The organism is Kitasatospora sp. NPDC008115, from assembly GCF_042957205.1.
GTDB lineage: Bacteria > Actinomycetota > Actinomycetes > Streptomycetales > Streptomycetaceae > Kitasatospora.
Genome location: NZ_JBIBHU010000016.1, coordinates 1 through 56434 on the forward strand (window position 1 = coordinate 1; position 56434 = coordinate 56434).

Below are 56434 nucleotides of genomic sequence, written 5' to 3' on the forward strand. Positions count from 1 at the left end.
CGCCAATGCTCCGCAGTGGCTCCCTCCTCCGCCTTGCGATGCACGCACCCCAACGCCGCGGCCTGATCCGACAAGATCCACAAGACGCGCCCTAGAAGACCGGCCGGCCCTCCCGGACCAGGCGCCAGGACTCGGTGAAGAAGTCCGCCGGGTCGATGACGCCCTTCTCCTTCACCCAGGTGATCATCGCGTTGCGGATCTCGTCCGAGTTGGCCCACACCAGCTGGGCCGCCGCGACGTGCGGGAAGTTGCCGCCGCCGTTGGCGCGGTAGTTGTTGACCGCGAGGACGAACCGGGCGTTGGGGTCGATCGGCCGGCCCTCGAAGGACAGGCCGACGATCCGCGAGCCGACCGGCTGGGCGATGTCGATGTCGTACGAGACGCCGTACACCGCGTCGTAGTTGTAGTCCGGGGTGTTCTGCGCGTTGGTCAGCGTGGCCCGGTCGACCGGCGCGCCCGGGGCGAGCTGCGCGTAGTACTTCGCCGAGAACTCCAGGTAGTCCTTGATCTGGGCACCCGTCAGGATGCGGGCCTCCAGGGTGTTCTCGTAGATGTACAGGCCGGCCGCGTCGCGCAGCTTGACCTGGCCGGCCGGGATCCGCGCGGTGCGGTTGAACGGCGCGGCCTGGGCGAGCACCGGCAGCCCGGCGTACTGGCCGCCGGCCAGCGCGGCGCGCACCACGTCGGCCTGGACCCGGCCGATGAGGTCGATGATCGGGGTGTCCCGGAACGGCGCCTCGGCGATGGACAGCTCGGTCCTGGCGGTGCCGATGACCTGGTTGACGTAGGCGACGACCTTCTTGTGCTGGTCGCTCATCAGGCCGACGATCTCCGGGTCCTCGGGGACGGTGTTGGAGTTCAGCACCCGGGAGGAGAGCGAGACGACCTTCCACGCGCCCCTGTCGAACTCGACCTCGAAGTCGAAGCAGGTCAGGCGCTGGCCCCAGCACAGCGGCTCGGAGAGCACGACCGTCTTCCCGGTCTCCTTGTTGACGACCAGGCGCTGGGCGATCTCCTTGTGCGCGTGGCCCACCAGGACGGCGTCGATGCCCGGCACCTGCTCGGCCAGCGCCACCGAGGCGTTCTCCGGCCAGGGCAGCTGGTCGCCGTAGGAGGTGGCCTCGTCCGTGCCGGAGTGGCAGGCGACCACGACGACGTCCGCGCCGGCCGCCCTGACCTTCGGCACCCAGGTCCGCGCGGTCTCGACGATGCCGGGGAAGGTCATCTTCCCGGCGACGTTGGCCTTGTCCCAGATCGCGATGCCCGGGTTGGTCAGGCCGACGATGCCGACCTTGAGGGCCGGGCCGTTGCCCAGCTTCAGCTTGCGGATCACGTACGGCGGGAAGGCCGGCCGGTCGTTGCGGGCGTGCAGCGCGTTGGCGCCCAGCAGCGGGAAGTCCAGCTGCTCCTCGTAGGCGCGCAGGGTGTCGATGCCGTAGTTGAACTCGTGGTTGCCGAGCGCGGCGGCGGTGTACTCCATGGTGTTCATGGCGAGCGCCATCGGGTGCTCGGGCGCGGTGTCGGCCTCGGTGGCGATCGGCTCGACGCGGGCGTAGTAGTACGTCAGCTGGGTGCCCTGGATGGTGTCACCGGCGTCGATGAGCAGGCAGCGGTCCCAGCCCCTCTCCTCGCGGACCTGCTTGGCGAGCGTGGAGATCTTGGCGAGGCCGACCTCGTTGTGCGCCTTGTCGGCGTAGACCGTGTCGGTGAAGTAGTCCCAGTTGAGCACCCGGCCGTGCAGGTCGGTGGTGCCCATCACGGTGAAGGCCTGACGCTTGGTCCGGCCCTTGGCGCGGGCCTCGTCCGGCCCGGCCGCCGCGGCGGGGGAGGCGGCGGCGAGGGAGGCCCCGCTCACGAGGGCGGCGCCGGCGGCGGTGGCGGCGGACCGGGTGACGAAGTCACGGCGGTTCAGGGACATGGGGCGACTCTCCCGTTGGGACTGCGGAACGGACCTCGGTGACGCGCGTAGAAGTACGCGCGTAGAAGTGTGCCCGCGCGGTCACCCCGATGGGTAGCCCCCAGACCTTTCCGGCAGATGAGATCTTGGCGACTCGTTCATGACGCGAGCGGGCAGGCGCGGTACTCCGCACCTGCCCGCTCGGGTGGCGGGATCTAGATGTACCCCTCACGAACCGCGTGGGCGACCGCGTGCGCCCGGTTGCGCAGCTGGAGACGGGTCGTCAGGCCGTGCAGCACGTTCTTGACGGTCCGCTCCGAGTAGGACAGCCGGGCCGCGATCTCCCCGGTGTCCCACCCCTCCGCGACCAGCCGCAGCACGTCCGACTCCCGCTCCGACAGGCCCGCCGGAGCCTGCCCCGGCATGCCCTGCACGGACCGCTGGAGGCGGCCCACCTGGGCGATCAGCCGCCCCTGCAGATCCGCCGGCAGGTCGCCCTCGCCCCGGGCCGCGGCCAGCACCGCGCGCCCCAGCCGCTCCGGCGTCGCCTCCCGGCGCCACAGGATCGCCGCGACGCCGCACTCGACGGCCTCCATCAGCTCGCTCTCGCGCAGCCGCTCGACCACCAGCACCACCCGCTGGCCGCCGCCGCGCACCAGCCGGCGCAGCGCCGCCGTCGCGGCCGCGTCGGCGGACTCGGCGACCAGCACCGTGACCGTGCCCGGCGTGGCCGCCCCCGCGGGGTCCACGACGGCGATCCCCGGGAAGCGGCGCAGCTGCGCCTCCGCACCCGCCCGGGAGAGCGGGTCGGCGGCCTGGACGGCGACCGGCACCGTCGAGGTGCGGGCCGCCGCGGCGGCGACCGGCCGCCCGGCCCCCGCCGTGGTGCGCGCCGCCACGGCGGCGGACACCGGCGGATGAGTGGCCGCCACCGCGGCCGTGCCCGACACGTGCCCGGTCCCGGCGACCGCACGGGACGCCACCGGACGCTGCGGCGGGACCGTGCGCGCGGCGGGCGCCGAAGCCCGGACCGCCGTACCACGGCGGTCGTACTCGGTGTGCAGAACAGTCAAATCTGGCCCCCTCCTGGGAGAAGCCGGCCCGGCCACCCGGCGGACCCCGAACCTCAGGGCTGTGCGCCCCACCCGGGACGGCCGGCCGTTTCGACGGCGATCCGGGAGCGCTGCCCGTGCCCCGGAAACTGCCACCATGCTTCCCGCCCGGGCAGGTCCCCGGCCATCGTGGTCCACCACGAGATCGGGCCCGCCGGGCAGTCCCCGCCGATCGACGGGGGCAACGCCCGGGCCGCCCCCTGGGGTCCTACGGGTGATGGACCTGCCCTCGCGGCAACCGGAATCGGCCCGTCCGGGCCGAACCGCGGGAACCCACGGGTCCACCGGGGTCCATCGCGTCACGGCGAGAACCGGACTCACCGGTAACGCGTGGTTGGCACGTCAAGCCGTTTACCCGGTACAACGGCGGATACTGCCCGATCGGACACCGGCAGGCGGCCGGGAAGGGCAGAAGGGGAGAGAGGGGAAACCGGGGATGAGCACCACCACGTCCACCCACCTCGTGGAACGCGAACCGGAGCTCCGGCAGATCGCCGACCGGGCCGACGCCGCCCGCCACGGGACCGGCCACGTCCTGCTGATCACCGGCGCCACCGGCACCGGCCGCACCGCGCTGCTCGCCGAAGCCGCCCGCCGCGCCGCCGCCGACGGCACCACCGTGCTGCGCGCCCGCTGCTCCGCCGAGGAGACCGCCACCCCCTACGCGGCCGCCCGCCAGCTCTTCGACACCGGCCCCACCCCCGCCGGCCCCTACGGCCGCACCCCCGCCGGCCCCGCCCCCGCCGCCCACCCCGCCGGCGCCACCGACCCCGACACCGCCGAGGCCACCCTCTGGTCCCTGCTGCGCCTGCACGGCACCCACCACCCGCTGCTGCTCGCCCTCGACGACATCCACCTCGCCGACGAGCCCTCCCGCCGCTGGCTGCGCCAGGTCGCCCGCCGCATCGACCGGCTGCCCGCCCTGCTGATCGCCACCGAACACCGCCAGGCCACCCTCGACACCCCGCCCGGCCGCTTCACCCGCGACCTCACCCCCGACCTCGCCACCACCCTGCGCCTCGCCCCGCTCGGCACCCCCGCCGCCGTCCGGATCGCCCGCCGCCACCTCGGATCCGACGCGCCCCCCGGCCTCGCCGCCGACTGCGCCCGCGCCAGCGGCGGCAACCCGCTGCTGCTCACCGCCCTGCTCGCCGACCTCACGGCGGCCGGGACCGACGCCATCTCCGCCGCCATCCCCACGGCCGCCCCGGCCCAGGTGCAGCCCCCGGCCCACTCGACGGTCCACCCGACGATCCACCCCACCGAACTGCCCGCCGCCCTGCCCGAGCGCTGCGGCGCCCTGCCCGGCGGCGCCTTCGCCGAAGCCGTCGACGCCTGGCTGCACGGCGCCGGCCACCGCGCCGTCACCGCCGCCCGCGTCCTCGCCCGGATGCGCGAACACCCCGCCGCCGACACCGCCCCCGCCCCCGGAACCCCGACCCTCGACCCCGTCCCGCTGCTCGCCGAACTCACCGCCGCCGACCCAGGCCGGCTCGCCGGCTGGCTCGCCCACCTCACCCTCCACCGCCTGCTCGACGCCCCCGGCCCCGGCCACTGGCCCCGCTTCGCCCACCCCCTGCTCGCCGACGCCGTCCTCACCGGCCACGCCCCCGGCCACCGGGCCGAAGTCCACCTCGCCGCCGCCGAACACCTCCACCGCACCGGCGCCCCCGACGAAACCGTCGCCGGCCACCTCCTGCTCACCCCCGCCCCCACCCCCCGCTGGGCCGCCGACACCCTGCGCCGCGCCGCCCGCCGGGCCGCCGAGGACGACCACCCCGCCGACGCCGCCGCCCTGCTGCGCCGCGTCCTCGCCGAACCCCTCACCGACCGCCAGCGCGGCCTGCTGCTCACCGAACTCGGCAGCCTCGAAGTCACCCTCGGCCCCGCCGAACGCACCGTCGGCCTGCGCCACCTCGCCGAAGCCGTCCACCTCCAGCAGACCGACGAAGGCGTCTTCCGCGCCGCCAACACCCTCGGCGCCGTCCTCGCCACCCGCGGCGACACCGCCGCCGCCCTCGAACTCATGGACGAGCTCGCCCACCGCTTCGCCGATCAGGAGGACGTCCTCCACGCCGTCCAGGCCGCCACCGCCCAGATCGCCGCCCACGACGGCCGCAGCTGGCTCCAGGTCGTCGAAGGCGTCCAACGCCTCGCCACCCGCACCCCCCACCGCCTCGCCCCGCCCGCCTTCTCCCTGCTCACCGAATTCGACGCCACCAGCGGACTGCTCTCCGCCGCCGAGGTCGCCGAACGCGTCCGCGAACTCCACGACGCCCCCGTCGACCCGCTCTGCCGCTCCTACCTCCTGGTCTCCCTCGCCACCCTCTCCCAATGGGCCGACCTCCTCGACCAGGCCGACGAGATCGTCGCCCGCGGCTTCGCCGACTACCGCGGCGGCCCCCTCGACCCCGGCTACCAGTGCCTGCTCAGCGTCCGCGCCGAAACCAGGATCATGCGCGGCGAGTACCAGGCCCTGCTCGACGACTACGCCCTCACCGCCCCCGCGGCGCCCACCACCAAACCCCCCGTCCCCGCCCTCCAACCCACCCCCTGGGGATCGCCCCAACTGCCCCGCACCCGCACCTGGGGCGCCCCCGGCCGCCCCAACACCGCCACCGGCCCGTCCTGGTGGACCGCCGCCACCCCCGCCGACGACACCGCCCCCGGCCGCTACGCCGAACTCCTCGGCCAGCAGAACGCCCACCTCGTCGCCCAGAGCGTCATCGCCCTCGTCGAGACCGGCCGGCTCTGGCAGGCCCACGGCCTCGCCCGCGCCGTCGCCGCCGACCGCGCCCAGGACTCCTGGGAATGGAACGAGTACCTCTACGCCCGCGGCCTGCTCCGACTCGCCTCCGGCGAACCCGCCGAAGCCCTCACCGACCTCCTCGAATGCGGCCGCCGCCAGAGCGAACGCCAGGTCCGCAGCCCCATCGTCACCCCCTGGCGCTCCATCGCCGCCGAATGCCACCTCCAACTCGGCGAACCCGGCCCCGCCGTCACCCTCGCCGAGGAGGAACTGCGGCTCGCCCGCGTCTGGGGCACCCCCCGCACCGTCGGCCGCGCCCTGCGCGCCCTCGCCGCCGCCACCGGCGGCCGCCACGGCCTCGACCTCGCCGCCGAGGCCGTCGACCTGCTGCGCACCGCCGAGATCGACACCGAACTCATCCCCGCCCTCATCACCTTCGGCCGCCTGCTCGGCGACGGCGGCCGGCGCGGCGCCGCCCGCCGCGCCCTGCGCGAGGCCGCCGGCCGCGCCGAACGCCTAGGCGCAGTTCGCCACCGGGCCGCCGCCATGGAGTCGCTGCGCGCCTCCGGCGCCCGCAACGCCCGCGCCGACCACGCCGGCGCCGAGGCGCTCACCGACAGCGAACTGCGCATCTGCCGCCTCGCCGCCGCCGGGCACTCCAACGCCGAGATCGCCGCCATGCTCCACCTCGCGGTCCGCACGGTGGAGACCCACCTCACCAACAGCTTCCGCAAACTGGGCGTGCGCCGCCGGGTCGAACTGCCCGGTGCCCTGGAGGCATGACGAAGCCGGCCCCGGTCGGAGGGACCGGGGCCGGCCGGGTGCTCCGGTGCGGGCCGTCAGGACGCCGGGACCAGGGCCGCCATCTCGTCCACCGCCCGGGCCAGTTCGGCCGCCGGATCGGCGCCGTCCGGCACCCACGGCTGCCAGGTCAGCGCCCGCAGGTAGCCGTCCACCGCCAGCGGCAGCCGCCGCTGCACGATCGGCTCGGTGGTCGGCCCCGGACCGGCCGTGCGCAGCCGCACCAGCAGCCCCGGCACGTTCGCCGACGCCGGCAGCGGCGCCGAACCGACGAACGACGCCAGCTCCTCCAGCTGCGGCCACAGCCGCGGGGGGAGGACGGGCGGGACCTCCTCGCCCCCGAGCCGCCCGACCGGCTCGACCGGGTTGGCCGGGTTGACCGGCTCGACCGGGCCGTCCGGCGGCGGCTTCCGCCACAGGGTCACCGTCGCGACGTACGACCCCGCCGCGATCAGCAGCCACATCGCCGGCGGCGCCTGGAGGACGTAGGCCGTCGCCCCCGTGGCCACACCCGCTCCTCCGGCGACGGAGAAGCGGGTGGAGGTCAGGTAGGCCCAGAACCGGTTGCCGGACCCGCCGCCACCATTACTGGTAGCCACGGATCTCCTCGAACGCCCCGTCCAGCGAGCCCGTCCCGTCGAACAGCTTGCCGCCGGTCAGGTCCGCGATCCCCTGCAACTGCCCCTTCGCCGCGTCACCGAACAGGATCGGGAACACCGGCACCGACTTCCGCTCCGCCGGCAGCCCGTCGTAGAAGGCCCGGAAGTCCTTGTCCGACGCCCCCTCGTTGCTCTCCCCGTCCGTCATCAGCACGATCGAGGTGAAACGGTCGTCCTTCGCCGCCGACTGCTGGCGCTCGATCACCCGGTACGCCTCCTGCAACGAGGAGTACACCGCCGTCCCGCCGTCCGCCGCCAGCGACTGCACGTCGCCGTCGATCGCCTTCAACTCCTGCTGCGCGCCCGCACCGGACGGCACCGAGTGGGTCTTGGTCGACTTCACCTTCGACGCGAACGAGATCAGCGTGACCTCCTCGCGGTCCCGGAACCGCCGCACCCCCCGGGTGTCGTCCGTGCCCGTCAGCCGCCCCATCGCCGTCTTCAACGACGACAGCCGCGACCCGGCCATCGAGCCCGAGGTGTCCAGCACGTACACCGTCCGCGAAGGCCGGCGCAGCTCGTTCTGGTACGTGGACAGCAGGCCGTCCGCCACCGTCCTGGTGCCCGGGAACGGCAGCTCGCGCAGCCGGTCCTTCGGCAGCCCCGCCGCCGGCACCGACCCGGGCGTGACCGGCCGGCGCAGCGTCAGGTCCGAGATCCGCTTCTGCACGTCCTCCTTCAACAGGTAGGCGGTCAGCCGCTGGAACGACTCGCGCTCCCGCTGCTGCGACGAACTCAGCAGGGTCAGCGGGTAGTTCGCCGAGATCACGCCGTCGGTCGGACGGACCACGGTGAGCTGCTGCTCGGGCGTCAGCGTCTTGTTCAACGACAGCAGCACCGACTCGTAGTTCACCAGCGCCCCGACCGAACCCTGCTCGGCCCTGGTGTACGCCTGGGCCAGCCAGCCCGACGAGCCCGAGGTCAGCTTCTGCCCGGCGAAGAACTGCTTCAGCTGCGGCGTCGCCTTCTGCACGTCCGCCTCGGTCAGCGCCGAGGTCGCCCCCGAGAACGCCGAGGCCACCGCCACCAGCGCGGAGAAGCCCGAGTTCGACCGCGACGGGTCCGCCATCCCGTACGCCAGCTTCCCGGACGTCGCGGCCTCCGCCAGATTGCCCCAGGTCACCTTCGAACCGTCGCCCCACGCGAGGTCGTTGAGCACCGAGGAGCGGATGCCGAAGGCGACCGGGGAGGCCATCACCGGCGTCTCGGACAGCAGCTTCGACTTGCTCCCCTCGTCCAGGTGCAGATACTGGTTCGACGGGAACCAGATCGCGTCGTACTTCCCGTCCGCCTTGCCCGAGGACACCGCGTCCGCCCCGTCCAGCGACCCCGTCCAGGCGAACTGCACGGTCACCCCGGTGGCCTTCTGGGCCTCCTCCAGCACCGGCGCCATGTCCTGGAGTTCACTGCCGGCCAGCACCCGCAGCACCCCCGCCTGCGCGCTCGGCGCCGGCGGGTCGCTCGGCTTCGGCGGGGCCGGCGCGGGCGAGGACGTGCACGCCGTCACCGTCGCCACCAGCAGGGCCAACCCGAGGGCCAGGCCCCGAACACCGTTCTTGCGCATCCTGCTCGCTCCCGTCCCCATGTCCCCCGTCACTGCTTCTTCGCCGCCTGGACCAGGCTCTTCATGATCTCGGCGGTCGGTACCGTGGCCTTGTTGACGTTCGCCGCCTGCAGATCGGTGGCGAACGCGAACTTCGGGTTGCTCTGTGCGGCGTTGACGCTCTGCACCTGCTTCGTGAACGCCTCCGCGCCGGCCACGCCGCCCAGCGGCCGGAAGCCGTACTTGACCTCCAGCTCCCGCAGCTTCGCGTCGTCGGCCAGCGCCTCCCCGAGCTTGCGCCCGTTGTCGGTGAAGCCGACGAGCGTGTGGTCGGAGGTGATGGTGGTGTCCGGGTAGAGCACCACCATGTCGTCCGGGGCCGTCTTCTTCATGACCAGGTCGAGCGCCTGCGACTCGTAGGCGAGGACCAGCGGGCGGCCGTTTCCGGAGACGAAGTCCAGGAAGGGCTCCTCGGTGGAGCTCTTCATGATCCCCTGCTTGGTGACCGCGGCCTTCAGCGCCGGACCGATGGAGCCCACGGTCGCCTGGTCCGTCACCACCTGGTGGTTGTTCAGCAGGTAGGCGAGCATCGCGACGTAGAGCGTCCCGGACGAGGACGTGTCGGGATTGGTGGTGGTCAGGAAGATGTCCCCGGCGAGAGCGTTGGGCCGGTTCTCCGCGGTGAGCTGCTCCCAGGTCCGGTTGGCGGAGACCGCCTTGAGGAACTCGTCCATCGCGAACGTCCAGACGCCGTTCTCGGCCTTCTTCGCCAGGTTGTTGCCCTTGAGGACGGCGGCGACGTCCGAGTGGGTGACGATCACCAGCGGCGAGTAGAACGGCCGGGGCGGCGTCCCGGTCAGCTGGTTCTGCCGGGCGATCTCGTCGGCCGGCAGCTGGCTCGCCGGGAAGACGAAGTCCGCCGAGCCCTTCCCGACGTCGTTCATCTGCCAGGAGCCGGCGCTCTGCACGCTGACCTCAAGCCCCCTCTTGGCCAGCGCGGCCTTGACCTCGGGATCCGCGAAGAACGGGCCCTTCTCCGATCCGATGACGCCGGTGATCTTGACCACGGACTGCTCCGGGTCCTTCTTGAACAGGTTCACGGCCGTGAACACCAGGCCGGCGGCCACCAGTAGTGCCACCACGACCCCGAACGCACCACGCTTCATGCCGGACGTTTCCCCCTCGTCGGAACCACTTCCGGGCCCCGGCATCGCACCGGGATGACGAGCGTCCCGCCGCGCCGCGAGCGGCGGCGGAAGTGACGGTGAACCAGGGGTGAACACACCTTCACGGAATCGCATCAGGGAACGGGCGCCGACGACTCCGGGGAACCTCTCGCACACCGGTCCGACGTTGTGTCAGATTGTTCAACTCTCCTTACGGCAACGGCCATCCTCTTGTCCGGACCCGCATCGTCGTTACGCGCCGGTAATGCCTACTCTCAGCAGTATGCGCCGAGCAAAAATCGTCTGTACCCTCGGGCCCGCCACCGACACCTACGACCAGATCAAGTCCCTGGTCGACGCCGGGATGGACATCGCCCGACTCAATCTGAGCCACGGCTCCCACATCGAGCACGAGGAGCGCTACCGCCGGGTCCGCAAGGCCTCGGACGAGACCGGCCGCAGCGTCGGCGTTCTCGTCGACCTTCAAGGCCCGAAGATCCGCCTCGGCACCTTCGCCGAGGGTCCCGTACTTCTCGAACGCGGCGACGAGTTCACCATCTCCACCGACAATGGCGTCGAGGGAGACCAGAACGGCTGCGGCACCACCTACCCCGGGCTCGCCGGGGACGTCACCGCCGGCGAGCGGATCCTCGTCGACGACGGGCGGGTCACCCTGGAGGTCGTCGGGGTGGACGGGCCGCGGGTCCGCTGCGTCGTCGTCGAGGGCGGCCTGGTCTCCGACCACAAGGGCCTCAACCTCCCCGGCGTCGCCGTCTCGGTGCCCGCGCTCAGCGAGAAGGACATCGCCGACCTGCGCTGGGCCCTGCGGGCCGGGGCGGACCTGGTCGCGCTCTCCTTCGTCCGCAGCGGGCGGGACGTCGAGGACGTCCACCGGGTGATGGACGAGGAGGGGCGCCGGGTCCCGGTCATCGCCAAGGTCGAGAAGCCGCAGGCGGTGCAGAACCTCGACTCCATCGTGGACCGCTTCGACGGGGTCATGGTGGCCCGCGGCGACCTCGGGGTGGAGATGCCGCTGGAGCAGGTGCCGATGGTCCAGAAGCGGGCCGTCAAGCTCGCCCGGCGGAACGCCAAGCCGGTCATCGTGGCGACCCAGATGCTCGACTCGATGATCAACTCCTCCCGGCCCACCCGCGCCGAGGCCTCCGACGTCGCCAACGCCGTCCTCGACGGCACCGACGCGGTGATGCTCTCCGGCGAGACCTCGGTCGGGAAGTACCCGTCCGAGACGGTCCGCACGATGGGCCGGATCATCGAGGCCGCCGAGCAGGACATCCTCTCCGCCGGCCTGCCCACGCTCATCCCGGGCACCAAGCCCCGCACCCAGGGCGGCGCCGTCGCCCGCGCGGCCGCGGAGATCGGCGACTTCCTGCACGCCAAGTACCTGGTCGCCTTCACCCAGTCCGGCGACACCGCCCGCCGGCTGACCCGCTACCGCTCGCCGATCCCCGTCCTCGCCTTCACCTACGAACCGGCCGTCCGCAGCCAACTCGCCCTCACCTGGGGCGTGGAGACCTTCCTCGGCCCGTTCGCGCCCACCACTGACGAGATGGTCGAGCAGGTCGACGCCGCCCTGCTCTCCCTCGGCCGCTGCCAGAAGGGCGACATCGTCGTCATCACCGCCGGCTCCCCACCCGGCCTCACCGGCTCCACCAACCTCGTCCGCGTCCACCACGTCGGCACCCTGGACAACTGACCTCGTACCAGCGGCGCGGCGCCTCCTCGGGGCCGCGCCGCTGTCAGTGCTTGGGCCCGATGTGGGCGTCCATGAGGGATACGGACTCCTTGCGGGCGACGGAGATGTTGACCTGGCCGGTCGGCCGGGGGATCGAGGCCTTCCACTGCACGCCGACGGCGTCGAGCGTGTCGGTGAAGAGGCGGATGATGTCGGTCGAGGTGTTGGTGAAGAAGTAGCGCGGGTACTCGTAGCGCTTCTGGGCGCCGCCGACCGTGCGGGTGGTCCAGTTGGTGATGCGGCAGCCGTCGGAGTGGATCAGGCCGCGGAGGAACTCCCAGGGGTGGGCGTCGACGATCTCCTGCTGCCATGGCTCCAGGGCTATGGTGCGCTCGTGCTTCTTGCCGGGGCCGTGCTGGGGGAAGTAGCAGTACAGGTGCTGTGAGTAGAGCTTGACCACGTAGCAGCCGGGCCGCCGGACTCGGCAGGGCCGGTTGCGCGGCATCACCTGGCGCATGGCCCGGTCGACGGCGTCGATGACGCCGGGCCACTTGGCGTCGCAGCTGATGAAGAGGCTGGCGGTGCGGTGTTGTTCCGGCCAGGTGATGTGGCCGTCACCGAGGTAGAGGCCGAGGAGGTAGGCGTAGGCGGGAGGGTCGAGTGTGTCGCCGAAGCAGTGGACGCAGGTGGAGCGTTTCCGGCCGGGGAGCTCGCTGTGCTTGGCGCGGTCCTGGTGCTTCCACCAGGAGACGGTGCCGGGCGGAACGCCGAACCGGCGGGCCACCTCGGTGTTGCGCATGCCTCCGCGAAGGAGGTGGACGGCTTGTTCGCGCACGGAATTCGTGGTCATGCGCGCCAGCCTCTGCGGGAGGCGCGGACCGTCGCAGGGCCTTTGCTGAAGGCCACTCGATGTGATGAACTTCCCACTGCCTGGGAATATGAGGAAATTCTTGTGCCGAGTGTGGGATTCGAACCCACACGCCCTTTCAGGCAATCGCTTTTGAGGCGATCGTGTCTGCCCTTCCACCAACCCGGCTAGTCGCGCCCGTGAAGGATACCCTGCGCGCATCGTTCGGCGCAGCTAGGTACCCTCGTGCATGCAGTACCCCGCCGGAACGAGGAGCCCCGTGAGCACCGCCGACGAGCAGGCAGAGCCGCTTGAGACCGATTCGCCCCAGATCACCCGGATTGTGATCGCCGAGGACGAGGCGCTGATCCGTCTCGATCTGAAGGAGATGCTGGAGGAGGAGGGGTACACCGTCGTCGGGGAGGCCGGGGACGGCGCTACGGCGGTCCGGCTGGTGCAGGAGCTGAAGCCGGATCTGGCGATCCTGGACGTGAAGATGCCGGTGCTGGACGGGCTGTCGGCGGCCGAGCAGATCCATGAGCAGCACCTGGCGCCGGTCCTGATGCTGACCGCGTTCTCGCAGCGGGAGCTGGTGGACCGGGCGCGGGACGCGGGGGCGATGGCGTACATCGTCAAGCCGTTCTCCAAGAGCGACCTGGTGCCCGCGATCGAGATGGCGGTGTCCCGGTACACGGAGATGCGGACGCTGGAGGAGGAGATCGCGGATCTCACCCAGCGGCTGGAGACCCGGAAGCTGGTGGACCGGGCGAAGAGCGTGCTGCAGACCAAGTTCGGGCTGAACGAGCCGGCCGCGTTCCGGTGGATCCAGAAGACGTCGATGGACCGCCGGATGACGATGGCGGCGGTGGCCGAGGCGGTCATCGAGGAGGGCGCCGCGCAGGACCGCAAGAAGGCCGAGGAGGCCGAGGGTCCCGCGGAGTAGCGGACGAGGAAGGGCCCGGCGGTGCGCCGGGCCCTTCCTCGTGGAGCGGGGCGGGTCAGTCCTCGCCGAGGTAGGCCTTGCGGACGGACTCGTCGTGCAGGAGGTCGGCGCCGGTGCCCTGGAGGACGATGGAGCCGGTCTCCATGACGTAGCCGCGGTCGGAGAGGGAGAGCGCGGCCTGGGCGTTCTGCTCGACCAGCAGGATGGTGGTGCCGTCGGCCTTGAGCTCGACGATGGTCGCCATGATCTTCTGCATCATCAGCGGCGAGAGGCCCATCGAGGGCTCGTCGAGCATCAGCAGCTTGGGGCGGGACATCAGGGCCCGGCCCATGGCGAGCATCTGCTGTTCGCCGCCGGAGAGCGTGCCGGCGGCCTGCTTGCGGCGTTCGCCGAGGATGGGGAAGAGGCCGTAGGCCCGTTCGACGTCCTTGGCGATGCCGTCGGTGTCGCTGCGCAGGAAGGCGCCGAGGAGGAGGTTCTCCTCGATGGTCATGCGCGGGAAGATGTGCCGGCCCTCGGGGGAGTGGGCGAGGCCGAGGGCGACGATCCGGTGGGCGGGGACGGTGTTGATCGGCTGCCCGTCGAAGGTGACGGTTCCGGCGGTGGGCTTGAGCAGGCCGGAGAGGGTGCGCAGGGTGGTGGTCTTGCCGGCGCCGTTGGTGCCGATCAGGGTGGTGACCTCGCCCTGGTTGACGGTGAAGCTGATGCCCTTGACGGCCTCGATCTTGCCGTAGGCGACGCGGAGGTCCTGGACCTCGAGGAGTACGGTCACTGGTCGGTCTCCGTAACGGGGGCGGTGCCTTCGAGCGCGGTGCCTTCGAGCGGGGCGCCGAGGTAGGCGGTGATGACGCGTTCGTCGTTCTGGACGGTCTCGCGGTCGCCCTCGACGATCTTCTGGCCCTGGACGAGCACGGCGGTGCGGTCGCAGAGGTTGAAGATGAACCGCATGTCGTGCTCGATGACGAGGACGGAGACGCCCCGGTCGCGGATGGCGAAGACGAGTTCCTCGGCGGCCCGGGTCTCCTGCGGGTTCATGCCGGCGGTGGGCTCGTCGAGGAGCAGCAGGCCGGGGTCGGAGGCGAGGGCACGGGCGATCTCCAGCTTGCGCTGCTCGCCGTAGGGCAGGTTGCGGGCGAGGTGGTCGGCCTTGCCGGCGAGGCCGGTGAACTCCAGGAGTTCCATGGCCTTCTCGCGGCTCTCGGCCTCGGAGCGGCGGTAGCCGGGGCTGCGCAGGACGGCGGAGAGCAGGCCCTGGCGCATCCGGCTGTGCCGGCCGACCTGGACGTTCTCGAGGACGGTCATGTTGGCGAAGAGCCGGATGTTCTGGAAGGTGCGGGCGATGCCGGCCTGGGTGACCAGGTGGGGCTTGGGGGGCAGGACGGTGCCCCGGTAGGTGACGGTGCCCTCGGTGGGGACGTAGAGGCCGGTGAGGCAGTTGAAGAAGGTGGTCTTGCCGGCGCCGTTGGGGCCGATGAGGCCGATGATCTCGCCGTGGCCGACGGTGAGCGAGACGTTGTTGACGGCGGTGAGGCCGCCGAAGCGCATGGTGACGCCGGAGACGTCGAGCAGGGGTGCGGCGGGGCCGGGGGCGGCGTCGGCGGGTGCGGGGGCGTTGGCGGTGGTCATCTGGGGGTCACGCCCCTGCCTTGGTGAGGGCGACGCCGTCGCCGGTGGGCTGTGCGGGGATGGCGGCCTCGTGGAACTCCAGCTGCCGGCGCCGGTTGGGGATGAGGCCCTCGGGGCGCACGCGCATGAGGACGATGAGGGCGATGCCGAAGGCGAGCAGTTGGTAGTCGGCGAGGAATTCCAGCTTCTTCGGGATGAGGAAGAGGAGGGTGGCGCCGGCCAGCGGGCCGCTGATGGTGCCCATGCCGCCGAGGATGACGGCGGCGAGCAGGAAGGCGGAGTTGGGCGGGAGGGCCTCGGCGAAGGTGTACTGGTCGGGGGTGACGGTGTAGCTGACGTGGGCCTGGACGGTGCCGGCGAGGCCGGCGAGGCAGGCGCCGAGGGCGAAGGCGAGGAGCTTGAGGCGGAAGCCGTTGATGCCCATGGCCTCGGCGGCGGTCTCGTCCTCGCGGATGGCGACCCAGGCGCGGCCGATGCGGGAGTTGCCGACGCGGGCGAAGACCAGCACGACCAGGGCGGTGACGAGGAGCATCAGCAGGTAGTAGTTGGAGAACCGGCCGAGTTCGACGCCGAAGACGGTGGTGGGCTTGCCGAGGTCCCAGCCGAGGATGGTGAGGTCGGGGATGCGGGGGATGCCGTTGGAGCCGTTGGTGACCTTGGGGCCGGTGGTGCCGTTGAGGTTGAGCATGGTGATGCGGAAGATCTCGCCGAAGCCGAGGGTGACGATGGCGAGGTAGTCGCCGCGCAGTCGCAGGGTGGGGGCGCCGATGACGACGCCGAAGACCATGGAGACGACGGCGCCGGTGAGCACGGCGGCCCAGAACGGGAACTGGACGTGGATCGGCGAGGCGGGGGAGCCGGAGACCAGGGCGGCGCTGTAGGCGCCGACGCCGAGGAAGGCGACGTAGCCGAGGTCGAGCAGGCCGGCGAGGCCCACGACGATGTTGAGGCCGAGGGCGACGGTGGCGAAGATCAGGATGTTGGTGGCGACCGAGGTGTACTGGTCGCTGGTCTGGGTGAAGGGGAAGCTGGCGGCGGCGGCGAAGGCGGCGCCGGTGGTGACGGCCTGGTACTTGACGGTGAGCGCGCGCAGCCGGGCGATCAGGCCGGAGCGGCCGAGTGCGGCGATCACGGCGGCGGCGAGCAGCAGGTAGCCGGTGAAGAGTTCGCCGTACTCGGTGTCGATGCCGAAGGTGATGGCGAACAGGCCGATGGCGAAGGCGACCACGATGAGGCCGACCTCGGCCCAGGACGGCAGCTCGCGCGGGGTGGGCAGCGCGCGTTGGACGTTGCCGAGCCGCAGCCAGGTGTTGGCGAGGTGGCCGAGCTGGACGAGCAGGACGGCGCCGGTCGCGATGGCGAGGCCGCCGGCGAGCGCGGTGAGGACGGGGGCGACCGGCTTGTCCTCGGGGATCGCGTGGGTGGCGAACCAGACGACGGGGGCGACCGGGACGAGCACGAAGAGCCGTCGGTCGAGGATGCGCAGCGGGACGGCGGTGCGCCGGTCGAGCGGCAGGCCGAGGGCGCCGGCGACGGCGAGCAGGGAGCCGGCGGCGAGGCCCCAGCCGCCGGGTTCGAGGTGGGCGAGGCCGCCGAGGTCGGTGGCGATGGAGAGGACGGAGAACCAGCCGACGGCGAGGGCGCCGGTGGCGGCGAACAGGACGGCGTTGTGGCTGTGGCGGGGGGCGGCCCAGCGCAGGCCGGGGACGCCCTGGGTGGCGAGCAGCAGCAGGAGGGTGACGAGTCCCGCGGTGAGGGCGAGCCACTGGAGTCCGGCGGGGGAGCCGTAGTAGGTGAGGTCGCCCGGGAAGTCGGGGGTCCAGGTCCAGGGCATCAGGGCGGAGCCGGCGACGGCGAGGGCGCCGAGGCCGGTGAGGAGGGCGGCGGTGCGGCCGGGGAGGGGGATGACCGGGGTGGTTTCGGTGCTGTTGGTGGTCATGGTGCTCACGCCCTGTCCGCGACGCGCTCGCCGAGCAGGCCCTGGGGCCGGACGAGCAGGACGACGATGAGGAGTACGAAGGCCCAGACGTCCTTCCAGGCGCCGCCTCCGAAGAGGTCCATGCCGGGGAGGTTCTGGATGTAGCCGGTGGCGAGGGCTTCGGCGAGGCCGAGGGTGATGCCGCCGAGCATGGCGCCGTAGATGTTGCCGATGCCGCCGAGGACGGCGGCGGTGAAGGCCTTGAGGCCGAGCAGGAAGCCCATCCGGAAGTCGACCTGGCCGCTGCGCAGGCCGTAGGCGACGGCGGCGACGGCGGCGAAGGCGGCGCCGATGGCGAAGGCCATGACGATGATCCGGTCGGTGTCGATGCCCATGAGCTTGGCGGTGTCGGGGTCCTGGCTGGTGGCCTGCATGGCGCGGCCGGAGCGGGTGCGGGTGACGAACCAGCCGAGGGCGATCATGCAGAGCGGCGCGGCGATGATCAGGAAGAGGTCGCTGCGCTGGATGGCGACGGAGCCGATCTCGAAGGGGTCGCCGGGGATCTTCGGGAAGACCCGGGCCTTCTTGGCGTCCGGGTAGAAGGCGAAGACCAGTTGCTGCAGGGCGATGGACAGGCCGATCGCGGTGATCAGCGGGGCGAGCCGGGGGGCCGTGCGCAGGGGCCGGTAGGCGAAGCGCTCGGCGGCGACGGCGGTGAGGGTGGAGACCAGGATGCCGGCGATCAGCATCAGCGGTAGGGCCAGCCACAGGGTGGTGCCGCCGGGGAGGGCGAGGTAGGCGGTCAGGGCGCCGAAGCCGCCGACCATGACGATCTCGCCGTGGGCGAAGTTGATGAGCTGGACGATGCCGTAGACCATCGTGTAGCCGATCGCGACGAGCCCGTAGAGGGCTCCGAGGATCAGGCCGTTGGCCAGCTGCTGCGGTAGGTCGTGCACCGCTGGGCCTCCGTTGTGCGTGTGGGTGTCCGCGTGGGTGGTGGATGTGGGTGCGCGCGGGGGTGCTCGTGGCTTCCCCCGCGCGCTGACTCCGGTGTGCTGTGGTGCGCCTGACGATGGGTCAGGGGGCGGTTCAGCCGTTGAAGGTGCCGGACTTCTCCACGGCCCACTTGCCGTCCTTGACGGTGTAGACGGTGAGCTGCTTGTTGGTGGTGTCGCCGAACTCGTCGAAGGAGACCTTGCCGGTGACGCCTTCGAAGGTGACCTTCTGGACGGCCTCGACGGTCTTGGCGCGGGCGTCGGCGGGGATCTTCCCGCCGTTGGCGGCGGCGACGGCCTTGACGCCCTGGATGATGGCCCAGGCGCTGTCGTAGGAGTAGCCGCCGTAGGTCTCGTAGGCGTCCTTGAAGCCGGCGGCCTTGTAGTCGGTGATGAACTTGGCCGCGGTGGGCAGCTGCTCGACGGGCAGGCCGACGGCGGTGGCGAGGTCGCCCTGGCCCTTGGGGTTGAGCTTGATGAAGTCGCCGCTCTGGATGCCGTCGCCGCCCATCAGCGGGATGGTGACGCCGGCGTCCTTGAGCTGGAGGGAGAGCGGGCCGGCCGCGGGGTACTCGCCGCCGTAGTAGACGGCGTCGGCGCCGGAGGACTTGACCTTGGTGACGACGGCGGCGAAGTCGCGGTCGTCGGGGTTGACGTGCTCCTCGCCGGCGATCTGGCCGCCGTTCTTGAGGAACTGGCCCTTGAAGGTGGCGGCGAGGCCGGCGCCGTAGGTCTTCTGGTCGTCGATGATGAAGACCTTGGTCTTCTTGGCGTCCTTGACCAGGTAGTCGGCGGCGAAGGGGCCCTGGACGGCGTCGGTGGTGGCGGTGCGGAAGTAGGTCTTGAACGGCCGGGACTTCTCGCCGCTGGCCCACTTCTCGCCCTGGCTGAGGGCGACGCCGGTGTTGGCGGGGGAGATCTGGACGAGCTTGGCGTCGTTGAAGATCTGCTGCATGGACTGGGCGACGCTGGAGTTGAGCGGGCCGACGACGCCGATGACGTCCTTGTCGCCGACCAGCTGGGTGGCGTTCTGCTGGCCCGGTCCGGGCTTGCCGGTGTCGTCGAGGGCCTTGATCTCGAACTTGACGCCGGGGACCTCGTTCTTCTCGTTGGCCTGCTTGACGGCGAGTTCCACGGAGTTGCGGATGCCGAGGCCGAGGGCGGAGAGGTCGCCGGTGAGCGGGGCGTCGACGCCGATGACGACGGTGGTCCCGCCGCCGCTCTTGCCGCTGTCCCCGGACTTCTTGTCGTCGCGGGAACCGCACGCGGTGAGGGTGAGGGCGCCGATCACGGCAATGCTCACGACAACTGCTGAACGATGACGCACGAGGGTCCCCTTCGGTTCAGGAGGGCGCCGCGCCTGAACGGCGGGAGCCTGGATGCGCGGTGGGCCTGGCCCATTCCGGTGGCGCGGTGACTGGCCGTGACTCTAGATGCCGGTCGGCGGCTCGGGCAGTGGTGCGGCGAGGCTGTGATTCTCTTGTTATGAGCACACAGAGAAGTCGTCTCAGCATGTGGTCGTTCCGGTCCGATCGATCCGTTGGTGCCGGGGGTTCCGTTCCCAACTCGCCCTATGTAAGGCGTAGAAGGGCAGGTGACTCCTGGCCTCGCCGATAATCGGACGGCGTCGTCCGGGGTGTTGGCACCGGTCGTGAGCGTCCGAATATCGGACGACGACCGGGCCGACAGGCTGCTTTCGCCTGGTTCGACCCCCCGAGACTGTCTGTTGCTTGGATGTCCTACTTGTTACGCAGTGTTACATCGCCCGAAATGCCCGGACATGCCGCCGCCCCCTTGTCCAGACCAACGACTGCCCAGGGCGGTCGAAGGTCAAACAAGGGGGCGGGCAAGGGATTTGACGATGAATCGGGTCAGAGGTCGCGCAGCATGCAGGTGAGGCGGCAGCTGGTGACCCGCTTGCCGGTGTCGTCGGTGATCGCGATCTCGTAGGTGGCGGCGGTGCGGCCCTTGAAGACCGCGGTCGCCACGCCGGTGACCAGGCCGGAGGTGGCCGAGCGGTGGTGGGTGGCGTTCAGGTCCACGCCCACCGCGTACCGGCCCGGGCCGGCGTGCAGCATCGCGCCGACCGAGCCCAGCGTCTCGGCCAGCGCCGCCGAGGCGCCGCCGTGCAGCAGGCCGTACGGCTGCTGGTTGCCGTCCACCGGCATGGTGCCGACCACCCGGTCGCCGGAGGCCTCGACGATCCGGATGCCCAGCTTCTCGCCGAGCCGCCCGCCGGAGAAGGTGCCCGGGTCCACGCCGAGCCGGGCGAAGTGCTCCAGCATCTCCGGCGAGACGTCGAGGAGGGGGGCCTGGGCGGCGCCGCCCGGGGTCGCGCCGGGGAAGGTGCCGGGGGAGGCGGTGGGGGAGGTGGTGGCTGCGTCGGGGGCCGGATCGGTCATGGGGGAGCTCCTGCCGCTCGGGGGTCACGTCGTCGTGCTGCCTGTGATCGTACGACCGTCCTACTCGGCGGTAGAGGCGGTGACGGGAGGAAGCGGGTGTGGCGCCCGGGGCGTGAGCGCACCGGAGGGGCGCCCGCCCCCGGCGTGCCCCTTTTGTCGGTGCCGGGCCCTAGGATCGGTGGCCGGTAGTGGAATCGGCAGGAACGGACGTTGACGTGGCTACGCAGAGTACGGACAAGGGCGCGCCGGGTGGCGGCGGGACCGGATCGCGGCCCCGCCTGATGCTGCTCGACGGCCACTCCATGGCCTACCGGGCGTTCTACGCGCTGCCCGTGGAGAACTTCAACACCTCCACCGGCCAGCCCACCAACGCGGTGTACGGCTTCGCCTCGATGCTCGCCAACACCGTCCGGGACGAGGCGCCGACCCACCTCGCGGTCGCCTTCGACCTCTCCCGCCAGACCTTCCGCTCGGTCGAGTTCCCGGACTACAAGGCCAACCGCGCCAAGACCCCGGACGAGTTCCGCAGTCAGGTCGGCCTGATCGGCGAACTGCTCGACGCCATGAACGTGCCGCGGCTGACCGCCGAGGGCTTCGAGGCCGACGACATCATCGCCACCCTGGCCACCGCCGCCGAGGCGGCCGGCTACGACGTCGACATCGTCACCGGCGACCGCGACTCGCTCCAGCTGGTCAGCGAGCACATCACCGTGCTCTACCCGACCAAGGGCGTCTCCGAGCTGACCCGCTACACCCCGGAGAAGGTCGCCGAGAAGTACGGCGTCACCCCGCGCCAGTACCCGGACCTCGCCGCGCTGCGCGGCGACCCGTCCGACAACCTGCCCGGCATCCCCGGCGTCGGCGAGAAGACCGCCGCCAAGTGGGTCAACCAGTTCGGCTCCTTCGAGGAGCTGGTCGCCCGCGCCGACGAGGTCAAGGGCAAGATCGGCGAGAAGCTGCGCGAGCACCTCGACTCGGTCAAGCGCAACCGCGTCCTCACCGAGCTGGTCCGCGACGTCGAACTCCCGCTCGGCGTCGGGGACCTGGCCCGCGCGCCGTTCGACCAGCCGGCCGTCGGCGCCCTGATGGAGTCGCTGGAGTTCCGCAATGCCAACTTCCGCGACCGGGTCTTCGGCATCGACCCGGCCGCCGCCGAGCCCGAGGCCGCCGAACTCGCCCCCGGCGTCGACGTCGACGGCGAACTGCTCACCGACCCCGGCACCCTCGCCGCCTGGCTGCGGGAGCACGCGACGGACAAGTCCCCGGTCGCGCTGGCCGCCGTCTACCAGTGGGCGCTCGGCAGCGGCGAGGTCACCGAGGTCGCGCTCGCCGCCGGGGAGGCCGCCGCCTGGTTCGACCCGGCGCTGCTCGCCGAGGAGGACGAGCGCGCCTTCGCCGGCTGGCTGGCCGACCCGGCCGCGCCCAAGGCGCTGCACATCGCCAAGCAGGTCATGCGCGCCTTCGCCGAGCGCGGCTGGACCATCGAGGGCGTCGTCGCCGACACCGCCCTCGCCGCCTACCTGGAGAAGCCCGGCCGGCGCACCTTCACCCTGGAGGTGCTCGCCGAGGAGTACCTGGCCCGCTCGCTCGCCCCGGCCCCCGCCGCCGAGTCCGGCCAGCTCGCCTTCGACGCCCCGGAGGAGGATCCGGCCGCGCACGCCCAGGCCCTGATGCTCCAGGCCCGCGCCGTGCTCGACCTCGCCGCGCTGTTCGACACCCGCCTCGCCGAGGTCGGCGCCACCGAGCTGCTGCGCGACATGGAGCTGCCGATCGCCGCCCTGCTCGCCCGCATGGAGCGCACCGGCATCGCCGCCGACCGGGGCTGGCTCACCGGCCTGGAGTCCCAGTTCGCCGCCGAGATCCAGCGCGTGGTCGAGGAGGCGCACGCCGCGGCCGGCCACGAGTTCAACCTCGGCTCGCCCAAGCAGCTCCAGGAGATCCTCTTCGGCGAACTCGCCCTGCCGAAGACCAAGAAGATCAAGACCGGCTACACGACCGACGCCGACGCGCTCACCTGGCTCGCCACCCAGACCGACAACGAGCTGCCGGTCATCCTGCTGCGCCACCGCGACCAGGCCAAGCTGCGCACCACCGTCGAGGGCCTGCTCAAGACCGTCTCCCCGGCCGGGCGCATCCACACCACCTTCAACCAGATGGTCGCCGCCACCGGCCGGCTCTCCTCGCAGGACCCGAACCTGCAGAACATCCCGGTCCGCACCGAGGAGGGCCGGATGATCCGCCGCGCCTTCGTCGTCGGCGAGGGCTACGAGTCGCTGCTCACCGCCGACTACTCGCAGATCGAGCTGCGGATCATGGCCCACCTCTCCGAGGACGCGGCGCTGATCGAGGCCTTCGCCAGCGGCGAGGACCTCCACACCACCGTCGCCTCCCAGGTGTTCGAGGTGCCGGGCGGCTCCGTGGACGCCGAGATGCGCCGCAAGATCAAGGCGATGTCCTACGGCCTCGCCTACGGCCTCTCCGCGTACGGGCTCTCCCAGCAGCTCGGCATCAAGCCCGCCGAGGCCCAGGGCCTGATGGACACCTACTTCGAGCGCTTCGGCGGCGTGCGGGACTACCTGCACCGGGTCGTCGAGGAGGCCCGCGCCACCGGCTACACCGAGACCCTGCTCGGCCGCCGCCGCTACCTGCCGGACCTCAACAGCGACAACCGCCAGCGCCGCGAGATGGCCGAGCGGATGGCGCTCAACGCCCCGATCCAGGGCTCGGCCGCCGACATCGTCAAGATCGCCATGCTCCGGGTCGACGAGGCGCTGCGCACGGCCGGGCTGACGTCCCGGATGCTGCTCCAGGTGCACGACGAAATCGTGCTGGAGCTGGCGCCGGGCGAGCGCGAGCCGGTCGAGGCGATCGTCCGCGAGCAGATGGCGGGCGCCTACCCGCTGCGCGCCCCGCTGGACGTCTCGGTCGGCGTGGGCGCCGACTGGGAGGCCGCCGCGCACTGACGTACCGTCAACAGGTCCCGGGCGGAGCCTCGTCGAGGCTTCTCCCGGGGCCTTCTCGGGACCAGGGAACGGTCCTACCCTGGCAGGTATGCCTGCCGATGAGCTGATCCGGCGCGGCCGCGACGGCAGCACCGTCGACCTGGTGCTCGAGCCGGGTGGGGGCTCCTGGCCCGCCGCCGTGCTCCTGGTGCTGCGCCAGCTCGCCGTCCTGCTCGCCGTGGGCCTCGCCTTCCTGCCTGCCGGCATGCTGCTGGTGGGGGTCGCGGTGATCGTCGGCGCCACCTTGGTGGCCGCGGTGACCGTCTGCGCGGCGCTGTGGGTGTCCGCCGCGCTGGTCCTGTGGCCGTTCGTCGCGGCCGGGGAGCTGAGGGAGGTCCGCCGGGTGCAGTTCGCCCCGGCCCAGGCCCCGACCGAACTGCGCTTCGTCCGGGGCGCCCGCGCCGACGCCTGGGTCCCGATCTCCGACCTCCGGCGCATCCAGCTGGACGAGACCGTGGAGGAGCCCTACGAGGGTGACCCCGAGCCGGCCGGGCACACCCTCGACCTCACGGTGGTGACCCTGACCGGCGGCGACGGCCGCCCGCACAGGGCGCCGAAGGGCACCGACGCCGACGCGCTCCAGCGCTCCCTGGAGGACCTGCTCGGCCCGGCCGGCGTCCCCGTCCTGCGCCGCACCGAACGGAGCGTCCGCCGCAAGCCCCCGACCCCCTCCGGCGGCTGGGTCTACGGCGGCTCGGGCTCGGCCAACTCCGGCGGGAGTTTCTCCGGCGGCGGGTGAGCCGGGCTTGCGGCGGACGCGCCGTCCGCGCGACCGGGGTTTTGGGGGATCCGCCGAAGTCCTCCGGTCCGCCCTTGTGGCCTGTGGGGGTTGATACCGGGTCAGCAAACCCCTTCACTTGTCATGGCGTCGTCGCTTCTTGATCGCGGCACCGATGCACTGGCGCACCGGCACACGATGCTCCGACGCATCAAGGCTCCGACACATCAACGCTCCGACGCCTCACCCGACGAGTCTGGAGATCCCCTCATGTCCCAGTCCCGCCTGCGATGCGCCGTCGTCGCGCTCACGGCCCTGCCCCTGCTCGCGCTCGGCGCGGGCCAGGCGGTGGCCGCCCCGGCCGCCGCCCCTTCGGCGGCCCCGGCCGCGGCCACCTCCCAGGTGACCGCGATCGAGGACGGCATCGCCCGCACCCTCGCCACCTCCCTCACCGACCCCGCCCTGAGCGAGCGGCTGCGCTCGGCGACCGCCACCGCGCCCGGCGGCGCCGAACTCGCCCCGCTGGCCGCCGGCGCCCCGGGCCTCGCCGCCGCCACCGCCCGGGCGGACCGCGGCATCGCCACCGCCAAGGGCCTCGGCGCCGACCTCGGCCCGCTGCTGCGTGTCCAGCTGGCCGACCCCTCCATGCGCGCCGCCCTCGACGCGGGCGCCGCACCGCTGGTCGCCGTCGCCGCCACCGACGACCACGCCCGCACCGTCCGCGCCTACGACACCGCCGGCCGGTCCCTCGGCCTCGACACCGGCACCCTGCCCACCCGCCCCGTCTACCTGGTCGACATCGACACGGCCAAGGCGATGACCGCCGGAATCGAGCTGCTCCAGCGGGAGTTCGCCGCCCAGGGCCTCGGCTCCGCCGCGCAGGCCGCGTCCGGCTGGTGGGGCACCAAGATCACCTCCATCCAGGTGAGCGACGACGAGGAGCCCTGGTTCAAGGGCGCCGCGGAGATGTTCAGCCTGGTGAGCGGCTTCGGCCAGGACGGCAAGGTCCGGGTCGACTCGGTCGCCATGCCGTACCTCCAGTACGACGGCACGGTGTACTACCCGAACCAGATCCTGGTGAACTGGTCCAACTACAAGTACAACCTGGCCGACGTCGTCCTGATGGAGGACGACGGCGACACCAACTACCTGGCCCTCGCCAAGGCCGTCGCCGCCGTCCTGCTCACCATCACCGACCAGGGCGCCTACATCCCCCTGGTCAACGCCGTCCTGGACGCCCTGCCCGCCTCCTGGTGGGTCGACGACCCGGACTACGTCGACTCCTGGTACACCCTCGCCCGTACCAGCACCGGCCGCCTCAACGGCGCCCGCGCCAACGGCTGGATGACCGTCGAGCCCTACTGGGTCAGCCAGCTCTGACCGCCGCCCCACGGCACCCCCGCCGTCGGCCCCCTCTCGGGCCGGCGGCGGGGGCGATCAGTCTGGTGACACCGGGGGAGCGGGCGCGTAGCGTGGAGAGCGAGGTTGTCGTGCGACAGGCCCGACCGTGACGCGTGCGCGGTCGCGGCCCGGACAGCCGAGGAGGAAATCCATGTCCAGGGAACTGCTCTTCTACCGGGCCGGTGACGGCCACATCGCCGTCGGAAGGTTCGGCACCGACGCCGGCTACACCGAACTCCTCGGCGGGGGTCTCGCCGCCGGGTGGACCCACATCGTCCCGGTGGGCCGGGAGTTGCTCTTCTACCGCGCCGGCGACGGGGTGACGAACGCCGGCCGGATCGAGCAGGACGGCCACTTCACCCAGCTCTCGGCGACCACGCTGGCGGCCGGCTGGACGCATGTCGTCGCGGTGGGCCGAGAGTTACTGTTCTACCGGATCAGCGACGGCCACATCGCCACCGGCCGGCTCGACAACGCCGGCACCTACACGGATCTGCACAGCGGCGGGATCTCCGGAACCTGGAAGCACGTCGTACCGGTGGGCCGGGAGGTGCTGTGCTACCGGGACGTCGACGGTACCTTCGTGACCGGCAACGTCGACGTCAAGGGCAACTTCACCAACCTCGACAGCGGCGGAATCGCCGCCGGGTGGACGCACATCGTGCCGCTCGGCCGCGAGCTGCTGTTCTACCGGGCCGGCGACGGCCGCATCGCCACCGGCCGGCTCGACCTCGACGGCGCCTTCGCCGACTTGGCCTCCGGCGGGTTGGCCGCCACCTGGACCCATATCATCTCCGTGGGGCGGGAGTTGCTGTTCTACCGGGCCGGCGACGGCTCGGCCGCCGCCGGCCGCCTCGACACCGAGGGGATCTACACCGACCTGGCCGACCTCGGCTTCGCACCCGGCTGGTCCACCATCATCGCCACCACCGCCTGACCCGGACCGGGCTGTTGCCGCCCACGCCGTGCGTCGGCACGTCGCGCCGGGCCGGACGGCCGCAGTTGATCAACCCGTGTGACAGGAGTGGTTCCGTACTACCGTGGGCCCGATGACAACGGAATCCACGTCGACCGGACGGCCCGCCTCCCTGGCCGAGGCGCCGACGCTCCAGGCCCGCAACTCCGCCGCCTTCTGGACCGCGACCGGCGTGTCCCGGGGGCACGAGGTGATCCGGCGCCGCGGATTCGTCGCCGTCGACGGCGACCGGCGTGCCGGCCTGCGCATCCTGGTCCAGGAACCCGACCTCGACCCGGGCGAAGTGGCCGAGTTGGGCGAGCTGACCCGCCGGGCCGCAGGACCGGTACTCGTCGAGGACCCGTTCAGCTCGACGGACCTGGGCCACCTGGGCCTGCGCACCTGGCAGATGCCGGTCATGCTGCGCCCGCCCGGCCCCGTCGACGCCCCGGCCCTGGAGGTGACCCGGGCGCGGCGGCCCGAGGACCTCGGGGCGGCCGAGCGGGTCGTGATCGAGGGCTTTGAGCTGAACGCATTCGAGCCCCACCGCCCCGGCGAGCTCTTCCCTGCGGGCCTGATCGAACAGCCGGGCGTGGACGTGTTCGTCGCCTCGGTCGACGGCGCGGTCGCGGGAGCCGGCGTGAGAGTGGTGGCCGACGGCGTCGCCAGCCACTACTGGATCGCCACCTCCTCCGCCTTCCGCTCCCGCGGGGTCGGCCGCGCCGTCATGCTCGGCGCCCTCGCCCACGTCACCGACCTCCCGGCCACCCTCACCGCCTCGAAGCTGGGCCGCCCGCTCTACGAGTCCCTGGGCTACACCGCCGCCGCCCCCGCGACCTGGTGGGCCTCCGCATAGGAAGTCGGCGGAGCCGACTTCCTATGACTCGCGGCGTGTCGCACACATACACTCGACGGGGTGAAATCGCCCACGGCACCGCACAGTTCGAGAAGCGCCGACGATCTCGGCCTCCAAGGTGGCCTGCTAGAGTCCGCCGTGTTCGGATGCCGATTTCCAGGCACGAACAGGTAGGGAGCGCTTCTGTGATCAGCGATGCCGTCGGCCGCCACCCGGAGCGGGCTTTCCGGCTGATCGTGACGGGCGGTGGAACCGGCGGGCACACCTATCCGGCGCTTACCGCGGTCCGTACCGTGCGGGCGAGGCTCGCCGCGGCCGGCCGGGCGCTGGATGTTCTGTGGGTCGGCACGGCGGACAGCCTGGAGTCCCGTGTCGCGGCGGGCGAGGGGATCGAGTTCGCGGCAGTTGCCACGGGGAAGATCCGACGTCACCGGAACCCGATCAAGATGGTCTCCCCGGCGAACGTGCGGGACATGGCGCGTGTGCCGCTCGGCGTCGCCCAGGCCCGCGCAGCGGTCTCCCGGTTCCGCCCCGACGTAGTTCTGGCCACGGGCGGGTACGTCGCGGTGCCGGTGGGCATCGCCGCTTCGCTGTGTCGTCGCCCGCTCGTCGTCCACGAGCAGACGGTGCGCCTGGGCCTGGCCAACCGCACGCTCGCGGGACGGGCGGCTCGCATCGCGGTGTCCTCCGACTCCACGCTGCCGCTGCTGCCGGAGACGGTCCGCTCGATTGCGGTCGTCACCGGCAATCCGGTGAGGCCCGAGGTTCTGACCGGTCACGCGGACAAGGCGATCCAGGCGCTCGGGCTGCACGGATTCCGCCAGGATCTGCCGACCGTGTACGTCACCGGTGGCGCGCAGGGCTCGGAGCAGATCAACAGCCTGGTGGCCGAGGGTCTGCCCTGGCTGCTGGCCGGCGCCAACGTGATCCACCAGTGCGGCCCGGCGAACGTCGAATCCCTGCGGGCCCGCGCGGCGGCTCTTTCCCCGCATCTGGCGTCCAGGTATCTGCTCACCGGGTTCGTCGGTTCCGAGCTGCCCGACGTCCTGGCGCTGGCCGATGTGGTGGTCTCCCGCAGTGGAGCGGGCACGATCGCGGAGCTGACGGCGCTGGGCAAAGCTGCCGTCCTCGTCCCCCTCGCCAGCTCGGCGGGCAATGAGCAGGCCCACAATGCCAGCCACCTGCACGACGCCGGGGCGGCGGTCGCCCTCCTAGGCGATGTGACGGCGGAGCGCCTCCGTGAGGCGGTCGATCCGCTGCTGACCGACGCCCACCGCCGCACGGGCATGGCTGAGCGGGCGCGCTCCCACGGCCGGCCGGATGCCGCCGACCGCCTGGTGGACCTGCTCATCTCGACCGCCGCCCAGCACTGACGAGCAGGCATGGCCGGGAGCCCGGGGCGAAGGTTCGCCCCGGGCTCCCGCCGTGCTCAGGCACCGCGGACACTGGTCCCGTCTGCGGACCCTGCCCGCGTCCAGCCGCTGCGTTCGCCGAGTTCGGCGTTGTCACGGCTGTAGTGGGTGACCGCTGTGGACGCCTCCTGCGGGCGTGGCACGATCCGCTCCAGCCTGGGCAGCGTGTCCGAGATGAGCAGCCGCCCGTGTTCCATGGCCCGCTGCCACACGTCTTTGACCTCGTCCACGTCCGGCCAGATGGAGAAGACCGCTTCGGCCAGGATCGGCCCGGAGTCGATCCCGGAGTCGATGACGTGGATCGTGATGCCGTGCAGGTGCTCGCGGTTGTGCAGTGCCCAGTTGACTGGCCGAACGCCCCGGTAGCCGGGCAGGCGGCCGGGATGGCAGTTGATGATGTGTTCGGTGGCGTCGACCAACTCAGGGCCGATGAGCTTGTCATAGAGAACGCTGAACACCAGGTCGCAGCGGCCCGGCTCCAGGTCCCGCCAGTCTCCTGAGCGCAGGATGCGGGTGGCGGGCCAGCGCTCGGTGACGTAGCCGGACAGCCGCACGTCCCAGTCCGGCTCGACCGCGTTCGGGATCACGGTGTCCAGTACGGTGCCGGTCAGAGCAGCGATGGTCTCGCACGCGTGCGCGGCGAGGGCCCCCTTCCCGAGGACGGCCGCGCGCCTCACCGCCCGCTCCCGGTAACGCACTTGAGGGCGGCGGCGACGTGGTGGACGTCGTCCTCGGTCATCTGCTGGTGGAACGGCAGCGACAGGATCTCCTCCCCGACCTGCTCGGTGATCGGCAGGCTTCGCCGCCACTGGGCGAAGGCGGGCTGGAGGTGGTTGGGCGGGTAGTGGACGCCGACCGCGATTCCTGCGGCAAGCATCCGCCGGAAGACTGCGTCCCGATCGGCGACCCGCACCACGCACAGGTGCGGCACCGTGTGGTCCACGTCCACGTCCACCAGGGTGACGCCCTCCGCGCAGCGCAGGGCCGCTCGGTAGGTTCGCCACAGCTCCTGACGCTTGACCTCGGTGCTCTTGAACCTGGGGAGCTGGGCCAGCCCGATCGCCGCGTTGATCGAGGACAACTGGTAGCGCAGGCCGAAGCCCTCCACACGGTAGGACGTGGCGGTCTGCCGTTCGGCCTGCGAGGCGACGACACCGAGCAGCCGCAGCCTGCGGATCGTGACGGCCTCCTCGGGGGTACGGGGGATGACCATCCCGCCCTGGCCGCACGTCAGGTTCTTGACCGGTCCGAAGGAGAAGCACGTCAGATCGCCGGTGCTGCCGACCCGGGCAGGGCCGCTGTAGGAGCCGAAGGCGTGGGCGGCGTCCTCGATGACGACGATGCCCTGCTGGTCGAGCGTGCTCCGGATTCCGGAGAGGTCAATGGCCCGGCCGCCGAACAGAACGGGCATCACGGCCCGGGTGGCGGGGGTGATCGCCTCCGCCACCGCGTCCGGCTCGATGCACAGGGTGCCGGGGTTGATCTCGATGAAGTGCGGCGCTGCACCGCAGGCCAGAATTGCCTGGATGGTCGCGCAGAACGTCAGTGAGGGGACGACCACCTCGTGCCCGGGGCCGATACCCGCGGCGAGGAGTGCGGTGTGCATCGCGGCGGTGCCGGAAGCGACGGCCACCGCGTCCGGCACGCCGAGGAACGCGGCGACCTTCTGCTCGAACTCCTCGGTGACCTCCGTGTGTCCGTACTGGCCGGCCTCAAGCACGCAGGCCACCGCATTGGCCTCTTGGCCGTAGAGGAAGGGGGTCGCGTTGCGCCGGTACTCGGGGGTGCTGCTGTTCAACGCATTGTCCTTTCCGTTGTCGCGAGCGGGGGGCTCACACGGGGTGGTGGAAGGGCTTGGGGGCCTCAGCGGTGGTGCGCAGGAGCGGCGCCCACCGGTCGGGGTTGTTCCGGTACCAGTCGGCGGTCTCCGTGAGACCGTCCTTGAGGTCCCGATCGGGCCGGTAGCCGAGGGCGGCGGTCTTCGACCAGTCCATGGCGTATCGCAGGTCGTTGGACGCGCGGTCGGGGATGTAGCGCACCCGGTCCCAGCCGGCGTCGAACATCCGCAGCAGGATGCCGGTCAGTTCCTTGCTGGTCAGGTCAGTGCCGCCGCCGATGTTGTAGATCTCGCCGGGAGTGCCGTCGCGGAGCACGAGTTCGATGCCGTGACAGTGGTCTTCGACGTGGAGCCAGTTGCGGATGTGCTGGCCGTGTCCGTGGAGGGTGAGTTCGTGGCCCTTGAGGAGGCGTGTGATGAACAGCGGAACGATCTTCTCGGGTTGCTGGCGCGGCCCGTAGTTGTTGGACGAGCGGGTGACGCACACGGGGAGGTCGAACGTCTGGAAGTAGGACAGGGCCACGAGGTCACTGGCGGCCTTCGAGGCGGCGTACGGAACGCTCGGCCGCAAGGGGTCCGTCTCGGCGGCCTGACCGATCGCCAGTGGCCCGTAGACCTCGTCGGTGGACACGTGGACGAAGCGGTCGATGCGGGATTTCCGGGCGGCCTCCAGCAGCGTGTAGGTGCCCAGGACGTTGGTCGCGAGGAAGTTCCCCGTGTCGTAGAAGGAACGGTCCACGTGTGACTCGGCGGCGAAGTGGACGATCGCGGTGTGTTCCCGGGTTAGCTGTTCGACCAGCGGGGCGTCGAGGATGTTGCCAGGGACGAAGGACAGCCGGGGCGACAGCATCGCCTCGCCCAGGTTCTCCACACTTCCGGCGTAGGTGAGGGCGTCGAGCACGGTCACCTGCGCCACGTCGTCACAGCGGAGCGGCCGCTTCGCGAAGTGCGAGCCGATGAAGCCCGCTCCGCCGGTGATCAGCACCTTTTCCATGGCTGGCCCTTTCGTCTGTGGTGCTCTTGATCGGGTTGGAGCTGATGTCCTTCGGGTGGTTCCGCCCGCGACAGGGGGGTGCCAGTCCTGACGGGCGGCGCCCGTTGCCAGCTCGGCCGCCCGGCGTCGGCAGGACGCCTGGCGGCTGGACGGGGCTTGGCGCATTCAGGCGGTGACGAGGGTGGGAACTGGGGCGAAGGCGGGGGCGACCAAGGCCCAGACGAACTTGCCGACCCCACCCGCGCGGGGACAGCAGCCCCAGCGCTCGGCGAGTTCCTCGACGAGGAAGAGGCCGCGACCGTGCTCGTCGTCGGGGGTGGTGGTGTGGAGGGTGGGGCGGCCGCTGCCGGCGTCGTGGACTTCGAGGCGCAGGCGGGAGTTGATGAGGGCGAAGCGGACCTCGATGAGGCGGTCGGCGGGCGCATCGCAGTGCTGGACGGCGTTGGCGAAGAGTTCGCCGAGGAGGAGTTCGGCGATGTCGGAGTAGCGGTCGCCGGTGGGGAGCGCGGAGAGGTAGGCACGGAGGAGGTGGCGCGCGAGGGGGCTGGAGGCGGTGTGGGAGTCGAGCCGGGCGGCGAACATGCGGGGGCGGCGGGAAGCGGGCATGGCGGAGTACCTCGGTGGGGGTGGAATGGGGAGCGTCAAGGCGTCGCTTCAATGCGTAGTGATGCGACTACCCAGCGAATCCAGCTTCCTCTAGACTTCGGAGCTGTTCAACTTGTCCACGTTGTTTGATTGGTGGGGTGAATCTCCGTGAACAGGCGGGAGCTTGATCCCCAGTCGTCTCATGCGGCCGGGTTCGGGGCATTCCTTCGCACGTTGCGCGAGCAGCGGGGCTGGACGCAGGAGCACGTTGGGGGCCTGATTGGCTGCACGTCGTCCCACATCTCAGCTCTTGAAAATGGCCGGAGGAAAGCAACTCAACGGATCTCAACAGAACTTGACCGAGTGTTCGGCCCGGGGGAGCAGTTCCTGTTGGAGTGGAGCAAGTCGGGTCAGCGCATCCTGTTCGAGGGCTTCGAGGAGTATCTGCGTGACGAGTCGAAGGCCGTGGCCATGAGGCTGTTCGAGATCAACATCATTCCGAGCCTCTTGCAGATCCCTGCGTACGTTCGGGCGTACCAGGGAGCGCTGGTCAGCCGGGGCGTCTCGACACAGCAGCAGGCTGACGAGCGAACGGACCTGCTACTCCACAGGCAGCAGGTACTTGCTCGTGATCCCGCTCCGCTCATCCACGCGGTCATAGATGAAGGGGCATTGCGGCGGTCCATCGGTAGCAGCGAAGTGATGGTCGAGCAGTTGCGGCATCTGGAGGCCATCGCGGCTCGGCCTCGCATCCTCGTTCAGATCAGCCCGTTCTCGCTGGGTGAACTCCGGCCGTTCGCCCATCCAGTTACGTTGCTGACCACGCCAACCAGGGCCATGGTTGGGTACGGGGAGACGCAGAAGCGGGGCTTCCTCGAACGTGATCCGGAGACGCTGGCGGAGTGGGCCAGTGAGTACGATCACCTCCAGGTCGAGGCGTTGTCCCGGGCGGCGAGCATCGAGTTTATTCGGGAAGTTCGGAGGGGTTTTGATCATGGATGACCTGCGCAGCGCCACTTGGCGCAAGAGCTCGTACAGTGCCCAGCAGGGGCAATGCGTCGAGGTGGCAATCGGGTCCCCCGGCCGAGCGCCCGTCCGTGACTCCAAGGACCCTGAGGGTCCCGCTCTCGTCTTCCCCGCCGACGCGTGGCGGTCGTTCGTTGCGGCCGTCCGAGTCGGCGAGTTCGGCGACGTATGACGCGCTTTGCGAGCTACCGAGACCCCACTGCCGCAGATGAGTAGTGGGGTCTTCTGCTGTTGCTTCCGGGTGCTGGTGCGCCTTGCGGGTTCGGTCGTCGGGTCTTCGGGCCAGGAGTGGCGGCGGAAGCGGGATGGCCGTTGTGCCAGAAGGACGCCAGGTTGCGGTGATGGCGGCGGGGCGGCCATCACCGGCAGAGGAGAGGAGGCTGTTGCGCAGGAAGTCGGTGGGGCCGACTTCCTGCGCATGGCGAGGGTGCGTGGGAGGTGAGCTGGCGCGGGCCGTGGCCCCGAGACTGGGCTGCGACGGAAAGTTGCGACGGCTCAAGCGGCCTATCACCGCCCATGAGGCCGGATACGGTGTCAGGACTGATCGACTTGGGGAGTGCGGGCATGGACCCATCGCGGCGGCGGACCGGGCGTGACATGTGGACGATCCCGGCAGCGGAGGTGGCGGATCATGCCCAGGCGTGACTATGAGGACGACCCCAACGCCCCCGAGGTCAACTCCCTGGTCCCGGCCGCGTCCGTCGTCGTGGTCGACGATGCGGGCCGTGTCCTTCTCCAGCGGCGTACCGACAACGGGATGTGGGCCCTGCCCGGCGGCAGGATGGACATCGGCGAGTCGATTGCCGGGTGCGGCATCCGCGAGACGCGCGAGGAGACCGGCATCGACATCGAGATCACCGGAATCGTCGGCACCTACACCGATCCCCGGCACGTCTTCGCCTACGACGACGGCGAGGTCCGCCAGGAGTTCTCCATCTGCCTCCTCGGACGCTCGCTCGGCGGGGAGTTGAGGGTGTCCGACGAGTCCCACGAGGTGGCGTGGTTCACCCCGGCCGAAACGGACGGGCTGCCGATGGTGTCGAGCATCCGCAGGCGGCTGGCCGACTGGCGCTCCGGGATGATCCCCGTGGTGCGTTAGCACCTTCCTTCGCACATGACGACTTCGGATGGACTGAGGACGCGACCGTCTTCTCGGTGTGGTACCGGCCGTTGAGCCCGGCGTGCCGATATCTCATCCACGTCACTCACGGGTCCACTGTCCTCGGATGGTGGCCACCGCCGATCATTCGACAGATACGCTCGGAACTGGTCGACTTGGGGGTGCGGACATGGACCCATCGCGGCGGGGAGTCCTCACGGCCGGCCTGTACTCGGTGGCCCTCGGCATCCCCGGCTGGCCCGACCTGGTCGGCCGGTTCGAGATGCTGCGGACCGACCCGCGCATGCGGATCGGTATGGCGGAGGTCCGCTCGGTCATGGCGATGACCGAGCGGATCAGCGATCTGGACGACCAGTTCGGCGGCCGGATGGCTCGCCCGATGGCCGCCTCGTTCCTGGTGAACACCATCGCCCCGTACTTGCAGGCCGACGCCTCCGAAGAGGTCCGCAAGGCGATGTTGTCGGCCGCCGCCGACCACTGCTACCTGACCGGCTACATGGCGATGGACGAGCGTCACGACAGCCTGGCCCAGAGCTACTACATGAAGGCCTTGGGGCTGGCAGGGCACGCAGGCGACCACCTCACGTACTGCACCACCCTGCGTGGCATGAGCGTGCAGGCCGTCGATCTCGGCCACGGCAGTACCGCCATGCGGTTCGCGGACGCCGCCTCGGCCGCCTCCCCGCAGGCCGGCCCCCGGATGCGGGCCTTCCTCGCCGGGCAGCAGGCCCACTCCGCAGCCCAGACCGGCGACAAGGCTGGAGCGCTCTACCACCTGGGCATAGCGGAAGTCGCGATGGAGCAGGCCGAGTCCAAGGCCAAGGCATTCGGCTCCTACGACCCGTCGTCCCTGGCGTACCACGAGGCCAAAGTCCGCTGGGAACTGGGCGACAAGACCGGTGCCATCACCGCCATGGAGACGTCCGACCGCCTGCGGTACTCCGTCTACGTCCGCAACCGGGTGCGGATGACCGGCATGCTCGCAGAGTGGAAGTTGCAGGCCGGCCGACTCGAAGAGGCCTGCGCGGACTGGCACCGGGCTCTCGACGACTACCCGACCATCCAGTCCGGTCGGGCCGACGACCGCTTCCGTTCGATGATGGCGATGGTCAAGCCCTACCAGGGCAACCGGCATGCACGGGAGCTGTACGACCGGGCGCGGCCGATGGCGAAGACGGCCTGACCGGCACCGGGCGCGTTGTCGGAGGCTCCGCCACCCGATCGACGGGTGGCGGAGCCTTTCACCTACTGCTTCCGGGCGTTGGTGCGGCGGGAGCGTGGCCCCTCGGATCTGCGCGGACGGCGGGGTAGCCGGTGACGGCGGCGGGGGGAGGGGCTTCTGCGCAGGAAGTCGGTGGGGCCGACTTCCTGCGCGTGGCGAGGGCTTTCAGGTGCGGGTTGTTTGGGTGGCGCGGGCGACCAGGACTGGCATGCGGGAGCTGCTTCCCGAGACCCCACTACCGCAGATGAGTAGTGGGGTCGTCTACTGCTATTTCCGGGTATTGGTGCGCTTCGTTGGCTCCGCCGTCGTCGGGTCTTCGGGCCAGGGGTGGCGGGGGTAGCGGCCTCTGAGATCTGCGCGGACGGCGGGGTAGCCGTTGTGCCAGAAGGACGCCAAGTCTCCGGTGATGGCGGCGGGGCGGCCGGCGGGGGAGAGGAGGTGGACGGTGAGGGGGATTCTTCCGGCGGCCAGGGTGGGGGCCGCCTTCCAGCCGAAGAGTTCCTGCAACTTGACGGCCAGTACCGGGCGTTCGGTGGTGTAGTCGACGCGGATCTTCGAGCCTGACGGCACGGTGATGCGCTCGGGAGCGAGTTCATCGAGGCGGCCTGCCTCGCCGGTGGACCACGGCAGGAGGCGCTGGAGGGCGGCTGTCGTGTCAATACGGGCCAGGTCGGAGCGGCGGCGGGCGCGGGAGAGTTCGGGCTCCAGCCACTCCTCGGCGCGATCGAGCAGTGCTGCGTCGGAGACATCGGGCCACGGGGCGCCGATGGCGCTGTGGAGGAAGGCCAGACGCTCGCGGAGGTTGGATGGGAAGGCGAGCAAAGCGCTCACGCCTTCGCGGGCGAGGCCTTCGAGGAGGGCGGTGCGGACGAGGGATCGGTCGGGTTTGGTGAGGGGCTTCTCCGCGAGTTCGATGGCGCCGAGGGAGTCGACCTGTCGCGCGACGACTTCGCTGCGCCGGGTGTCCCAGTGGACCTCCTCGCGGGTGGTGAGGAGAGGTGCGCCGGCCTGGCGGGCGGTGTCCTCGTCGAGGGCGGCGGCGTGCAGGATGCGGGCGGAGTGTGAGCCGGCGGGGCGGTCGGCGACGGCGACCGCGAGCCACGGGAGGGCGCCCAAAGTCGTGCCAGGGGCGAGTTCGGCGGCGGTGCCGGAGGCCATCAGGTACGGGCTGCGCTCGCCCGGGGCGGGCCGGTCCACCCGGGCGCGGGCGATGCGTTCGGGGAAGGCGAGGGCGACGACGAGGCCGACGGCGGTGGTGTCGGGGAGGCTGGTGGCCCCCTGGTCGTCGGTGGCGCGCAGGAGGCGGCGGACTTCGTCGCGCCAGCGGCCCGCGTAGGGGTCACGGGAGGTGCGGACGGTGCGCCACACCGCGCCGAGGTCGTCGCCGAGGGCGCGTGGGGGTTCTTCGGAGAGCAATGCGACGACTTCGGCCGCCCGGCGGGCGCCCACCGCAGGCGCGCCGTCGACCAGCGCGCGGCCCAGCCGGGGGTGCAGCCCCGTGCGGGCGAGCCGGGTGCCACGCGCCGTGGCGCGGCCGTCCGAGGAGACGGCACCGAGGGCGAGCAGGACCTGCCGGGCGGCGGCCATCGCCCCGGCGGGCGGGGCGTCGGGCAGGGCGAGCCCCGTGGCGTCCGGGTCGCCCCACACGGCGGCCTGGAGGGCGAAGGACGTCAGGTCGGCGAGCGCGATCTCGGGCGTCGGGAAGCGGGCGGCGCGGGCGTCCTCTGCCTCGTGCCAGCAGCGGTAGACGGTGCCCGGCGCCTCACGCCCGGCGCGGCCGGCCCGCTGGCGGGCGGCGGCCAGCGAGGCACGCACGGTGACCAGGGCGGCGAGCCCCCGCGCGTGGTCGGTGCGCGGTTCGCGGGCCAGCCCGGCGTCCACCACGATCCGGACGCCGGGCACGGTGAGCGAGGACTCGGCGACGGCGGTGGACAGGACGACGCGGCGGGAGGCGGAGGGTGTGAGGGCGGCGTCCTGCACGGCCTGCGGGGCGCGGCCGTGCAGTTGGAGCACCTCGGCCGGCACGCCGCCGAGCTGCCCCGCGACCCGGGCGATCTCGCCGACGCCGGGCAGGAAGCAGAGCACGTCCCCGTCGCGCTCACTCAGCGCCCGTCGGACGACGGAAGCGACGTGGTCGAGCAGCGCGTAGTCCACCCGGGTGCCGTGCGCGGGCCGCACCGCCCGGGCGGGCGGCGCCCACACGACCTCGACCGGGTGCGAGACCCCGTGCGCCTCGACGACGGGCGCGCCGTCCAGCAGCGAGGCCCACGCCTCGGTGTCCGAGGTCGCGGAGGCGCAGACGATCCGCAGCTCCGGCCGTAGCGCCGCGCGCACGTCGAGCAGGAAGGCGAGCGCGGTGTCGGCGTCCAGGTGCCGCTCGTGGCACTCGTCCAGCACGACGACGTCCACGCCGGTCAGCTCCTGGTCGCGCTGGAGCCGTTGCAGCAGCACGCCGGTGGTGACCACCTCGACCACCGTGTCCGGCCCGACGCGCCGCTCGCCGCGCACCGTGAACCCGACCTCGGCGCCCACCGTCGAGCCGAGCAGCCAGGCCATCCGCCGGGCGGCGGCCCGGACGGCGAGCCGGCGCGGTTCGGCGACCAGCACCCGCCGCACGGGGGCGCCGGAGTCCAGCAGCCCGGCCAGCGCCAGTGGCACCAGCGTCGTCTTGCCGGTGCCGGGCGGTGCGGCGAGGACGGCGGCGCCGTGCTCCTCCAAGGCCTCGGCCAGCGCGGGCAGGGCGGAACGGACGGGCAGCTCGCGCCACGCGGGGTGCAACGGGCTCAGCCCCGCTCGGTGACGAAGATCGCCGTGCCCGGGATGAGCCGCCCGCGCAGCGGCGACCAGCCGCCCCAGTCCTGCTCGTGCCCCTCCGGCCACTCGGGCTCGACCAGGTCGAGCAGCCGGAAGCCGGCGGCGACGAGTTCGCGGACCCGGTCGCCGAGGGTGCGGTGGTGTTCGACGTAGGTGGCCCGGCCCTGCTCGTCCTGTTCGACGTAGGGGGTGCGGTCGAAGTAGGAGGTGACGGCGGTGAGCCCCTCGACGCCGGGCTCGTCGGGGAAGGCCCAGCGGATCGGGTGGGTGACCGAGAAGACCCAGCGCCCGCCGGGCCGCAGCACCCGGTGGATCTCGCGCATCAGGGCGGCGGTGTCGGCGCTGAAGGGGACGGCGCCGTAGGCGGAGCAGGCGAGGTCGAAGGAGGCGTCGGCGAACGGCAGCACGGCGGCGTCGGCCTGGACGACCGGGACGGGCGCGGCGCCGCGCGCGAGGTCGATCCGCAGCGAGTGCTGGAGCTGGCGGTGCGAGATGTCCAGGGCGACCGGGCGGGCGCCGCGGCCGGCCAGCCAGCGCGAGCACTGGGCGGCGCCGGCGCCGATCTCCAGGACGGTGCGGCCGGTGACGTCGCCGAGCAGCCGGGCGTCCGCCTCGTCGAGGCCCTCGGGGCACCAGGTGAACCGGTCGTCGCCGAGGAACTCGCCGTGCTCGTCCTGGTACTCGTCGGCGTTGCGATCCCACCAGTGGCGGCTGGCGCGGCTGCTCTCGCCGGTGCCGGCGGTCCGCCTTACCGCGTCGTCGCCGTCCTCGTCAAGATCAATGGGGTCGGGGAGGGGGGTGCCGGTCACGGTGAGAAGGCCCATCGCGTAGGGTGTGGTCTGCGGAAGCGCCGCTGCCGTGAACCGGTCCGAGAGGCCCGGTGTCCCGGTGGTGGCATCCGGGGAAGGTCCTCCCAGCGGCCGCCACCCTTGAGGTGCGCAATCGGAGGATATGGCCTGATCCATACCGGGCTCCACCGTCTTGCCGTTCTTGGCGTTGACCGTGCCTGGCCGTCCCCGTATGCTACAAGTTGCGCTGCGGGCCTGCGCGCCTCGGACGGAGCAGGTCGCGCTCGCATCTGTCGAAGACCCCACGGTCGCAAGACGGACGCCGATCTCCCGTTGCCACGGGAATCCCGGTGCTCCGTGTTCTTGGCTGTCCGGCTTTCGGTGGGAGCGATACGGGCCCTCCGCGTGGCATTACCTACGACTTTCATGTCCGTACCGGAGCCCTTTTCCTAATGACGAGCCCCACCGACTCCTCCCTCAGCACCACCCCGCAGGTCGCGCTCAACGACATCGGCGACGCCGAGGCGTTCCTGGCCGCGATCGACGAGACCATCAAGTACTTCAACGATGGCGACATCGTCGAGGGCGTCATCGTGAAGGTCGACCGTGACGAGGTTCTCCTCGACATCGGTTACAAGACCGAGGGCGTCATCCCGTCCCGCGAGCTGTCGATCAAGCACGACGTCGACCCGCACGAGGTCGTCGCCGTCGGCGACAACATCGAGGCCCTGGTTCTCCAGAAGGAGGACAAGGAGGGTCGTCTCATCCTGTCCAAGAAGCGCGCTCAGTACGAGCGTGCCTGGGGCACGATCGAGAAGATCAAGGAAGAGGACGGCATCGTCACCGGTACCGTCATCGAGGTCGTCAAGGGTGGTCTCATCCTCGACATCGGCCTCCGTGGCTTCCTCCCGGCCTCGCTCGTCGAGATGCGTCGCGTCCGCGACCTCCAGCCCTACGTGGGCAAGGAGCTCGAGGCCAAGATCATCGAGCTGGACAAGAACCGCAACAACGTGGTCCTGTCCCGCCGTGCCTGGCTGGAGCAGACCCAGAGCGAGGTCCGCCAGACCTTCCTCACCACCCTGCAGAAGGGCCAGGTGCGCTCCGGCGTCGTCTCCTCGATCGTCAACTTCGGTGCCTTCGTGGACCTGGGTGGCGTCGACGGTCTGGTTCACGTCTCCGAGCTGTCCTGGAAGCACATCGACCACCCGTCCGAGGTTGTCGAGGTCGGCCAGGAGGTCACCGTCGAGGTTCTCGACGTCGACATGGACCGCGAGCGTGTCTCCCTGTCGCTGAAGGCGACCCAGGAGGACCCGTGGCAGCAGTTCGCCCGTACCCACCAGATCGGCCAGGTCGTCCCGGGTAAGGTCACCAAGCTGGTTCCGTTCGGTGCGTTCGTCCGCGTGGACGAGGGCATCGAGGGTCTGGTCCACATCTCCGAGCTGGCCGAGCGCCACGTCGAGATCCCGGAGCAGGTCGTCCAGGTCGGCGACGAGATCTTCGTCAAGGTCATCGACATCGACCTCGAGCGTCGTCGCATCAGCCTCTCGCTGAAGCAGGCCAACGAGGCGCTGGGTGCCAACCCGGCCGAGGTCGAGTTCGACCCGACCCTGTACGGCATGGCCGCGTCCTACGACGACCAGGGCAACTACATCTACCCGGAGGGCTTCGACCCCGAGGCCAACGACTGGCTGGCGGGCTACGAGAAGCAGCGTGAGGAGTGGGAGCGGCAGTACGCCGAGGCCCAGGCGCGCTTCGAGCAGCACCAGGCCCAGGTCATCAAGAGCCGCGAGGCCGACGCGGAGGCCGCTGCCGAGGGTGGCGACGCCGTCGCCGCCGCCGCGGGTGGCTCCTACTCGTCCAGCAGCGACGAGGGCTCCGGCGCCCTGGCCTCGGACGAGGCCCTGGCCGCCCTGCGCGAGAAGCTGGCCGGTGGCCAGAGCTGAAGCTCTGCCCCGCTGGTGCGTGACTAGCGCATAGCGTCATCGATGAACCCCGCTCGGTTTCCGGGCGGGGTTCATTGTTTTCCGACCTTCATTATTTGTTCCTTATGTGAAGGATTTATGTGATGAGGGGCTCATTGAATACCTATGGGTGATTCGGGACCCGGCGCCTACCTTGGGAGGAGTTGCCCGATGGGCCGCTCACCCGGCCCCGCACGCTAGGCACCCCCCGCACATGAGCCTTCGCTCCGCCGTGTCCTCCGCCGTGTCTCCCGCCGCCTCCCCCCGCCCGTCCGCCGACCAGCCGGTCGCCGGCCGCCTCGCCGCCCTCGGCCGGTTCTGCTACCGGCAGCGGCGCTGGGTGCTCGGCTTCTGGGCCGTCGTGCTGGTGATAGGCGTGCTGATCGGCGGGCGGGTCTTCGAGGGCTCGGTGGCCGGCGCCTCCTCCGCCTCCTCCGAGGCGGACCGCGGCAGCGCCGTCGTCACCGCCGCCGACCCGGCCAGGGGCACCGTCACCGCCGTGGTGGACGGCCGGCCGGTGGACGACGCGGCCGTCCGGGACGCCGTCACCCGCGCCACCGCCGAGATCGCCGCCCTCCCCGGGGTCTCCTCGGCCGCCGACGCCTACGGCCCGGGCCCGGGCGCCGCCGCGCTCCGCTCGGCCGACGGCACCGCGAGCCTGGTCTCGGTGCGGATGTCCGACACCAGTACCTCCGCCCAGACCACCGCCGTCACCCAGCGGCTTTCCGCCATTCAGGCCGACGTCCGGGCCGACGGCGGCAAGGTGACCGTCGGCGGGGACCTGGTGCTGGAGGAGGAGGTCAAGAAGCAGACCGAGCGGGACACCCGCTTCGGCGAGATCGTCACCCTGCCGCTCACCCTGATCGTCATGGTCCTGGTCTTCGGCGGCCTGGCCGCCGCCAGCCTGCCGGTGATCGGCGCGGTCGCCTCGGTCGGCGGCGCGCTGCTGGCCATGTTCGGCTTCAGCAAGATCATGGACATCGACACCAGCGTGCTGCCGATCGCCACCGTGCTCGGCCTCGGCCTGTCGATCGACTACGCGCTGCTCATGGTGAACCGTTTCCGCGAGGAACGCGGCCACGGCGCCACCATCGCCGCCGCCGTCGAGCGGACCGCCGCCACGGCCGGACGCACCGTCGCCTTCTCCGGACTGACCGTGGCCGTCGCGCTCTCCGGCCTGTTCGTCTTCACCAGCCCGGTGCTCGCCGCCGTCTCCGCGGCCGGGGTGAGCGTCGTGGTGATCGCCGTCGCCGCCGCGCTCACCCTGGTGCCCGCGCTGCTCGGCTTCGCCGGGAGCCGGATCAAGACGCCCAGCGCGCCCGTCCCCGACGAGGGCTTCTTCAGCCGGACGGTGCGCCGGGTCCGCAAGCGCGCGGTGCCCGTGGCGCTCGTCTGCACCGCGCTGCTGGTGGCCGCCGGCGCGCCGTTCCTGCACGCCGACATGCGCAGCTCCGGCGCCGCCGTGCTGCCCGCCTCCTCGGCCGGCCGGCAGGTCGCCGAGACGATCGACCAGCGCTTCCCGGAGGCCTCCGCCGCCCCGATCACGGTGGTGGTGGAGAGCGGCGCCGCCGTCGCCCAGGCCTACGCGGACGACGTGGTGGCCAAGCTGCCGGGCGTCAGCGGTGTGCGCGCCGTCACCCCGGTGAGCGACACCGTCTCCACCATCGACGTGCTGGTGCACGGCGACCCCCAGGGCGGGCAGGCCAAGCAGGTGGTCAAGGAGCTGCGGGCCGATCGCGGCGGGCTCACCACCGAGGTGACCGGCGGCGCGGCCTCGGTCGTCGACTTCCAGGACGAACTGCTCACCCGGGGGCCGATCGCGCTCGGCCTGGTGGCGCTCGGCACGCTGATCCTGCTGTTCCTGATGACCGGCTCGGTGGTGATGCCGGTCAAGGCCCTGCTGATGAACCTGCTCTCGCTGGGCGCCTCGCTGGGCGCGCTCACCCTGGTCTTCCAGGACGGCTGGTTCAGCGGACTGCTCGGCTTCAGCCCCACCGGCGGTCTTGAGACCTTCATCCCGGTGCTGGTGTTCGCCTTCGCCTTCGGGCTGTCGATGGACTACGAGGTCTTCCTGCTCGCCCGGATCAAGGAGCTGCGGGACAAGGGTCACAGTTGCACCCGGGCGGTGGAGCTGGGCGTCCAGCGCAGCGGGAAGATCATCACCTCGGCGGCGCTGCTGATGGTGATCGTCTTCGCCGGCTTCGCGCTCGGCGACATGCTGATGGTCAAGCAGATGGGCATCGCGCTGGCCGTCGCGGTGGCGGTCGACGCCACGCTGGTGCGGTGCCTGCTGGTGCCCGCCGCGATGAGCCTGTTCGGCGAGTTCAACTGGTGGGCGCCGGCCCCGCTGCGCCGGCTGCACGACCGGTTCGGGCTGAGCGAGCACGTCGAGCTGCCGGAGATCGGGGCGGCGGCCCTGCCGGCCCAGCGGCCCGACCTCGTCGGCGAGAAGCCGGTCGCGGGGAAGGAGCCGGTCGCGGGGAAGGAGCTGGTCGCCACCGCGCCGTAGCGGTTCGGGAGTACCGTGCTGAGGCATGCGGATCACCAAGTTCGGACATGCCTGCGTACGCCTGGAGCACGAGGGGACGGCCGTCGTCGTCGACCCCGGGATGTTCACCGATCCGGCGGCCCTGGCGGGCGCGGACGCCGTGCTGATCACCCACGAGCACGCCGACCACTTCGACGAGGCCCCGCTGCGGGCAGCGCTGGAGGCGGACCCGGCGCTGCGGGTGTGGACCAACCCGGACGTCGCCCGGAAGCTGGAGGGGGCGGCCCGGCGGGTGACGGCGGTCGGCGAGGACGACGCCTTCGAGATCGGCGCGATCGCCGTCACGGTGCACGGCGAGTGGCACGCGGTGATCCACCCGGAGATCCCCCGGGTGCGCAACGTCGGCTTCCTCTTCGACGGGCGGCTGTTCCACCCCGGGGACGCGCTGACCGTCCCGCCGCAGCCGGTGGACACCCTGCTGCTGCCGATCGCGGCGCCGTGGACCAAGGTCGCCGAGCTGGTCGACTACGTCCGCGAGGCCGGGCCGCGGCAGGCCGTCCCGGTGCACGACGCGGTGCTCAGCCCGGCCGGCCTCGCCGTGCACACCCGGCTGGTCGGTCCCGGCGGGCCGGGCACCGGGGCGGAGCTGCGCACCCTGGGCGAGGGCGAGAGCCTCGACCTGGGGTGACCGCGCGGCGAGGGTTGCTGTCAGCTGACAATCTCTTTGCTGTCAGCTGACAGCAACCGCCGGTAGCCTGGCGCCATGCTGAAGATCGGACTGACGGGCGGCATCGGCGCCGGCAAGAGCGAGGTGTCGCGGCTGCTCGCCGCCCACGGCGCGGTGATCGTGGACTCCGATGTGATCGCCCGCGAGGTGGTCGCCCCCGGCACGGCGGGCCTCAAGGCCGTGGCCGCCGAGTTCGGCGAGGGCGTGCTCGCGGCGGACGGCTCGCTGGACCGGCCGGCGCTCGGCGCGATCGTCTTCGCCGACCCGGAGCGGCTGCGGGCGCTGAACGCGATCGTGCACCCGCTGGTCCGGGCGCGGTCCGCCGAGCTGGAGGCGGCGGCCGCGCCGGACGCGGTGGTGGTGCACGACGTCCCGCTGCTCGCCGAGAACGGGCTCGGGCCGCTGTACGACAAGGTGATCGTCGTCGACGCGGCGGACGAGGTGCGGGTCGAGCGGCTGGTCCGGATGCGCGGGATGACCGAGGAGGAGGCCCGGGCCCGGATGGCGGCACAGGCGAGCCGGGCCGACCGGCTGGCGATCGCCGACCTGGTGATCGACAACACCGGTCCGCTGGAGGAGCTCGCGCCCAGGGTCGCCGAGGTGTGGGAGCGGCTCACCGCCCGTCGTTGAAGGCGGCGGTCCGGCCGGCAGCGGCGGCGGCGAACGCGCGGATCATCGGGTGGGCCCGGCTGCCGTCGCCGGCCAGTTCCGGCTGGAACAGCGAGGCCAGGAAGAACGGGTGGGCCTCGGCGGGCAGTTCCAGGATCCGCAGCTGCCCGGAGTCGTCCGCGCCGCTGAACCGCAGGCCGCCGGTGTGCAGCCGCTCCCGGTAGGCGTCGTTCAGCCCGTACGCGCAGTGGTAGCGCTCCACCGTGCGCGGTGCGCCGAGGACCCGCTCGGCCAGTGATCCGGGCGTCAGGCGCACCGCGCCCTCGTGCCCGACCAGGGAGCAGCTGAGCGGCACGATCACCGGATCGTCCTCGCCGGGGTCGTTCTCGCCGTGCGCGGCGCCGCCGATGCCGCAGACGTGGCGGGCGTACTCCAGCACCGCGTGCTGGAAGCCGGCGCAGGTGCCGAGGAAGGGGATGCGGCGTTCGCGGGCGGCGCGTACGGCGGCCACCGCGCCGTCCTCGCTGCGGTACGGGCTGCCGGGGAGCAGCCAGACGGCGTCGAAGCCGTCGAGCGTGCCGGGGTCGGCGGCCTCCTCGGTCGGGATCCAGTAGGCGTCCAGGACGAGCTGGTCGCGGTCGGCGAGCGCGTCGAGCAGTGCGGGGATCCGGGTGTGCGAGCGGACGGCGGTCGAGCGGTCGCCGACCAGGGCGAGGCGAGGGGCGGGATGCGTCATGCCGTTATCCTGACCGGCGGCGCGGCATCAGCGCCAACGATGATTCCTTACCCGTCGATCAGTGGATGTGATGGCCCGTGGAGCCGCAGCAGCTGCGCACCTTCGTCGCCGTGGTCCGGCTGGGCTCGTTCTCCGAGGCGGCCCGGGAGCTCGGCTACACCCAGTCGGCGGTCTCCCAGCAGATCGCCGCGCTGGAGGCGGACCTCGGTACAGCGGTGCTGCACCGCCGCCCGGTCGGCCCGACCGAGGCGGGCGCGCGGCTGCTGGAGCACGCCGCCGCGCTGCTGCTGAGGATCGACGCAGCGCGCGCCGACATCGCGCGCCTGGCGGGCGCCGCGAGCGCCCGGCTCACGGTCGGGGCCACACCACTGGCGCTCGGGGTGGAGGTGGGGCGCGCGCTCGCCGAGGTGCGCCGGGCGTATCCGGTGGTGGATCTGACGGTCCGGGTGCTCGCCCAGGACGCGCTGCCCGCCGAGGTCGCCGCCGGCGCCGTGGACCTCGCGCTCGTCGACGGCCCGGCCGCCCCGTCCGACCCGCTCCCGCTGCCCGACGTGGGCCCGCTCACCACCCTCGCCGTCGCGGAGCAGCCGCTCGCCGTCGCCCTGCCGGCGGGCCACCCGCTCGCCGGGCGCCCCGGTCTGGCGCTCGCCGACCTGTCCGCCGCGCACTGGCTGGACGCCCCCGGCCTCGCCCCGACCGGGGCCAGGCTGCGCGCCGCCACCGCCGTCGACGGCTACCGGCCGGCCGCCCGCTACCTGGGCACCGATCTGCGCGGGCTGCTCGCCCTGGTCGCCGCCGGGCACGGGCTGGCCCTGCTGCCCGCCGCCGTCCTGGCGGGTGCGCCGGGGGTCGCGGCCGTCCCGGTCCGGGCGCCCCGGCTGGTGCACCGCGTCGAACTGGTCCACGGCGCCCTGCCGGAGGGGCCCGCCGCGCTGCTGGCCCGGCTGCTGACGGAGGGCGCGGGCGGGGCTCAGCCGACGATGCGGGCGCCGGGGCAGCACGGGCCGTCGACCCGGTAGCAGACGTAGCGCAGACAGCCCAGGCAGACCGAGATGTTCTCCAGCCGCCAACTCTGGCCGTGGCAGGTGCAGTCGGCCCGTTCGCGCAGCAGCGTGTCCCAGCCGTCCGCGCCCCCGTTGGCGGCGAAGGCCGCGGCGACGTACGCGGTGGTGGCCGGGTCGTCGTCGGCGGTGCCGCGCCGGGTGGCGTCCAGGTGCCAGCAGTAGAGGGCGAGCAGCGCCCGTCCGTCGACCAGGCGGTAGGCGGCCCGGCCGTCGTCCTCCCAGGCCCGGACCAGCCTGGTGACCCGTTCGGGAAACGGGTGCACGGGGTCGAGGAGGCAGCGATTGCCCTGCAGCCGTGGCGGGTTGGCGGTCATGTGGTCCCCTTTCCGGGGCCCACGGTAGGGCGTCGTTCCGCGAAGTCCCCGACCGGGGTGGGAGGTTGGTGACGGCTTGTTACGTGCACGTGGTGCCGTCGGCGGGCACCACGCCGTCCAGCAGGTACTGGTCGACGGCCTGCTTGAGGCAGGCGTTGCCGGTGTCGTAGCCGCCGTGGCCCTGCCCGCGCAGGGTGACGGTCACCCCGACGCCCGCGCCGAGCTGCCGCGCCATCGCGCGGGCCCCCTCGTACGGGGTGGCCGGGTCGCCGGTGTTGCCGATGACCACGATCGGGGCCGCGCCGGGGGCGCTGACGTCGGGGTGGTCGGTCAGGCCGGACACCGGCCAGCCCGCGCAGGAGGTCAGCCCCCAGGCGGCGAAGTCGCCGAACACCGGCGAGGCCTGACGGAACGCCGGGAGCTGCGCGTCGACCTCGGCGGCGGTGTAGCGCTGCCGGTCGTCGACGCAGTTGATGGCCCGGTTGGCGGCGGACAGGTTGCTGTAGCGGCCCTGCGGGTCGCGGCCCTGGTAGGCGTCGGCGAGCGCGAGCAGGGTCTCGCCGGTGCCGAGCTGCAGCGCCTCCTGGAGGCCGACGGCGAGGGCGTTCCAGCTCGCCTCGCTGTAGAGCGCGGCGGCGATGCCGGTGACGGCGAGGTCCTGGGTGAGGGTGCGGCCGTCGCCGGCGGGCAGCGGGGCGGTGTCCAGGCCCTGGAGCAGGGTGGTGATCCGCCGGGTGCCCTCGGTACCGCCAGGGCCGGTCGGGCAGAGGTCGCCGACCTGCTCGGCGCAGGCCGCCATGAAGTTCTCCAGGGCGTGCTGGAAGCCCTCGGCCTGGCCGAGCGAGCCCTGCACCGGGTCCTGGGTCGGGTCGACGACGGCGTCCATCACCAGGCGGCCGACGGTGTGCGGGTACAGGTGGGCGTAGACGCCGCCGAGTTCGGTGCCGTAGGAGAAGCCGAAGTAGTGCAGCCGCTCGTCGCCGAGCACCTGGCGGAGCAGGTCGAGGTCGCGCGCCGCCGAGACGGTGTCGATGTGCGCCAGGACGGCGCCGGAGTTGCTCCGGCAGGCGGTGGCGTACGCGGTGACGGCCTCGTCGAGCGCCCGCACCTCGGCGGTGTCGTCGGGCGAGCCGTCGACGGCGGCCGCGGCGTCCGTGGCGGCGTCGTCCAGGCAGTGCACGCCCGCGCTCTCGCCGACGCCGCGCGGGTCGAAGCCCACCAGGTCGTAGCGGGTGTTGAGGTCGGCGTAGTCCCGGGCGAGGGCGGGCAGGGTGGCGACGCCGGAGGCGCCGGGGCCGCCGAAGTTGTAGAGCAGCGAGCCGATCCTCGGCTGCTCGCCGGCGGCCGGCAGCCGGATCAGCGCGAGGTCGATGGTCGGCCCGGTGGGGTCGGCGTGGTCCAGCGGGGCCTTGACCGTGGCGCACTCCCAGGGCGCGCCCGGGGCCTCGCCGCCGCCCTGGGCGGCGGAGGGGGCCGGGCAGGCCCGCCACGCGGGCTGCTGGCCGGTGAGCGCGGCGGGCAGCGCGGGGACGGTGGCGGTGGTGGCCGGGGACGCGGTCGGGGCGGTGGTGGCCGGGGTGGCCGGGGTGGCGGGGGTGGACGCGGCGGTGGACGGTTCGACCTTCGCGGAGCTCGCCGTCGTGCCGCTCTGGCATCCGGCGGCGCCGCCGGCCAGCGCCACGGCCAGGCCCAGGACTCCGGCGCCGCGTACGACAGGGTGCATGGGGGTTCCGTTCCGAGGCCGCCGGGTGGTTGCGCCACGGAGCCTAGGCCGGGGGCGGGCGGCCCGCCCGCCGGACTGGTCCGTCCGGCCCCGCCCGGGTGATCGGCCCGCGGGGCGGGTTGCCGGAGCCGGGGTGGCTCGTTGTTCCTGCCGTGAGCCCTGACTTTTCCGCCCGTGGCGGCTGTGAAGAAACGATTCTGCGCACCCGGGGGCGGTCATGACGGACGAGATTCCACGCGTCCCCGAGCCCCGCGCCGCCGACGAGGGCTGCGCGGTCGCGCTCGACCTGCGGGTCGACGTCTGGCCCGGCCTGACCGTCTCCGTCCCCGCCCGGCTGCGCTACCGCAGCGCCGACCCGTACGCCGTCTTCCTCGACAGCCACACCGACCTCGCCACGCCGATCACCTGGGTCTTCGCCCGCGAACTGCTCGCCGCCGGCCTGCGCGCCCGGGCGGGCATCGGCTGCGTCCGGGTCCGGCCCGGCGCCGGCGACCGCGCCGGGTCCGTCCTCATCACCCTGTCCGGTGAGGGCGGCAGCGTCGACCTGCACGCCCCGGCCGACCGCGTCCGCGCCTTCCTGGCCCGCACCGAGGGCCTCGTGCCGGTCGGCCGGGAACGGCGCCGGCTGGACCTGGACGGGCTGCTGCGCCGGCTGCGCGACGGCGGCGCCGCCTCGCCGGGGCCGTGACATTCACCTGTCCGAGTGTCCGGAGGGTCCCTGACGCGCCGCAGGCGAACCAATACTGTGAGTGTCTGTACGGCTACACCAGGGGAGTGCGGCACCGCGGCCGCCCATCCACACGTGGGGAGAAGAAGTGGCGGACAAGCGGCTCAAGGCCTGGGGCAACAACCGCGCCGGTCAGCTCGGCGACGGCTCCTGGGCCGCCCTGCACACCAAGGCCACCACCGTGCTCGGGCTGAGCGGCGCCGACGTGGTCAGGATCGCCGCCGGCGGCGCCGGGGCGGCCACCGGGCACGGGCTGGCGCTGCTGGCCGACGGCACCGTGCGCTCCTGGGGCGCCAACGGTTCGGGCCAGCTCGGCGACGGCTCGGCCTCCGGCCACAGCGCGCCCGACTGGGTCGTCAACCTGGGCGACGCCACCGACATCGCCGCCGGCGGCACGCACAGCCTGGCCCTGTGCGAGGACGGCACCGTGCTCGCCTGGGGCCAGAACGCCTACGGCCAGCTCGGCAACGGCGGCCACGCCGACAGCGGCGTCCCGGTCCGGGTCCGGCGCCTGGACGAGGTGGTCGCGATCGCCGCCGGCCTCAACCACAGCCTGGCGCTGCGCGAGGACGGCACCGTGTGGGCCTGGGGCCACAACGTCAACGGCCAGCTGGGCGACGGGACCTCGGCCGACCGCAACGTCCCGGTCCGGGTCTCCGGCCTGGACGCGGTCACCCGGATCGCGGCCGGCGCCAACCACAGCCTCGCGGTGACCGGCGGCCACGCGGTCAAGGGCTGGGGCTTCAACGCCTCCGGCCAGCTCGGCGACAACACCACGATCAACCGCTACACCCCGGTCCACACCCAGGGCGGCTGGTCCGGCGGCGTCGGGTGGATCGCCGCCGGCTGCCACCACAGCCTGGCCGTCACCGGCGACCACCGCCTCAGGACCTGGGGGCGCAACGCCTCGGGCCAGCTCGGCGACGGCACCACCACCTTCCGGACCACCCCCGTGCCGGTCCCGGGCCTGACCGGCGTGCGGCAGGCGGCGGGCGGCCGCGAGCACACCGTCGTCCTGCTGGCCGACGGCGCGGTCCGCTCCTGCGGCGGCAACGGCTCCGGCCAGCTGGGCGACGGCGGTACGACCGACAGCAGCATCCCGGTGACCGCCCTCACCGACCTGACCAGGGCGGACCGGATCGCCGCCGCGCTCGGCGGCGACTTCACCCTCGCCCACTGACCGGGCCCGCCGGCCGTCAGCGCCCCGGGGCGGCCTCGGGGCGCAGTGCGCGGACGGCGAACAGGGTGGTGAGGTGCGGCGAGCCGAAGTACAGCGGCACGCTGCCGGTGCGGAAGTAGCCGGCGGCCGGCCAGGAGCCGTCCGGGAGCTGCGCGTCGACGAGGCGCCGGCGCAGCCCGGGCAGGTCCGCGTCGGCGCCCGTGTACTCGCCGGCGAGCGTCAGGAGCGCCAGTTCGAGCGCGGTGTCGGCGAACTGGGTGGTGATGTGCTCGACCGCGCGCCGGGCCGGGGCGGCGAGGGCGGGCACGAGGGTGGACGCCCGGGCGACGGCGTGCAGGGAGGCCTCGGGGGACGCGTAGTACCGGGTGCCGGTGCGGGGGCCGGCCAGGTGCTGCCGGACGTACCGGAGCGTGGCCTCGGCCGCCGGGTGCGGCAACCGGCCGACGCTGCCCGGCAGGTGGAGCGCGAACAGGATGTCGGCGGCGATGACGGCGTCGTAGCGGCGGCCGCGTGCGGAGGTGTGGTCGGTGTCCTCCCAGTAGGCCGGTATCGGGCCGTCGTCCGGGCCGATCCGGGTGTCCAGCAACTCCCTGGCGAGGGAGTCCTGTTCGTCCGCCGGGAGCAGCCCGTGCCGGGCGAGCCCGGACACCGCGAGCGCGGTGCTGCCGGTGTCGGCGGCGAACGGCACGCCGGTCGGGAAGAGGCGGTACCGCGGCCGCCACGGGTGGCGGTACCGACCGGCCTGCCGGGCCAGCGCGGCCACCAGTGCGCGCTCCTCGGGCCGTTCGGCGTCGGGCCGCAGCAGCGCGAGGCCCCACGTGGCGGAGAGGCCCTCGCGGTCCGGGTCGAAGCCGAGGTCCACCCCGTGCTTCACGAGCACGCGCCGGCGGGCGTCGGCGCCGGTGAGCGGCGCGCGCAGCTCGGGGTCGAGGCCTGGCCGGGCGGACGGCAGTCCGGCGGGCCCCAACGCCCCGTGCAGGAAGGCCAGTCCGCGTCCGGCGGCGGCGTCCCACGCTGTTTCGTCGGCGGACATCGTGTCCCGTCCCCTCTTGTCGCCCTGTGTTGCCGGCCGGTCGGCCACCCCGCCCTTCTTCTACCCCGGGCGTGCGACCGCGCAAGCCTCAGCCGGCGGGCGGCCTGCGGAACAGCGCGGTGAGCAGCACGGGCAGGCCGAACAGCGGTGCGCCGGGTTCCTGCGGGACCATCGGGCGGATCTCCACCTCGGTGAAGTCGCCCAGGATCCAGCGCAGTTCGTCCGGGGTGAAGGCGAGCCCGCCGTCCAGCCGCCCGGTGCGGTACAGCTGGGCGTCGGGCAGTTCCGAGCCCATCGCGCCGGCCGCGAAGCAGGTCAGGCCGAAGTGCCCGCCGGGCGCCAGGACGCGGTCCAGCAGGGCGAGGTAGCTGATCCTGCGGTGCGGCGGCAGGTGGTGCAGGCAGCCGGAGTCGTAGACCAGGTCGTACCGGGGGAGGGGGAGTTCGACGGTGAAGATGTTGCCGTGGTGGAACCGCGGGGCGACGCCGGCCTCCCGGGCGCGCTCGCGGGCCCAGGCGAGGGCGGTGGAGGAGAGGTCGACGGCGTCCACCTCGAACCCGCGTGAGGCGAGGTGGACGGCGTTGCGGCCGGCCCCGCAGCCGAGGTCCAGCACCCGGGCGCCGGGGGCGAGCAGCCCGCGGTCGAGGTGGGCGGCGAGGTTCTCGTCCGGGGCGGCGACGAAGAACGGGCGCCCGGAGTCGCGGTCGGCGTAGAAGCCGTCCCACCAGTCGGCGGCGCGGTCGGTCCAGCGGTCGGCCCCGGGGGCGAAGAGCCCGTCGAGCAGGGCGAGGACGTCGTCGGTGGAGCGGATGGAGCGGTTCAAAGGGCGGCCCTTCCGGTGGGGATCGACACGGTCGAGCCTAGGAGTTCGGGGCCGTTCGATCACCTCCGCTCCGGCGTCGTGGAAGGGCCTGTACGGGCGGTGCCGGGTGGGGGTGACGGCCGTTCGAGGCCCTCCCCCCACCGGCGGGGGGAGGCGCCGGCGGTGCCCCGGCGGGGGCCCGGGAAGGGGCCTTCGGGCGGCGCGGCCGGGGGGCCGGAACGGGGTCGCGAGGTCAAGGTTCGGTCTCGATCGGCCGGTTGGGTAGAGTCGGCCGTATGGCGGACGAGGTGCTGCGGGTGGTGCTGATCGGGGGGACGTCGAACACCGGGAAGTCGACGGTCGCCCGGCTGGTGGCCGAGCGGCTGGGCTTCGAGTGCCGGTCGACGGACACGCTGGCGCGGCACCCGGGCCGCCCGTGGCCGGTACCGGGCCGGGAGGTGCCGCCGCATGTCGCCGAGCACTACCGCACGCTCACGGTGGACGAGTTGACCGCCTCGGTGCTCGACCACTACGCGCGGCTGGGGCCCCGGATCGCGGAGCTGGTGACGGAGCGGGCTGCTTCGTCGGGCGGCCCCGGCCTCGTCCTGGAGGGCTCGGCGCTCTGGCCCGCCGGTGTGGCGCGGCTGGTCTGCCCCGGCACCGCCGCGCTGTGGCTCACCGCGGACGAGGCCGTGCTCCGCGAGCGGATCCGGCGCGACGGGCGGTACACCGCGGCGACGGAGGACGGGCGGTACCTGATGGACAGGTTCCTGGCCCGCAGCGTCCGCTACCAGGAGCTGATGCTGGCCGAGCTGGACCGGCTCGGGCTCGTCCGGCTGGACGCCGGGGACGGCCGGTCCGCCGAGCAGTTGGCGCAGGCCGTCCTCGCGGCGCGTCCGCCCGCTACAGGTGCAGGGTGAACGAACCCCGGCCGTGGCGGCGGCCGTTGACCTGGAGTTCCAGCAGGTGCGCGCCCGCGTGGTAGCGCCGGGTGCTGATCGGCTTCACGGCGTGCCGGCGGGTGGCCCGCCAGGTCTCGCCGGGGGCGAGCGAGCGGGTGGTGAGCTTGAAGACCTTGGGCGTGCGGCCGCCGTTGGCCTTGACGTGGTGCACGACGTAGTCGATGACCACGCCGGCCCGTTCGTCGTGGGTGTTGGTCACCGCGTAGTCGAAGACCAGTTCCTCGCCGAGCCTGATCTCGGCGGTCCGCACGAGCGGGCCCTCGACGGTGACCGGGAGGTCGGGGCGGTGGCCGAGCAGGGCCAGGGCCTCGGGGCGGCCGGCCTTGACGAGGGTGCGCAGGCCGTGCCGGACCAGCGGGAGGGTGGTCGGCGCCGGGTCGGCGAGCCAGCGGGCGGCGGCCTCGACGGCGACGGCGGGGTGGTCGCGGCTGATGTCGTTGAGGTGGTTGGCGACCGAGCGGCGGACGTACTCCGACCCGTCCCGGTACAGCGCGTCGAGCAGCGGCACGGCGGGCGCCGGATCGGCGATCAGCGCGGGGAGTTGGGGTGCCCAGGGCAGCCGCGGCCGGGTGCCCTCGCTCGCGAGCCGGCGGACGTGCGGGTCCGGGTCGGCCGTCCAGTGCGTCATGACGGCGAGCGCCCGGCCCTGGTCGGCGCGGAGGAACGGGCGGACGGCGCTCTCCGAGGTCAGCCGCGGGGTGAGCGCGGCGAGCAGCGCGAGCGCCGGTTCGAAGGCGTCCGGCCCGCGCACGGCGACGGCCTCGCCGACCGGGAAGGTCATCCAGCCGGTGAACTCCTCGTCGCGCAGGGCCTCGTACAGCACCCGCTCGAACTCGGGGTAGCCGGACGGGAGGTCGGCGAGCACGGCGTCGCGGATCGCGGCGACGCGTTCGCTGAAGCCGAGCCCGTCGAGGGCCGCGCCGCACCGGTGGAGGGCGTCGGTGGTGACGCCGCGGCCGGTGCGGGCCAGGCAGCGGGCGAGTCCGGCGACGGTGTCCGGGTTGAGCATCTCGGCGGCCGAGGGCACGGCGGCGGTCTCCTTGGGTTCGGTGGGCGTGGTGGCTAGGGCGTGTCTTGTGGATCTTGTCGGATCAGGCCGCGGCGTTGGGGTGCGTGCATCGCAAGGCGGAGGAGGGAGCCACTGCGGAGCATTGGCGACCGACGACAACGCGGCGAGGTGCGTGCCCCGGCGCCGCGGACCCGGCAAAGATCCGCAAGACACGCCCTAGGGACGTTACGCGCTCGCGCGCCGGGCGGCACCTCACCGTGCCGCGGCGTCGCGGCGGCCGGTGGGCGGACGGAGGGTGACAGTGCGACCGTCGGTGTGCGACGCTTCGCATCCGCGCGTGGCCGAGTACGCGCGGAGCCGAGCACGCGCGGATGGACCGGGGGGTCCGCATGACTGAGAACGCGCCACCGGGAAGGCCCCGCCGCGGTCGCGGGGACGGGGTGGTCCGGACCGGCCGGGCCGTACCGCTGCTGCTGGTCGCCGGCGGGCTGGTGCTCGCCGCCGCCGCGCTGCGCCCGGACGGGGGCCTGCTGGGGACGCCGGGGGAGCCGCCGGTCGGCGCGCTCGGCTTCGTCGGGCTGATCGCCCTCGGCTGGGCGGGGATCGTCGGGCGGTTCGCGGCGCGCTTCCGCGAGGAGGTCCGCTCCCTGGTCGGGCCGACGCCGCGGGCCGAGCGGCTGCGCGAGGCCGCCGTGGTGCTGCTGGGCGGCGCCGCCGTGCTGGTGCCGGTGCTGCTGTTCCTCTTCCACGGCCGTACCCGGACCGACAACGAACGGCCCGAGCCGGTGGTCACGCCGCTGCCCGAGGTCACCGTGACGCCCACCCCGGAGCCGGAGGAGGGCGGCGCGCCGAACGGGGACGCCGGCCTGCTCGTCCTGCTGCTGTACGGGCTGGCCGCGGTCGTCGTGGTCGCCCTGCTGGTGTCGCTGGTCCGGCTGCTGCTGGGCCTGCACCGCTCGCGCCGGCGGCCGGAGCCGCTGCCCGCGGTCGGCCGGGTCGAGCCCGAGGACGCGCTCGCCGCCGCCGTCGCCACCGGCCGGCGGTCGCTGCACGGCGCCGACGCCCGGGCCGCCGTGATCGCCTGCTACGCCGCGATGGAGGGCTCGCTGGCGGACTCCGGGCTGGAACGGCAGGTCGGCGACAGCCCGGCGGAACTGCTGGAGCGGGCGGTCGCGGACGACCGCGTCGACCGGGCCCCCGCGTACGCGCTCACCGAGCTGTTCCGGGAGGCCAGGTACTCGTCCCACCCGATGGACGACGGCCATGTGCGCCGCGCCCGCGCCGCCCTGGACACCATCGCCGCCCGCCTGGCCGAGGCCGGCGCGGAGCCCGCCGACGGGGCCGGACAGCCCCTGACCGACCGTGCCGCAGCGTCCCGGAGCCACCGATGACCGCCGACTTCGCCCACCGCACCGCCGAAGTGCCCGAGCCCGGGCGGACCGGAGCCGGCTCGGTCCGGCACAGCCTGGTCGAACTGTCCGTCACCGCCGTGCTCGCCGAGGTGGTGTTCGGCCTGGTCGGCGGCCTGCCGGCGGTCGCCGCCGGAGCGGCCCTGATCGCCGTCGCGGCCCTGATCGCCGGCCGCTACGTCGCCGGCGGCGGGGTCCTGGACATCGGCCTGCGCCGCCGGCCGCGGCTGCTGGACGCGCACGAGCCAGGCCTCGCCGACTGGCGGTGGACGGTGCGCCAGGCGCTGGTCCCGGACGGCGACGCCCAGCCGCTGCGCGGGCGGCTCCAACGGCTGTACGCGGCCCGGCTCGCGGAGGCCCACCACCTCTCGCTCACCGCCGACCGGGAACGGGCGGCGGAGCTGGTCGGCCCCGGTCTCTGGCCGTGGATCGACCCGGCCGGCGACCTCCCGGCCCCGAGCGTCCCGCCGGACGTCCTGCACGCCCTCGTCGACCGGCTGGAGTCCCTGTAGTCGTGCCGATGGCAGGACCCGGCGCGGCCCTGTCGGCCGAAGCCGCCCCGTCGCGCGTCATCCCCCCGGCAGACCCGCCGCCGGGCCGCCGCCCCGG

47 protein-coding genes, 1 tRNA gene and 1 pseudogene are annotated in these 56434 nt (G+C 72.6%); 24 read left to right on the top strand and 25 right to left on the bottom strand.

Translation table 11 applies throughout. From position 1 onward, the window contains the following. Positions 1-91 precede the first annotated feature (91 nt). A complete protein-coding gene (locus ACFZBX_RS20735) occupies positions 92-1918 on the bottom strand; it encodes a bifunctional metallophosphatase/5'-nucleotidase (protein WP_391535224.1) in 1827 nt (608 codons plus the stop codon). Positions 1919-2112: 194 nt separating this feature from the next. After that, positions 2113-2808: a LuxR C-terminal-related transcriptional regulator gene (locus ACFZBX_RS20740; RefSeq protein WP_391535375.1), complete on the bottom strand. Its 696-nt coding sequence runs from the start codon at positions 2806-2808 to the stop codon at positions 2113-2115. A 637-nt stretch (positions 2809-3445) separates the two neighbouring features. Between ACFZBX_RS20740 and ACFZBX_RS20745 the strand changes: the two genes are divergently transcribed. Next, the gene (locus tag ACFZBX_RS20745) at positions 3446-6541 is read left to right on the top strand and encodes an AAA family ATPase (protein WP_391535225.1); all 3096 of its coding nucleotides are present in this window, start codon (positions 3446-3448) and stop codon (positions 6539-6541) included. A 56-nt stretch (positions 6542-6597) separates the two neighbouring features. On the opposite strand, the gene ACFZBX_RS20750 is transcribed toward ACFZBX_RS20745, so the two are convergent. Genes ACFZBX_RS20750 through ACFZBX_RS20760 form a run of 3 tightly spaced genes read right to left on the bottom strand, consistent with a single transcriptional unit; the run spans position 6598 to position 9927 of the window. After that, positions 6598-7158, bottom strand: a complete 561-nt coding sequence (locus tag ACFZBX_RS20750; RefSeq protein WP_391535226.1) for a hypothetical protein — start codon at positions 7156-7158, stop codon at positions 6598-6600. Next, a complete protein-coding gene (locus ACFZBX_RS20755; protein ID WP_391535227.1) occupies positions 7145-8782 on the bottom strand; it encodes a substrate-binding domain-containing protein in 1638 nt (545 codons plus the stop codon). Before ACFZBX_RS20755 ends, ACFZBX_RS20750 begins: the two co-directional genes overlap by 14 nt. Before the next feature lie 29 nt (positions 8783-8811). After that, positions 8812-9927, bottom strand: a complete 1116-nt coding sequence (locus ACFZBX_RS20760; protein WP_391535228.1) for a hypothetical protein — start codon at positions 9925-9927, stop codon at positions 8812-8814. Between the two features lie 283 nt (positions 9928-10210). Between ACFZBX_RS20760 and pyk the strand changes: the two genes are divergently transcribed. After that, positions 10211-11641: a pyruvate kinase gene (gene pyk, locus ACFZBX_RS20765; RefSeq protein WP_391535229.1), complete on the top strand. Its 1431-nt coding sequence runs from the start codon at positions 10211-10213 to the stop codon at positions 11639-11641. A gap of 43 nt (positions 11642-11684) precedes the next feature. On the opposite strand, the gene ACFZBX_RS20770 is transcribed toward pyk, so the two are convergent. Both ACFZBX_RS20770 and ACFZBX_RS20775 read right to left on the bottom strand, forming a co-directional pair. After that, positions 11685-12470, bottom strand: coding sequence for a transposase (locus ACFZBX_RS20770; RefSeq protein ID WP_391535230.1), 786 nt, complete (start codon positions 12468-12470; stop codon positions 11685-11687). Between the two features lie 103 nt (positions 12471-12573). Continuing rightward, a tRNA-Leu gene (locus ACFZBX_RS20775) sits at positions 12574-12656 on the bottom strand. A 91-nt stretch (positions 12657-12747) separates the two neighbouring features. Between ACFZBX_RS20775 and ACFZBX_RS20780 the strand changes: the two genes are divergently transcribed. Further along, on the top strand, positions 12748-13410 hold the full coding sequence (locus ACFZBX_RS20780; RefSeq protein ID WP_380618954.1) for an ANTAR domain-containing response regulator: 663 nt from the start codon (positions 12748-12750) through the stop codon (positions 13408-13410). A 55-nt stretch (positions 13411-13465) separates the two neighbouring features. Here the strand turns inward: ACFZBX_RS20780 and ACFZBX_RS20785 are convergent, their stop codons facing one another. From ACFZBX_RS20785 to ACFZBX_RS20810, 6 genes are all read right to left on the bottom strand, one after another. Beyond that, positions 13466-14182 carry an ABC transporter ATP-binding protein gene (locus ACFZBX_RS20785; RefSeq protein WP_391535231.1) on the bottom strand — a complete coding sequence of 239 codons (717 nt, stop codon included), beginning with the start codon at positions 14180-14182 and terminating at the stop codon, positions 13466-13468. Beyond that, a complete protein-coding gene (locus ACFZBX_RS20790; RefSeq protein WP_391535232.1) occupies positions 14179-15036 on the bottom strand; it encodes an ABC transporter ATP-binding protein in 858 nt (285 codons plus the stop codon). Before ACFZBX_RS20790 ends, ACFZBX_RS20785 begins: the two co-directional genes overlap by 4 nt. A gap of 7 nt (positions 15037-15043) precedes the next feature. Further along, positions 15044-16975, bottom strand: a complete 1932-nt coding sequence (locus ACFZBX_RS20795) for a branched-chain amino acid ABC transporter permease (RefSeq protein WP_391535376.1) — start codon at positions 16973-16975, stop codon at positions 15044-15046. A 5-nt stretch (positions 16976-16980) separates the two neighbouring features. Continuing rightward, entirely contained in the window at positions 16981-17910 is a 930-nt protein-coding gene (locus ACFZBX_RS20800; protein ID WP_344342924.1) for a branched-chain amino acid ABC transporter permease, read from the bottom strand. A gap of 133 nt (positions 17911-18043) precedes the next feature. Further along, complete coding sequence (locus tag ACFZBX_RS20805) at positions 18044-19276, bottom strand: branched-chain amino acid ABC transporter substrate-binding protein (protein ID WP_391535233.1); 1233 nt, start codon at positions 19274-19276, stop codon at positions 18044-18046. A gap of 544 nt (positions 19277-19820) precedes the next feature. Further along, positions 19821-20234: a PaaI family thioesterase gene (locus ACFZBX_RS20810; RefSeq protein WP_380752151.1), complete on the bottom strand. Its 414-nt coding sequence runs from the start codon at positions 20232-20234 to the stop codon at positions 19821-19823. A 398-nt stretch (positions 20235-20632) separates the two neighbouring features. On the opposite strand from ACFZBX_RS20810, the gene polA reads away from it, so the two are divergent. From polA to ACFZBX_RS20840, 6 genes are all read left to right on the top strand, one after another. After that, positions 20633-23314 carry a DNA polymerase I gene (gene polA / locus ACFZBX_RS20815; RefSeq protein ID WP_391535377.1) on the top strand — a complete coding sequence of 894 codons (2682 nt, stop codon included), beginning with the start codon at positions 20633-20635 and terminating at the stop codon, positions 23312-23314. A gap of 88 nt (positions 23315-23402) precedes the next feature. Beyond that, positions 23403-24092, top strand: coding sequence for a hypothetical protein (locus ACFZBX_RS20820; protein WP_391535234.1), 690 nt, complete (start codon positions 23403-23405; stop codon positions 24090-24092). A gap of 249 nt (positions 24093-24341) precedes the next feature. Continuing rightward, a complete protein-coding gene (locus tag ACFZBX_RS20825) occupies positions 24342-25451 on the top strand; it encodes a DUF3103 family protein (RefSeq protein ID WP_391535235.1) in 1110 nt (369 codons plus the stop codon). 172 nt (positions 25452-25623) lie between these two features. Then, the gene (locus ACFZBX_RS20830; RefSeq protein WP_391535236.1) at positions 25624-26409 is read left to right on the top strand and encodes a hypothetical protein; all 786 of its coding nucleotides are present in this window, start codon (positions 25624-25626) and stop codon (positions 26407-26409) included. 112 nt (positions 26410-26521) lie between these two features. Then, the gene (locus ACFZBX_RS20835; RefSeq protein WP_391535237.1) at positions 26522-27283 is read left to right on the top strand and encodes a GNAT family N-acetyltransferase; all 762 of its coding nucleotides are present in this window, start codon (positions 26522-26524) and stop codon (positions 27281-27283) included. A gap of 185 nt (positions 27284-27468) precedes the next feature. Continuing rightward, positions 27469-28656 carry a glycosyltransferase gene (locus ACFZBX_RS20840; protein WP_391535238.1) on the top strand — a complete coding sequence of 396 codons (1188 nt, stop codon included), beginning with the start codon at positions 27469-27471 and terminating at the stop codon, positions 28654-28656. A 56-nt stretch (positions 28657-28712) separates the two neighbouring features. Here ACFZBX_RS20840 and ACFZBX_RS20845 read toward each other — a convergent pair whose 3' ends face one another. The 4 genes from ACFZBX_RS20845 to ACFZBX_RS20860 form a co-directional block, all read right to left on the bottom strand. Further along, positions 28713-29372: a formyltransferase family protein gene (locus ACFZBX_RS20845; RefSeq protein WP_391535239.1), complete on the bottom strand. Its 660-nt coding sequence runs from the start codon at positions 29370-29372 to the stop codon at positions 28713-28715. Then, positions 29369-30493 carry a DegT/DnrJ/EryC1/StrS family aminotransferase gene (locus ACFZBX_RS20850; protein ID WP_391535240.1) on the bottom strand — a complete coding sequence of 375 codons (1125 nt, stop codon included), beginning with the start codon at positions 30491-30493 and terminating at the stop codon, positions 29369-29371. Before ACFZBX_RS20850 ends, ACFZBX_RS20845 begins: the two co-directional genes overlap by 4 nt. Positions 30494-30527: 34 nt before the next feature. Beyond that, positions 30528-31526 carry a dTDP-glucose 4,6-dehydratase gene (rfbB, locus tag ACFZBX_RS20855; protein WP_391535241.1) on the bottom strand — a complete coding sequence of 333 codons (999 nt, stop codon included), beginning with the start codon at positions 31524-31526 and terminating at the stop codon, positions 30528-30530. Positions 31527-31691: 165 nt separating this feature from the next. Next, entirely contained in the window at positions 31692-32132 is a 441-nt protein-coding gene (locus ACFZBX_RS20860) for an ATP-binding protein (RefSeq protein ID WP_391535242.1), read from the bottom strand. A 147-nt stretch (positions 32133-32279) separates the two neighbouring features. Between ACFZBX_RS20860 and ACFZBX_RS20865 the strand changes: the two are divergent. The 5 genes and pseudogenes from ACFZBX_RS20865 to ACFZBX_RS20885 form a co-directional block, all read left to right on the top strand. Beyond that, positions 32280-32471, top strand: a pseudogene (locus ACFZBX_RS20865) (helix-turn-helix domain-containing protein); the annotation flags it as partial. A gap of 30 nt (positions 32472-32501) precedes the next feature. Next, a complete protein-coding gene (locus ACFZBX_RS20870) occupies positions 32502-33113 on the top strand; it encodes a DUF5753 domain-containing protein (protein WP_391535378.1) in 612 nt (203 codons plus the stop codon). Next, positions 33106-33309 (top strand): DUF397 domain-containing protein, encoded by a 204-nt coding sequence (locus ACFZBX_RS20875; RefSeq protein WP_391535243.1) that lies wholly within the window; start codon positions 33106-33108, stop codon positions 33307-33309. Before ACFZBX_RS20870 ends, ACFZBX_RS20875 begins: the two co-directional genes overlap by 8 nt. 459 nt (positions 33310-33768) lie before the next feature. Further along, a complete protein-coding gene (locus ACFZBX_RS20880; protein ID WP_391535244.1) occupies positions 33769-34236 on the top strand; it encodes an NUDIX hydrolase in 468 nt (155 codons plus the stop codon). A gap of 190 nt (positions 34237-34426) precedes the next feature. Next, positions 34427-35440: a transcriptional regulator gene (locus tag ACFZBX_RS20885; RefSeq protein ID WP_391535245.1), complete on the top strand. Its 1014-nt coding sequence runs from the start codon at positions 34427-34429 to the stop codon at positions 35438-35440. A gap of 306 nt (positions 35441-35746) precedes the next feature. On the opposite strand, the gene hrpB is transcribed toward ACFZBX_RS20885, so the two are convergent. Both hrpB and ACFZBX_RS20895 read right to left on the bottom strand, forming a co-directional pair. Further along, the gene (gene hrpB / locus ACFZBX_RS20890; protein ID WP_391535246.1) at positions 35747-38257 is read right to left on the bottom strand and encodes an ATP-dependent helicase HrpB; all 2511 of its coding nucleotides are present in this window, start codon (positions 38255-38257) and stop codon (positions 35747-35749) included. 5 nt (positions 38258-38262) lie between these two features. Next, positions 38263-39117, bottom strand: coding sequence for a class I SAM-dependent methyltransferase (locus ACFZBX_RS20895; RefSeq protein ID WP_391535247.1), 855 nt, complete (start codon positions 39115-39117; stop codon positions 38263-38265). Positions 39118-39533: 416 nt separating this feature from the next. Here ACFZBX_RS20895 and rpsA point away from each other — a divergent pair, with 416 nt between their 5' ends. The 4 genes from rpsA to coaE all read left to right on the top strand — a co-directional run bounded on the left by rpsA (position 39534) and on the right by coaE (position 44887). Then, a complete protein-coding gene (gene rpsA, locus ACFZBX_RS20900) occupies positions 39534-41024 on the top strand; it encodes a 30S ribosomal protein S1 (RefSeq protein WP_380758741.1) in 1491 nt (496 codons plus the stop codon). A 232-nt stretch (positions 41025-41256) separates the two neighbouring features. Then, positions 41257-43551: an MMPL family transporter gene (locus tag ACFZBX_RS20905; protein ID WP_391535248.1), complete on the top strand. Its 2295-nt coding sequence runs from the start codon at positions 41257-41259 to the stop codon at positions 43549-43551. Between the two features lie 25 nt (positions 43552-43576). Then, on the top strand, positions 43577-44218 hold the full coding sequence (locus ACFZBX_RS20910) for an MBL fold metallo-hydrolase (RefSeq protein ID WP_391535249.1): 642 nt from the start codon (positions 43577-43579) through the stop codon (positions 44216-44218). A gap of 75 nt (positions 44219-44293) precedes the next feature. Next, the gene (coaE, locus tag ACFZBX_RS20915) at positions 44294-44887 is read left to right on the top strand and encodes a dephospho-CoA kinase (protein ID WP_391535250.1); all 594 of its coding nucleotides are present in this window, start codon (positions 44294-44296) and stop codon (positions 44885-44887) included. Here coaE and ACFZBX_RS20920 read toward each other — a convergent pair. Beyond that, entirely contained in the window at positions 44871-45602 is a 732-nt protein-coding gene (locus tag ACFZBX_RS20920; RefSeq protein ID WP_391535251.1) for a hypothetical protein, read from the bottom strand. The genes coaE and ACFZBX_RS20920 overlap by 17 nt on opposite strands. A gap of 77 nt (positions 45603-45679) precedes the next feature. On the opposite strand from ACFZBX_RS20920, the gene ACFZBX_RS20925 reads away from it, so the two are divergent. Further along, positions 45680-46621 carry a LysR family transcriptional regulator gene (locus ACFZBX_RS20925; protein ID WP_391535252.1) on the top strand — a complete coding sequence of 314 codons (942 nt, stop codon included), beginning with the start codon at positions 45680-45682 and terminating at the stop codon, positions 46619-46621. Here the strand turns inward: ACFZBX_RS20925 and ACFZBX_RS20930 are convergent. Both ACFZBX_RS20930 and ACFZBX_RS20935 read right to left on the bottom strand, forming a co-directional pair. Further along, positions 46573-46980 carry a hypothetical protein gene (locus tag ACFZBX_RS20930; protein WP_391535253.1) on the bottom strand — a complete coding sequence of 136 codons (408 nt, stop codon included), beginning with the start codon at positions 46978-46980 and terminating at the stop codon, positions 46573-46575. The genes ACFZBX_RS20925 and ACFZBX_RS20930 overlap by 49 nt on opposite strands. A 79-nt stretch (positions 46981-47059) precedes the next feature. After that, complete coding sequence (locus tag ACFZBX_RS20935; protein ID WP_391535254.1) at positions 47060-48703, bottom strand: alpha/beta hydrolase; 1644 nt, start codon at positions 48701-48703, stop codon at positions 47060-47062. A gap of 217 nt (positions 48704-48920) precedes the next feature. On the opposite strand from ACFZBX_RS20935, the gene ACFZBX_RS20940 reads away from it, so the two are divergent. Both ACFZBX_RS20940 and ACFZBX_RS20945 read left to right on the top strand, forming a co-directional pair. Further along, positions 48921-49391 carry an SsgA family sporulation/cell division regulator gene (locus ACFZBX_RS20940; protein WP_391535255.1) on the top strand — a complete coding sequence of 157 codons (471 nt, stop codon included), beginning with the start codon at positions 48921-48923 and terminating at the stop codon, positions 49389-49391. Positions 49392-49518: 127 nt separating this feature from the next. Further along, positions 49519-50610: an RCC1 domain-containing protein gene (locus ACFZBX_RS20945; protein WP_391535256.1), complete on the top strand. Its 1092-nt coding sequence runs from the start codon at positions 49519-49521 to the stop codon at positions 50608-50610. Between the two features lie 16 nt (positions 50611-50626). Here the strand turns inward: ACFZBX_RS20945 and ACFZBX_RS20950 are convergent, their stop codons facing one another. Beyond that, entirely contained in the window at positions 50627-51643 is a 1017-nt protein-coding gene (locus tag ACFZBX_RS20950) for a hypothetical protein (protein WP_391535257.1), read from the bottom strand. A gap of 88 nt (positions 51644-51731) precedes the next feature. Continuing rightward, on the bottom strand, positions 51732-52466 hold the full coding sequence (locus ACFZBX_RS20955; RefSeq protein ID WP_391535258.1) for an SAM-dependent methyltransferase: 735 nt from the start codon (positions 52464-52466) through the stop codon (positions 51732-51734). A 275-nt stretch (positions 52467-52741) separates the two neighbouring features. Between ACFZBX_RS20955 and ACFZBX_RS20960 the strand changes: the two genes are divergently transcribed. Beyond that, the gene (locus ACFZBX_RS20960) at positions 52742-53365 is read left to right on the top strand and encodes a hypothetical protein (RefSeq protein ID WP_391535259.1); all 624 of its coding nucleotides are present in this window, start codon (positions 52742-52744) and stop codon (positions 53363-53365) included. Here the strand turns inward: ACFZBX_RS20960 and ACFZBX_RS20965 are convergent. Beyond that, positions 53349-54434 (bottom strand): DNA alkylation repair protein, encoded by a 1086-nt coding sequence (locus ACFZBX_RS20965; RefSeq protein ID WP_391535260.1) that lies wholly within the window; start codon positions 54432-54434, stop codon positions 53349-53351. The genes ACFZBX_RS20960 and ACFZBX_RS20965 overlap by 17 nt on opposite strands. 371 nt (positions 54435-54805) lie before the next feature. On the opposite strand from ACFZBX_RS20965, the gene ACFZBX_RS20970 reads away from it, so the two are divergent. Next, positions 54806-55807 carry a DUF4129 domain-containing protein gene (locus ACFZBX_RS20970; RefSeq protein ID WP_391535261.1) on the top strand — a complete coding sequence of 334 codons (1002 nt, stop codon included), beginning with the start codon at positions 54806-54808 and terminating at the stop codon, positions 55805-55807. Further along, positions 55804-56337 carry a hypothetical protein gene (locus ACFZBX_RS20975; RefSeq protein ID WP_391535262.1) on the top strand — a complete coding sequence of 178 codons (534 nt, stop codon included), beginning with the start codon at positions 55804-55806 and terminating at the stop codon, positions 56335-56337. Before ACFZBX_RS20970 ends, ACFZBX_RS20975 begins: the two co-directional genes overlap by 4 nt. The last annotated feature ends 97 nt before the right edge of the window (positions 56338-56434 follow it).

Coding starts and splice junctions, on each gene's coding strand:
- ACFZBX_RS20735 (WP_391535224.1), bottom strand. CDS start 1,918: ATGTCCCTGAACCGCCGTGACTTCGTCACCCGGTCCGCCGCCACCGCC.
- ACFZBX_RS20745 (WP_391535225.1), top strand. CDS start 3,446: ATGAGCACCACCACGTCCACCCACCTCGTGGAACGCGAACCGGAGCTC.
- ACFZBX_RS20755 (WP_391535227.1), bottom strand. CDS start 8,782: ATGCGCAAGAACGGTGTTCGGGGCCTGGCCCTCGGGTTGGCCCTGCTG.
- ACFZBX_RS20760 (WP_391535228.1), bottom strand. CDS start 9,927: ATGAAGCGTGGTGCGTTCGGGGTCGTGGTGGCACTACTGGTGGCCGCC.
- pyk (WP_391535229.1), top strand. CDS start 10,211: ATGCGCCGAGCAAAAATCGTCTGTACCCTCGGGCCCGCCACCGACACC.
- ACFZBX_RS20770 (WP_391535230.1), bottom strand. CDS start 12,470: ATGACCACGAATTCCGTGCGCGAACAAGCCGTCCACCTCCTTCGCGGA.
- ACFZBX_RS20790 (WP_391535232.1), bottom strand. CDS start 15,036: ATGACCACCGCCAACGCCCCCGCACCCGCCGACGCCGCCCCCGGCCCC.
- ACFZBX_RS20795 (WP_391535376.1), bottom strand. CDS start 16,975: ATGACCACCAACAGCACCGAAACCACCCCGGTCATCCCCCTCCCCGGC.
- ACFZBX_RS20810 (WP_380752151.1), bottom strand. CDS start 20,234: ATGCTGGAGCACTTCGCCCGGCTCGGCGTGGACCCGGGCACCTTCTCC.
- polA (WP_391535377.1), top strand. CDS start 20,633: ATGCTGCTCGACGGCCACTCCATGGCCTACCGGGCGTTCTACGCGCTG.
- ACFZBX_RS20820 (WP_391535234.1), top strand. CDS start 23,403: ATGCCTGCCGATGAGCTGATCCGGCGCGGCCGCGACGGCAGCACCGTC.
- ACFZBX_RS20825 (WP_391535235.1), top strand. CDS start 24,342: ATGTCCCAGTCCCGCCTGCGATGCGCCGTCGTCGCGCTCACGGCCCTG.
- ACFZBX_RS20830 (WP_391535236.1), top strand. CDS start 25,624: ATGTCCAGGGAACTGCTCTTCTACCGGGCCGGTGACGGCCACATCGCC.
- ACFZBX_RS20835 (WP_391535237.1), top strand. CDS start 26,522: ATGACAACGGAATCCACGTCGACCGGACGGCCCGCCTCCCTGGCCGAG.
- rfbB (WP_391535241.1), bottom strand. CDS start 31,526: ATGGAAAAGGTGCTGATCACCGGCGGAGCGGGCTTCATCGGCTCGCAC.
- ACFZBX_RS20860 (WP_391535242.1), bottom strand. CDS start 32,132: ATGCCCGCTTCCCGCCGCCCCCGCATGTTCGCCGCCCGGCTCGACTCC.
- ACFZBX_RS20875 (WP_391535243.1), top strand. CDS start 33,106: ATGGATGACCTGCGCAGCGCCACTTGGCGCAAGAGCTCGTACAGTGCC.
- ACFZBX_RS20880 (WP_391535244.1), top strand. CDS start 33,769: ATGCCCAGGCGTGACTATGAGGACGACCCCAACGCCCCCGAGGTCAAC.
- ACFZBX_RS20885 (WP_391535245.1), top strand. CDS start 34,427: ATGGACCCATCGCGGCGGGGAGTCCTCACGGCCGGCCTGTACTCGGTG.
- ACFZBX_RS20895 (WP_391535247.1), bottom strand. CDS start 39,117: ATGGGCCTTCTCACCGTGACCGGCACCCCCCTCCCCGACCCCATTGAT.
- rpsA (WP_380758741.1), top strand. CDS start 39,534: ATGACGAGCCCCACCGACTCCTCCCTCAGCACCACCCCGCAGGTCGCG.
- ACFZBX_RS20905 (WP_391535248.1), top strand. CDS start 41,257: ATGAGCCTTCGCTCCGCCGTGTCCTCCGCCGTGTCTCCCGCCGCCTCC.
- ACFZBX_RS20910 (WP_391535249.1), top strand. CDS start 43,577: ATGCGGATCACCAAGTTCGGACATGCCTGCGTACGCCTGGAGCACGAG.
- coaE (WP_391535250.1), top strand. CDS start 44,294: ATGCTGAAGATCGGACTGACGGGCGGCATCGGCGCCGGCAAGAGCGAG.
- ACFZBX_RS20920 (WP_391535251.1), bottom strand. CDS start 45,602: ATGACGCATCCCGCCCCTCGCCTCGCCCTGGTCGGCGACCGCTCGACC.
- ACFZBX_RS20930 (WP_391535253.1), bottom strand. CDS start 46,980: ATGACCGCCAACCCGCCACGGCTGCAGGGCAATCGCTGCCTCCTCGAC.
- ACFZBX_RS20935 (WP_391535254.1), bottom strand. CDS start 48,703: ATGCACCCTGTCGTACGCGGCGCCGGAGTCCTGGGCCTGGCCGTGGCG.
- ACFZBX_RS20940 (WP_391535255.1), top strand. CDS start 48,921: ATGACGGACGAGATTCCACGCGTCCCCGAGCCCCGCGCCGCCGACGAG.
- ACFZBX_RS20950 (WP_391535257.1), bottom strand. CDS start 51,643: ATGTCCGCCGACGAAACAGCGTGGGACGCCGCCGCCGGACGCGGACTG.
- ACFZBX_RS20960 (WP_391535259.1), top strand. CDS start 52,742: ATGGCGGACGAGGTGCTGCGGGTGGTGCTGATCGGGGGGACGTCGAAC.
- ACFZBX_RS20970 (WP_391535261.1), top strand. CDS start 54,806: ATGACTGAGAACGCGCCACCGGGAAGGCCCCGCCGCGGTCGCGGGGAC.
- ACFZBX_RS20975 (WP_391535262.1), top strand. CDS start 55,804: ATGACCGCCGACTTCGCCCACCGCACCGCCGAAGTGCCCGAGCCCGGG.